Origin of the sequence: Hymenobacter piscis (genome assembly GCF_018760735.1) — a bacterium.
GTDB lineage: Bacteria > Bacteroidota > Bacteroidia > Cytophagales > Hymenobacteraceae > Hymenobacter > Hymenobacter piscis.
In genome coordinates, this window is record NZ_JAHHZN010000004.1 from 1 (window position 1) to 57671 (window position 57671).

The 57671-nt window shown below is 61.5% G+C and carries 45 protein-coding genes and 1 tRNA gene (1 of these 46 running past the window's edge); 15 read left to right on the plus strand and 31 right to left on the minus strand.

Going from position 1 to position 57671, the window contains the following annotated elements; all coding sequences use genetic code 11:
- Positions 1 to 178: 178 nt before the first annotated feature.
- Entirely contained in the window at positions 179 to 1915 is a 1737-nt protein-coding gene (locus KLP40_RS05605; protein ID WP_215592770.1) for a phospho-sugar mutase, read from the minus strand.
- Positions 1916 to 2159: 244 nt separating this feature from the next.
- Positions 2160 to 3293 (minus strand): 4-hydroxyphenylpyruvate dioxygenase, encoded by a 1134-nt coding sequence (gene hppD / locus KLP40_RS05610; protein WP_215592771.1) that lies wholly within the window; start codon positions 3291 to 3293, stop codon positions 2160 to 2162.
- A 201-nt stretch (positions 3294 to 3494) separates the two neighbouring features.
- On the opposite strand from hppD, the gene KLP40_RS05615 reads away from it, so the two are divergent.
- Positions 3495 to 3881 carry a hypothetical protein gene (locus tag KLP40_RS05615; protein ID WP_215592772.1) on the plus strand — a complete coding sequence of 129 codons (387 nt, stop codon included), beginning with the start codon at positions 3495 to 3497 and terminating at the stop codon, positions 3879 to 3881.
- Between the two features lie 210 nt (positions 3882 to 4091).
- Complete coding sequence (locus KLP40_RS05620; RefSeq protein WP_215592773.1) at positions 4092 to 4439, plus strand: DUF952 domain-containing protein; 348 nt, start codon at positions 4092 to 4094, stop codon at positions 4437 to 4439.
- A 138-nt stretch (positions 4440 to 4577) separates the two neighbouring features.
- Here the strand turns inward: KLP40_RS05620 and KLP40_RS05625 are convergent, their stop codons facing one another.
- The 13 genes from KLP40_RS05625 to KLP40_RS05685 form a co-directional block, all read right to left on the minus strand.
- Positions 4578 to 5099: a DUF2911 domain-containing protein gene (locus tag KLP40_RS05625; RefSeq protein WP_215592774.1), complete on the minus strand. Its 522-nt coding sequence runs from the start codon at positions 5097 to 5099 to the stop codon at positions 4578 to 4580.
- Between the two features lie 186 nt (positions 5100 to 5285).
- Positions 5286 to 7208, minus strand: coding sequence for an ABC-F family ATP-binding cassette domain-containing protein (locus KLP40_RS05630; RefSeq protein ID WP_215592775.1), 1923 nt, complete (start codon positions 7206 to 7208; stop codon positions 5286 to 5288).
- A 148-nt stretch (positions 7209 to 7356) separates the two neighbouring features.
- Positions 7357 to 7587 (minus strand): hypothetical protein, encoded by a 231-nt coding sequence (locus KLP40_RS05635; RefSeq protein ID WP_215592776.1) that lies wholly within the window; start codon positions 7585 to 7587, stop codon positions 7357 to 7359.
- 379 nt (positions 7588 to 7966) lie between these two features.
- Positions 7967 to 8647, minus strand: coding sequence for a type 1 glutamine amidotransferase domain-containing protein (locus KLP40_RS05640; protein ID WP_215592777.1), 681 nt, complete (start codon positions 8645 to 8647; stop codon positions 7967 to 7969).
- Between the two features lie 46 nt (positions 8648 to 8693).
- A complete protein-coding gene (locus tag KLP40_RS05645; RefSeq protein ID WP_215592778.1) occupies positions 8694 to 9011 on the minus strand; it encodes a putative quinol monooxygenase in 318 nt (105 codons plus the stop codon).
- Positions 9012 to 9033: 22 nt separating this feature from the next.
- Positions 9034 to 10191: an iron-containing alcohol dehydrogenase gene (locus tag KLP40_RS05650; protein WP_215592779.1), complete on the minus strand. Its 1158-nt coding sequence runs from the start codon at positions 10189 to 10191 to the stop codon at positions 9034 to 9036.
- Between the two features lie 105 nt (positions 10192 to 10296).
- A complete protein-coding gene (locus tag KLP40_RS05655; RefSeq protein ID WP_215592780.1) occupies positions 10297 to 11292 on the minus strand; it encodes an NADP-dependent oxidoreductase in 996 nt (331 codons plus the stop codon).
- A gap of 144 nt (positions 11293 to 11436) precedes the next feature.
- Positions 11437 to 11877 carry an organic hydroperoxide resistance protein gene (locus tag KLP40_RS05660; protein WP_215592781.1) on the minus strand — a complete coding sequence of 147 codons (441 nt, stop codon included), beginning with the start codon at positions 11875 to 11877 and terminating at the stop codon, positions 11437 to 11439.
- A 55-nt stretch (positions 11878 to 11932) separates the two neighbouring features.
- Complete coding sequence (locus KLP40_RS05665; RefSeq protein ID WP_215592782.1) at positions 11933 to 12388, minus strand: MarR family winged helix-turn-helix transcriptional regulator; 456 nt, start codon at positions 12386 to 12388, stop codon at positions 11933 to 11935.
- A gap of 163 nt (positions 12389 to 12551) precedes the next feature.
- Positions 12552 to 12851 carry a rhodanese-like domain-containing protein gene (locus KLP40_RS05670; protein ID WP_215592784.1) on the minus strand — a complete coding sequence of 100 codons (300 nt, stop codon included), beginning with the start codon at positions 12849 to 12851 and terminating at the stop codon, positions 12552 to 12554.
- 88 nt (positions 12852 to 12939) lie between these two features.
- Positions 12940 to 14805 carry a T9SS type A sorting domain-containing protein gene (locus KLP40_RS05675; RefSeq protein ID WP_215592785.1) on the minus strand — a complete coding sequence of 622 codons (1866 nt, stop codon included), beginning with the start codon at positions 14803 to 14805 and terminating at the stop codon, positions 12940 to 12942.
- Positions 14806 to 14963: 158 nt separating this feature from the next.
- Positions 14964 to 15749 (minus strand): PASTA domain-containing protein, encoded by a 786-nt coding sequence (locus KLP40_RS05680; RefSeq protein WP_215592786.1) that lies wholly within the window; start codon positions 15747 to 15749, stop codon positions 14964 to 14966.
- Positions 15750 to 15885: 136 nt separating this feature from the next.
- Positions 15886 to 18726, minus strand: coding sequence for a D-alanine--D-alanine ligase family protein (locus tag KLP40_RS05685; protein WP_215593041.1), 2841 nt, complete (start codon positions 18724 to 18726; stop codon positions 15886 to 15888).
- A 253-nt stretch (positions 18727 to 18979) separates the two neighbouring features.
- Between KLP40_RS05685 and KLP40_RS05690 the strand changes: the two genes are divergently transcribed.
- A complete protein-coding gene (locus KLP40_RS05690; protein WP_215592787.1) occupies positions 18980 to 20167 on the plus strand; it encodes a phosphoglycerate kinase in 1188 nt (395 codons plus the stop codon).
- 119 nt (positions 20168 to 20286) lie between these two features.
- Here the strand turns inward: KLP40_RS05690 and KLP40_RS05695 are convergent, their stop codons facing one another.
- The 3 genes from KLP40_RS05695 to KLP40_RS05705 all read right to left on the minus strand — a co-directional run bounded on the left by KLP40_RS05695 (position 20287) and on the right by KLP40_RS05705 (position 22948).
- A complete protein-coding gene (locus KLP40_RS05695) occupies positions 20287 to 20937 on the minus strand; it encodes a hypothetical protein (protein ID WP_215592788.1) in 651 nt (216 codons plus the stop codon).
- Between the two features lie 129 nt (positions 20938 to 21066).
- Positions 21067 to 22326, minus strand: a complete 1260-nt coding sequence (locus KLP40_RS05700; RefSeq protein WP_317196751.1) for a site-2 protease family protein — start codon at positions 22324 to 22326, stop codon at positions 21067 to 21069.
- On the minus strand, positions 22310 to 22948 hold the full coding sequence (locus KLP40_RS05705) for an HAD family hydrolase (RefSeq protein ID WP_215592789.1): 639 nt from the start codon (positions 22946 to 22948) through the stop codon (positions 22310 to 22312). The genes KLP40_RS05700 and KLP40_RS05705 overlap by 17 nt, the downstream gene beginning before the upstream one ends.
- Positions 22949 to 23073: 125 nt before the next feature.
- On the opposite strand from KLP40_RS05705, the gene KLP40_RS05710 reads away from it, so the two are divergent.
- Positions 23074 to 23147 (plus strand) — tRNA-Ile (locus tag KLP40_RS05710).
- Between the two features lie 251 nt (positions 23148 to 23398).
- Here KLP40_RS05710 and KLP40_RS05715 read toward each other — a convergent pair.
- The 5 genes from KLP40_RS05715 to KLP40_RS05735 all read right to left on the minus strand — a co-directional run bounded on the left by KLP40_RS05715 (position 23399) and on the right by KLP40_RS05735 (position 29996).
- Entirely contained in the window at positions 23399 to 26719 is a 3321-nt protein-coding gene (locus KLP40_RS05715) for a T9SS type A sorting domain-containing protein (protein ID WP_215592791.1), read from the minus strand.
- A 577-nt stretch (positions 26720 to 27296) separates the two neighbouring features.
- Positions 27297 to 27623 (minus strand): HesB/IscA family protein, encoded by a 327-nt coding sequence (locus KLP40_RS05720; RefSeq protein WP_215592792.1) that lies wholly within the window; start codon positions 27621 to 27623, stop codon positions 27297 to 27299.
- Positions 27624 to 27720: 97 nt separating this feature from the next.
- The gene (locus KLP40_RS05725; RefSeq protein ID WP_215592793.1) at positions 27721 to 28131 is read right to left on the minus strand and encodes a hypothetical protein; all 411 of its coding nucleotides are present in this window, start codon (positions 28129 to 28131) and stop codon (positions 27721 to 27723) included.
- A 124-nt stretch (positions 28132 to 28255) separates the two neighbouring features.
- Entirely contained in the window at positions 28256 to 28672 is a 417-nt protein-coding gene (gene iscU, locus KLP40_RS05730; RefSeq protein WP_119655535.1) for a Fe-S cluster assembly scaffold IscU, read from the minus strand.
- 109 nt (positions 28673 to 28781) lie between these two features.
- On the minus strand, positions 28782 to 29996 hold the full coding sequence (locus KLP40_RS05735) for an IscS subfamily cysteine desulfurase (RefSeq protein ID WP_215592794.1): 1215 nt from the start codon (positions 29994 to 29996) through the stop codon (positions 28782 to 28784).
- A 160-nt stretch (positions 29997 to 30156) separates the two neighbouring features.
- Here KLP40_RS05735 and mce point away from each other — a divergent pair, with 160 nt between their 5' ends.
- From mce to KLP40_RS05755, 4 genes are all read left to right on the plus strand, one after another.
- Positions 30157 to 30582 (plus strand): methylmalonyl-CoA epimerase, encoded by a 426-nt coding sequence (gene mce / locus KLP40_RS05740; RefSeq protein ID WP_215592795.1) that lies wholly within the window; start codon positions 30157 to 30159, stop codon positions 30580 to 30582.
- A gap of 76 nt (positions 30583 to 30658) precedes the next feature.
- Positions 30659 to 31240, plus strand: coding sequence for an L-threonylcarbamoyladenylate synthase (locus tag KLP40_RS05745; RefSeq protein WP_215592796.1), 582 nt, complete (start codon positions 30659 to 30661; stop codon positions 31238 to 31240).
- A gap of 126 nt (positions 31241 to 31366) precedes the next feature.
- Positions 31367 to 31636, plus strand: a complete 270-nt coding sequence (locus tag KLP40_RS05750) for a hypothetical protein (RefSeq protein WP_215592798.1) — start codon at positions 31367 to 31369, stop codon at positions 31634 to 31636.
- Positions 31637 to 31733: 97 nt separating this feature from the next.
- Complete coding sequence (locus tag KLP40_RS05755) at positions 31734 to 33152, plus strand: CCA tRNA nucleotidyltransferase (RefSeq protein WP_215592799.1); 1419 nt, start codon at positions 31734 to 31736, stop codon at positions 33150 to 33152.
- A gap of 456 nt (positions 33153 to 33608) precedes the next feature.
- On the opposite strand, the gene KLP40_RS05760 is transcribed toward KLP40_RS05755, so the two are convergent.
- Together KLP40_RS05760 and KLP40_RS05765 are read right to left on the minus strand one after the other, a co-directional pair.
- Complete coding sequence (locus tag KLP40_RS05760; RefSeq protein WP_215592800.1) at positions 33609 to 36257, minus strand: PspC domain-containing protein; 2649 nt, start codon at positions 36255 to 36257, stop codon at positions 33609 to 33611.
- A gap of 47 nt (positions 36258 to 36304) precedes the next feature.
- Entirely contained in the window at positions 36305 to 36673 is a 369-nt protein-coding gene (locus tag KLP40_RS05765; RefSeq protein WP_215592801.1) for a PadR family transcriptional regulator, read from the minus strand.
- A 424-nt stretch (positions 36674 to 37097) separates the two neighbouring features.
- Here KLP40_RS05765 and KLP40_RS05770 point away from each other — a divergent pair, with 424 nt between their 5' ends.
- Together KLP40_RS05770 and porU2 are read left to right on the plus strand one after the other, a co-directional pair.
- A complete protein-coding gene (locus KLP40_RS05770; RefSeq protein WP_215592802.1) occupies positions 37098 to 38195 on the plus strand; it encodes a putative type IX sorting system protein PorV2 in 1098 nt (365 codons plus the stop codon).
- 58 nt (positions 38196 to 38253) lie between these two features.
- Positions 38254 to 42795, plus strand: coding sequence for a putative type IX secretion system sortase PorU2 (gene porU2, locus KLP40_RS05775; protein ID WP_215592803.1), 4542 nt, complete (start codon positions 38254 to 38256; stop codon positions 42793 to 42795).
- Positions 42796 to 43004: 209 nt separating this feature from the next.
- Here porU2 and KLP40_RS05780 read toward each other — a convergent pair whose 3' ends face one another.
- From KLP40_RS05780 to KLP40_RS05790, 3 genes are all read right to left on the minus strand, one after another.
- Entirely contained in the window at positions 43005 to 43490 is a 486-nt protein-coding gene (locus tag KLP40_RS05780) for a dihydrofolate reductase (RefSeq protein WP_215592805.1), read from the minus strand.
- Between the two features lie 282 nt (positions 43491 to 43772).
- On the minus strand, positions 43773 to 44717 hold the full coding sequence (fmt, locus tag KLP40_RS05785; protein ID WP_215592806.1) for a methionyl-tRNA formyltransferase: 945 nt from the start codon (positions 44715 to 44717) through the stop codon (positions 43773 to 43775).
- A gap of 92 nt (positions 44718 to 44809) precedes the next feature.
- On the minus strand, positions 44810 to 46072 hold the full coding sequence (locus KLP40_RS05790; RefSeq protein WP_215592807.1) for an exo-beta-N-acetylmuramidase NamZ family protein: 1263 nt from the start codon (positions 46070 to 46072) through the stop codon (positions 44810 to 44812).
- A gap of 51 nt (positions 46073 to 46123) precedes the next feature.
- Here KLP40_RS05790 and KLP40_RS21520 point away from each other — a divergent pair, with 51 nt between their 5' ends.
- Positions 46124 to 47338 carry an ABC transporter permease gene (locus KLP40_RS21520; RefSeq protein WP_215592808.1) on the plus strand — a complete coding sequence of 405 codons (1215 nt, stop codon included), beginning with the start codon at positions 46124 to 46126 and terminating at the stop codon, positions 47336 to 47338.
- Positions 47339 to 47519: 181 nt separating this feature from the next.
- On the opposite strand, the gene KLP40_RS05800 is transcribed toward KLP40_RS21520, so the two are convergent.
- Positions 47520 to 48215 carry a peptidoglycan DD-metalloendopeptidase family protein gene (locus KLP40_RS05800; RefSeq protein ID WP_215592809.1) on the minus strand — a complete coding sequence of 232 codons (696 nt, stop codon included), beginning with the start codon at positions 48213 to 48215 and terminating at the stop codon, positions 47520 to 47522.
- A 221-nt stretch (positions 48216 to 48436) separates the two neighbouring features.
- Between KLP40_RS05800 and KLP40_RS05805 the strand changes: the two genes are divergently transcribed.
- The 3 genes from KLP40_RS05805 (at position 48437) to KLP40_RS05815 (ending at position 54263) form a co-directional block, all read left to right on the plus strand.
- On the plus strand, positions 48437 to 49546 hold the full coding sequence (locus KLP40_RS05805) for a ferredoxin--NADP reductase (protein ID WP_215592811.1): 1110 nt from the start codon (positions 48437 to 48439) through the stop codon (positions 49544 to 49546).
- A 244-nt stretch (positions 49547 to 49790) separates the two neighbouring features.
- Positions 49791 to 51530, plus strand: a complete 1740-nt coding sequence (locus KLP40_RS05810; protein ID WP_215592812.1) for a M3 family oligoendopeptidase — start codon at positions 49791 to 49793, stop codon at positions 51528 to 51530.
- A gap of 426 nt (positions 51531 to 51956) precedes the next feature.
- Complete coding sequence (locus KLP40_RS05815; protein ID WP_215592813.1) at positions 51957 to 54263, plus strand: GH92 family glycosyl hydrolase; 2307 nt, start codon at positions 51957 to 51959, stop codon at positions 54261 to 54263.
- 66 nt (positions 54264 to 54329) lie between these two features.
- Here KLP40_RS05815 and KLP40_RS05820 read toward each other — a convergent pair whose 3' ends face one another.
- Positions 54330 to 54872: a DUF6896 domain-containing protein gene (locus tag KLP40_RS05820; protein WP_215592814.1), complete on the minus strand. Its 543-nt coding sequence runs from the start codon at positions 54870 to 54872 to the stop codon at positions 54330 to 54332.
- 235 nt (positions 54873 to 55107) lie between these two features.
- Between KLP40_RS05820 and KLP40_RS21400 the strand changes: the two genes are divergently transcribed.
- Positions 55108 to 56379 carry a glycoside hydrolase family 2 TIM barrel-domain containing protein gene (locus tag KLP40_RS21400; protein ID WP_317196752.1) on the plus strand — a complete coding sequence of 424 codons (1272 nt, stop codon included), beginning with the start codon at positions 55108 to 55110 and terminating at the stop codon, positions 56377 to 56379.
- 221 nt (positions 56380 to 56600) lie between these two features.
- Here KLP40_RS21400 and nhaA read toward each other — a convergent pair whose 3' ends face one another.
- Positions 56601 to 57671, minus strand: partial view of a Na+/H+ antiporter NhaA gene (gene nhaA / locus KLP40_RS05830; RefSeq protein ID WP_215592816.1) — the 3' portion only. 243 nt of this gene lie beyond the right edge of the window; only the last 1071 of its 1314 coding nucleotides appear in the window; its start codon lies off the right edge, out of view; the stop codon is at positions 56601 to 56603.

Genomic DNA, 57671 nt, shown 5'->3' on the forward strand with positions numbered 1-57671 from the left:
CCCTGCGCCTGCTCGTCGAAGGCGTCCACTTGGCGGCGCACCTACGCGACGAATAGCCCCTAACCCCGCAACAAAAAAGCGTCGGCCTTCCGGCCGACGCGCTTCGCAAGTTTTGGGTAAGGACAAGCTCAACTTAGTTGAGCGGGGCTTCTGCTTTTGCTGTCAATGAGGGCTACACTTACTTGAGCCGCATGTCCTCAATGATGGTCTGGATTTTCTCCCCGGCTAGGCGGTCGGCCAAGTCGAAGTCCACGGCCGATTCCAGGGGCTGCTTCACGCTGAAGTAGAACTTGATTTTAGGCTCCGTGCCGCTGGGGCGGGCCGAAATCTTGCTGCCGTCTTCGAGAATGAACTGGAGCACGTTGCTGCTTTCAAGGCCGGTTTCAGTTTCGAGGCCGGTGCGCAGGTCCTTGATTTTACCGGTTTTGTAGTCGCGCAGCTCCACCACGGGCTGGCCGGCAATGGTAGCGGGCGGCGTGGCGCGCAAATCGCGCATCATCTCCTGGATTTCCTCGGCCCCGCGCTGGCCCTTCTTGGTGATGGAAATCAGGTGCTCCTTGTAGAAGCCGTACTGCAGGTACATGGCCACCATTTCCTGATACAGCGAGTGGCCCTGGTCCTTGGCCACGGCGGCCATTTCGGCCAGCAGGGCGCAGGCGGAAATGGCGTCCTTGTCGCGCACGAAGTCGCCGATCATGTAGCCGTAGCTTTCCTCGCCGCCGCCAATGTAGTTCTGCTGGCCCTCCAGCTCCCGGATGATGCCGGCAATGTACTTGAAGCCGGTCAGCGTCTGGTAGGCCTGCACGCCCTGGGCGCGGGCAATGTCGCCGAGCACGTCGCTGGTCACGATGGTGTAGACGATGAAGTCCTGGTCGGTCATCTTGCCGGCCTGCTTGCGGGCCGAGAGCAGGTAGTGGGTGAGCAGGGCGGCCGTCTGGTTGCCGTTGATGAGCACCCACTCGCCGGCGTTGTTTTTCAGGGCAATGCCCACGCGGTCGGAGTCGGGGTCGGTGGCCAGCACGAGGTCGGCGTCGAGGTGCTGGGCCTGGTCGAGGGCCATCTGCATGGCCACTTTCTCTTCGGGGTTGGGCGAGAGCACGGTGGGGAAGTTGCCGTCGGGCGTGGCCTGGGCTTCCACAATATGCACGTTATCGAACCCGAGCTGGGAGAGGGCCGCCGGCACCAGCGTGATGCCCGTGCCGTGCAGGGGCGTAAACACGATTTTCAGATCGTGCTGGCGCTGCACGGCGGCCGGGTTGATGCTCAGTTGCCTGACCTGGGCCAGGTAAGCGGCGTCGATTTCGGCACCCACCATATGAATGCGCGCCGGCTCGGGCCGGAACTTCACGTCCTGCACCGACTGAATGCTTTCCACCTCCCGGATGATGTTCTGGTCGTGGGGGGCTACTACCTGGGCGCCGTCGTTCCAGTACACCTTGAAGCCGTTGTACTCCTTGGGGTTGTGCGAGGCCGTGACCACGCAGCCGCTCTGGCAGCCCAGGTACCGGATGGCAAACGACAGCTCGGGCGTGGGCCGCAGGGCATCAAACAAGAACACCGTAATACCATTGGCCGAGAAGATGTCGGCGGCGATACGCGCGAATTCGGGGCTGTTGTTGCGCGAGTCGTGGGCAATGGCCACCTTGATTTCCTGGCCGGGAAACTGCTGAAGCAGGTAGTTGCTCAGGCCCTGGGTAGCCATACCCAGCGTGTAGCGGTTCATGCGGTTGGAGCCCGCGCCCATCACACCGCGCAGCCCGCCGGTGCCAAACTCCAGGTTGCGGTAAAACGCGTCGGAAAGCTGCTCGTCCTGGTTGCCGGCCAGCAGGTCCCGGATTTCAGCCTGCGTGGACGCGTCGTAGTCGTTGGTCAGCCAGGTGTTGATTTTGCTTTGCAGGTTGGGAGAAAGAGCCATTATGATAGAAGTGAGATGGAGAACAGGACGCAGGACGAAGATAGAAACGAGAGGGGAGTACGGAAAAACGAGAGCTGAGCGGTAAGAACGTCATTCAGAGCGAAGCGAAGAATCTCGCGTGCTAATCGTAGGGTGGTTCCCAACAACTGTACGCGAGATTCTTCGCTTCGCTCTGAATGACCTTCTATTTCATAAATACGCCGTCAGCGTCTCATCTCTCACTTCTCTGTACTCACTTCGGAAATTACAGGTTGCCGCGCAACTCCTGCTCGCGCTCAATGGCCTCGAACAGGGCCTTGAAGTTGCCCTTGCCGAAGCTCTTGGCGCCTTTGCGCTGGATGATTTCGTAGAACACGGTGGGCCGGTCTTCCACGGGCTTCGTGAAAATCTGGAGCAGGTAGCCTTCCTCGTCGCGGTCCACGAGCAGGTTCAGGTCGCGGATGCTGTCGAGGTCCTCGTCGATGTGGCCCACGCGCTCGAGCAGGTCGTCGTAGTAGGTGTTGGGCACGTTGAGGAACTCCACGCCGCGGCGGCGCAGCTCCGTCACGGTCGCGCGGATGTCGTGGGTGAGCAGGGCCATGTGCTGCACGCCGGGGCCGTGGTAGAAGTCGAGGTACTCCTCAATCTGGCTTTTCTTCTTGCCTTCGGCGGGCTCGTTGATGGGGAATTTCACGAAGCCGTTGCCGTTGCTGACCACCTTGCTCATCAGGGCCGAATACTCGGTCGAGATGTCGTCGTCGTCAAACGTAATGAGCAGCTTGAAGCCCAGCACGTCCTCGTAGAACTTCACCCACTGGTTCATCTCGCCCCAGCCCACGTTGCCCACGCAGTGGTCTACGTACTGCAGGCCCACGGGCGCGCCCTGCGGAATGCCGCTGCTGCGGGCCACGAACCCGGGCAGGAAGGGGCCGCTGTACTGGCTGCGCTCCACGAAAGTGTGCACCGTTTCGCCGTAGGTGTAAATGCCGGCCAGCGTCACGGAGCCGTGCTCGTCCTCGATGGTGTAGGGCTCGAAGGCCACTTTGGCGCCGCGCTTGGTGGTTTCCTCGAACGATTTGCGGGCGTCGTCCACCCACAGGGCCATTACCTTCACGCCGTCGCCGTGCTGGGCCACGTGGCGGGTAATGTCGGAGTCGGGCAGGAGGGAGGTGGTGAGCACCAGCCGGATTTTGTTTTGCTGGAGCACGTAGCTGGCCCGGTCGCGCACGCCGGTTTCGGGGCCGGCGTAGGCTACCAGCTCGAAGCCGAAGGCCGCCTGGTAAAAGTAGGCCGACTGCTTGGCGTTGCCGACGTAGAACTCGAGGTAGTCGGTGCCGTTGAGGGGCAGAAAATCGTGGGCGGGGTGGGCCTGCACGGCCGGTGAGGTCATGGTTTGCATAGTGGGTGGAAAGCGGGGGGCGGAGGAATAAAATGCGTCTGGTAAAAATACTGGTTTCAGCTAAATGATTCCGTTTCTGGTCAATTTGTTAGCGTTTGCGAGCCAAACCTGCCCGGTTTTCGTACGTGAGCTGCGGGGAAAAGACGTGCGAAACTGCCGAATCCTCCCCACCTTTGCATCTGAACCCCTTGCCTTAGCCTTATGAATTCGGAAGAGCTGAACCGCGCCCTCGTAACTATCATCGAAAAGAAAGCCGAGCTCCACAAGCTCACCTACGATGATGCCCGCTACGACGACGTAGAAGAAGAACTCCACGACCTCGAAGACGATTTCAACGACGAATACGGCGCTTTCCTGGAAGCGGCCCTGGAGAAAGTCCACGACGCGCTCAGCTCCGATACCGACGTGCTGCTGCCCACCGCCTACCTGCCCGCCAACACCAGCGGCAAGCCCGGCCCCAAGGAAGGCGTCTGGATCGACTCGGAGAAATACTCCGGCAAGGAAGCCCGCCTGACCCTGGTACCCGGCCCCGTGCGCCTGTTGCTCACGGTGGGCAAATCGGTGCAGGAGGAGGTCTGGAAAGCGTAGCTTTTCAGTTAAAAAGTAAAAGTGAAAAGTCAAAAATGGGAGCTGGCGGCTAGGTCGTCGGCTCCCGTTTTTCGTACCGCGCAGCCTTGGCTTCGCGTATCGTTTACCGACAAGCTTAGTCGGTTGCAGCGAGTCTTTGCTCCGCTACGCGAAGCAAAGGCTTCACGCTACTGCAACGTTCAGCCATTTTTAATTTTTAATTCCCCTCCCTTGATCTACCGCATCGCTCAGCCGGCCGACTGGCAGCAGGCCTGCCAAACCGGCTTTTTCGCCAGTGCCGACCTGCAAGCCGAGGGCTTTATTCATGCCTCCGAGCTGGCTCAGGTGCTGGAAACGGCCCGCCTCTACTACCGCGCCAGTCCCGGCGCCGTGCTGCTGGAGCTGGATGAGGCCGCGCTGGCCGCGGCCCATGTGCGGGTGGAGCGGGAGTGGGCCGCCGGGCGGCAGGCCTGGTTTCCCCACATCTTCGGCCCGATTCCGCTGGCGGCCGTGTCGCGCAGCTGGCCATTGCCGGTAGATGCGGAGGGAAATGCGCAGCTGCCGCCGGAACTGCGGTAGCGCAAAGTAGCTGTAGGGGCCAGCACTTCTCCCAGCCGCCTGGCCAAGTTGGCAGGTGAATGACCCGTTGGGTTGATACGCAAAAGAGGCCCTTCCCGGTGAAGGGAAGGGCCTCTTTTGCGATGAACGAAATTCGGGTTACTTGATGGCCACCGGGATTTCCAGGTTTTCCCAGCGCAGCACCAGGCCCTTGGGCGTCACGTCGTAGAGGAGCTTCTCGGTGGGGGCAGCGGCCTTTTTCGGCGTTACGCTCACGCGCAGCGCGTCCTGCTTGGCGTCGTACTTGTAGGCGCCCCACTGTTTGGCGGTTTTGTTGAAAATCACCGTCCACTCCTTTTCGGTGGGAATGGCAAACAGGCTGTAGGTGCCGGCGGGCAGCGTCTTGCCTTCCACTTGCAGGGGCTGGTCGGTGGTGAAGGTGGTGGCCTCGTTGGCGCCGGCGCGCCACACTTCGTTGTAAGGCACCAGCTGGCCCCACACCGGGCGACCCTTCACCGAAGGGCTGCTGTAAGCTACCGTTACGGTGGCCTTACCGATTTTACCGGTGGCCGTGGCGGCCGGGCTGGCCGGCGGAGCTTTCTGGTCCTGGGCGAAACCCGGCGCGGCACTCAAAACGGCCAGCACCAGCAGCAAGAGGCTAAAAAAGCGGAATTGTTTCATGGGAAGTAGGTAAGGAGTGTGGGAAAAAGAAGTGGCCGGCGCCGGAAAGTTGCAGCTAAGCCGCCAGCCCTGCGAATTGTTTCCGCTTCCGGTTAAGAAAGGCGGTGGCCCGGACTTCAGTCCGGTGCCCGACCAGGCATAACGTGCCATCAGCCGGGCGCCGGACGAAAAGCCGGGCCACATGCTTTATATGAGTTCGGCCAGCTCGAGCCAGCGCAGCTCTTTTTCTTCCAGCTCTTTGCTGAGGGCACCCAGGCGGGCTCCCCAGGTGGCAAAATCGTCGGCGCTGCCAATGCCGCCGTTGAGCTTGCCGTTGAGGTCCTGCTTTTCGGCTTCCAGGGCGGCCATCTGCTTTTCCAGCTGCTCGTACTCCTTTTTCTCGGCGAAGGAAGCCTTGCGCCTGGCGGGCTCGGGGGCGGCCGGGGCGGCTACCGGGGCCGGGGCGGCCACGGCTACTTTGGCGGCGGCGCGGGCCGCTTTGGCGGCTTTTTCCTCGGCCTCCAGGGCGGCCTCGGTTTCGCGCTCGGCCAGGTACTGGCGGTAGTCGGTGTAGTTGCCGGGGAAGTTGAGCACGGCCCCGCCGGGTTCGAGCACGAACAGGTGCTCGGCCAGTTGGTCGAGGAAGTACCGGTCGTGGCTGACGATGAGCAGGCAGCCGGTGAAGTGGAGCAGGAAGTCTTCCAGGATGTTGAGCGTGGCCAGGTCCAGGTCGTTGGTCGGCTCGTCGAGAATCAGGAAGTTGGGGTTCTTGATGAGTACCCGCAGCAGCTGGAGGCGGCGCTTTTCGCCCCCGCTGAGCTTGCTGACCAGCGTGTATTGCTGGGCCGGCGGGAACAGGAACAAGCTCAGGAACTGACTGGCCGTGAGCACGTCGCCGTTGGCCAGCTCCACCACTTCGGCCACCTCCTTCACAATGTCAATCACCCGCTGCGAGGGGTCGAATTCGAGCTCCGTCTGAGTGTAGTAGCCGAACACGGTGGTCTGGCCCACCTCGATGGTGCCGGAATCGGGCTGGAGCTTGCCCGTGAGCATGTTCAGCAGCGTGGACTTGCCCGCGCCGTTGGGCCCCACCAGGCCGATGCGGTCCTTCTTCTTGAACACGTAGCTGAAATCGTCCAGCACCACGTTGTCGCCGAACTGCTTGTTGAGGTGGCTGGCCTCGATGATTTTGCCGCCCTGGCGGGTAGTTTTCACGCTCAGCTCAATCTGCTGCTTGCTCAGGTTGGTGCTGGCCTTCTCCTTGGTGATGTAGAAGGCGTCGATGCGGGCCTTTTGCTTGGTGCCGCGGGCCTGGGGCATGCGGCGCATCCATTCCAGCTCCTTCTTGAACAGCTGGCGGGCTTTCTCCACTTCGGTGGCCTGGCGCATCTCGCGGTCGGCCTTTTTCTCCACGAAGTAGGCGTAGTTGCCCTGGTAGCGGTACATCTGGCCCTGGTCGAGCTCCACGATTTCGTTGGCCACGCTGTCGAGGAAGTACCGGTCGTGGGTGACCATGAGCAGCGTCAGGCTGGGGGAGGAGAGCCGGTTTTCGAGCCACTCGATGGTGGCCAGGTCCAGGTGGTTGGTGGGTTCGTCGAGTAGCAGCACGTCGGGCTCCTCAATCAGCACCCGGGCCAGGGCCACGCGCTTGCGCTGCCCGCCCGAGAGCTGGCTGACGTTGCGCGTAAGCAGCTCGCCCAGAATGCCGAGGCGGGAGAGAATCTGCTGGACCTGGGCCTCGTAGTCCCAGGCGTTGAGCGCGTCCATGCGTTCGAGCACCCGCTGCAAGTCGTCGGATTTGTGGTCGGGGGCGTTCACCACGTGCTCGTACTCCTTGATGGCCTTGAGCGTGTCGTTCTGGCTGGCGAAGATGGTTTCCTCCACCGTCATCGACTCATCGAAGACGGGTTGCTGGCCCAGGTAGGTCACGCGGATGCCCTTGCGCACGCTCACCGAGCCGGTATCGGGGGCTTCGAGGCCCGCCAGAATCTTCATCAGGGTGGTTTTGCCGGTGCCGTTGATGCCCACAAAGGCCACGCGCTGGCCCTGGAGCAAGCCAAAATTCAGGTCCCGGAACAGCCACCGGTCGGCGTAATTCTTCGAAAGGTTCTCAGCGGATAGCAAGTTCATGCCGCAAAGATACGCGTGGTGAAATGGTGAAGTGGTGAAATGGTGAGTTTGATGTGCGGAAGGCGCGAGTTGCCCTCATGGTGCCGGCCGCGCCAACAGGACTAATAGAACCTCAAACTCACCATTTCACCACCTCGCCACTTCACCTTTAAATCACCCGCACCAGGTCGCGGTGGGTATCGTCGCGCAGGATTTCGAGGCCTTTGTAGGCCAGGGGGCGGCCGGTGTTGTGGGTCAGGGCGTCGCCTTCGTAGAGGTGGGCCACGTCGAGCACCAGCTGGGTGTATTGGCGCTCCCCCAGCTCAATGGCAACGGGGCGGCCGAGGCTGGAGTCGAAGGTGGCCAGGGCCTGGTCAATTTCTTCCAGAATCTTGCTCATAGCTCAGAAGGACGGTATGCGGGGGAAATATAGAAAGATACGCGGATTTGTAGCCATGCACCGCCCTTGCTGCCCGGCCACGGATCTGTTTGCGGGCCGGTCGCCACACTGGCTCCACCTCCCCGCGTCCGGCTTGCCGGGGGCCGCCCCTGCTTCCCGGTAAGCCGGACGCGGGGCGCTGCGTACCCTATTTTTATTTTCTTCGTGCATAGGGTACACAGTTGTACCTTATGCACGAAGAAAATAAAAATAGGGTACACAATGCCCCACAAAGCGGCCCCGGCTGCTCCGTTGGCGGGAGCGGCCGGGGCCGTTTGATTACGTTCTGAAGCCCTGCCGCCGGGCGTACCGGGCACGCAGCAGCAGTAGCAGCAGGCGCTTACTTCTTGAGCATCTTCAGCAGGGCTTCGGCGGCCGGCTCCGAGGAGGCGGGGTTCTGGCCCGTGATGAGGTTATCGGCCTGGGTTACGTAAGGAGCCCAGTCGGCACCTTTCGAGTAGTGGCCGCCGTTGGCTTTCAGCATGTCTTCCACCAGGAAAGGCACCACGTTGGTCAGCTGCACGGCTTCTTCCTCGGTGTTCGTGAAACCGGCCACCGCTTTGCCTTTCACCAGGGGCTCGCCGTTGGCGGCCTTCACGTGGCGCAGCACGCCGGGGGCGTGGCACACGGCCGCTACGGGCTTGCCGGCGGCGTACATGGTTTCAATCAGCTCGATGGACTTCTTGTCCTCGGCCAGATCCCAGAGCGGACCGTGGCCGCCGGGGTAGAATACGGCGTCGTAGTCGGCGGCCGAAACCGAGTCCAGCTTCACGGTCGAAGCCAGGGCCTGCTGGGCCGCGTCGTCGGATTTGAAGCGCTTGGTGGCGTCGGTCTGGGCGCTGGGGTCGTCGCTCTTAGGGTCGAGGGGGGGCTGGCCGCCTTTGGGCGAAGCCAGGGTCAGGGTCGCGCCGGCATCTTTAAACACGTAGTAAGGAGCGGCAAATTCTTCCAGCCAGAAGCCGGTTTTGTGGCCGGTGTTCCCGAGTTCGTCGTGTGAGGTGAGCACCATCAGAATATTCATACAAAGGGGGTTTGGGGTTGGGAAAAAGGAACGGTAAGCGAACAAGCTACAGTACGGGCGCCAGCGCGTAGCGGGCCACCTTGCGCTCGGTGAGCACGGGCACAATCTGGCCCACTACCACCTGCTGGAAGTGGTCGGAGTCGAGATGGGCCTGGAGGGCCGCGGCATCGGTGTACTGCTCGTACATGAACAGGTGAGTGGCGTCGGCGGGGTCCACGTGCACGCTGTACACGAGGTTGCCGGGCTCCAGGCGGCGCACGGCGGCAGCCGCCTGCTGCATCAGGCGCAGCACCTCGGCCTCGTGGCCGGGCTGCACGCGCCACTCGGCGGCCACGCAGATGATATTCTCGGGGTTGGCAGACATATGCGGGGAGGGGAAACCGGCCCTAGAGGGCCAGGGTCAGGATTTTTTCAACGTCGGCAATCTGCAGGTCCTGCCGCTCGCCCAGGTTTTTCACGCCCCGCTCCGTAAAGCGCTGCACAATCTGCTGGATGGTGTCGGGGCCCACTTCATAGTCGGCGAGGCGGGTTTTGATGCCCAGCTGCTCAAAGAAGCCCACCGTGGCCTGCACGGTAGCCTCGGCGCGCTCCTCGGCGGTGCCGGCCGTGATGTTCCAGACGCGCTGGCCGTACTGCACCAGCTTGTCGAGCTTGCCGGCCTGGCGGTAGCGCAGCATGGCGGGCAGCACCACGGCCAGGGTGCGGGCGTGGTCGATGCCGTGGAGGGCGGTCAGCTCGTGGGCCACGTAATGAGTGCTCCAGTCGGTGACCACGCCGGCCGCCAGCGTGCCATTGAGGGCGTTGGTGGCGCTCCACATGAAGTTGGCCATGGCGTCGTAGTCAGTCGGATTTTCGAGCACCTTGGGGCCTTCCTCCACCAGGGTCAGCAGCACGGCCTCGGCCAGGCGGTCCTGGAGCGGAGTATTCACGGGGTAGGTCAGGTACTGCTCCAGCACGTGGGTGAAGGCGTCGGCAATGCCGTTGGCAATCTGGCGCGGGGGCAGGGTAAAGCAGGTTTCGGGGTCGAGGACCGAGAATTGGGGGAACGTGAGCGGGGAGCTGAAGGCCAGCTTCTCCTGGGTCGAGACGCGGGTAATCACGGCGCCCGAGTTCATCTCGGAACCCGTGGCGGGCAGGGTGAGCACGGCCCCAAAGGGCACGGCGCTGGCTACCTTGGCCTTGCCGGCCAGAATATCCCAGGGTTCGGCGCCTTCAAAAGGCATGGCGGCGGCAATGAACTTGGTGCCATCGAGCACCGAGCCCCCGCCCACGGCCAGCAGGAAGGTCGCCTGCTCGGTCCGGCCCAGCTCCACGGCCCGCATCAGCGTTTCGTAATGGGGGTTGGCCTCGATGCCGCCGAATTCCACGGTGTCGAAGCCGGCCAGCGCCGCCTTCACCTGGTCGTACACGCCGTTTTGCTTGATGCTGCCGCCGCCGTAGGTGATGAGCACTTTGGCGCCGGCCGGAATCCGGGCCGTGAGGGCCGCAATCTGGCCGGCGCCAAACAGGATGCGGACGGGATTATAAAACTGGAAATTCTTCATGAGTCAGGGGAAAAAAGAAGCGCCGTTACGCGGGCCGGCGGCGTATGCCCGGGGCAGCCCCGCGGAGCTGCGAAAAGTGAAAGTGCGGCGGAAACGAGGCGGCGGCTAGGCCACCTTCACCACGGCCTTGCCGGTATTGTCGCCCTTGAACAAACCCAGGAAGGCGGCCGGAATCTGGTCGAAGCCCTCCGTCACGGTCTCCTCGAACCGGAGCTTGCCCTGGCTGTACCACTCCGTGAGCTGCTTCACGCCCTCGGGCCACTGGGGCAGGTAGTCGCTCACGATGAAGCCCTGGAGCCTGGTGCTGGTTTTGAGCAGCTTGCCCTCGGGCCGCGGGCCGGTGGGCACTTCCGTGGCGTTATAGGTCGAAATCTGGCCGCAGAGGGCAATGCGGGCGTGCTTGTTGAGCAGGTCGTACACGGCGTCGGTGATGGGGCCGCCCACGTTGTCGAAGTAGCAGTCCACGCCGTTGGGGGCGGCGGCGGCCAGGGCCTGGGCCACGTCGGCGGTTTTGTAGTTGATGGCCTCGTCGAAGCCGAGCTCCTTGAGGTAGGCCACTTTCTCATCGGAGCCGGCCGTACCAATCACGCGGGCGCCTTTGATTTTAGCCAGCTGGCCCACCACCGTGCCCACGGCCCCGGCCGCGCCGGACACGACTACCGTCTCGCCCTGCTGGGGCTGGCAGATGTCGAGCAGACCGAAGTAGGCCGTCAGGCCGGGCATGCCCAACAGGCCCAGGTAGTAGCTGATGGGGGCCTGGTCGGCGGGTACGCGGTTGAGCTGGGCGGCCGGGGCCACGCTGTACTGCTGCCAGGGCAGGTTACCCACCACGATGCTGCCCACCGGCAGCTTCGCATCCTGGCTTTCCACCACCTCGGCCACCACGCCGCCCGCAATGGGCTGGCCCACCTCGAAGGGCGCCACGTACGATTTGGCGCTGCTCATCCGGCCCCGCATGTAGGGGTCCACGCTTACGTAGCGGGTTTTGAGCAGCACTTCGCCGCTTTTGAGAGCGGGCAGCTCGCGGGTTTCAAACTGAAACTGGGCTTCGGTGGGCTCGCCCTGGGGGCGGCTGGCTAGCAGGATGGTGTTGGTTTTCATGGTGTTGAGGTAGGAGTTGGGATTTGGCTGCCGGTTAAGGCAGACAGCAAGAACAGATTGGCCTGTCAGCGCGGCTGTAGCTCCGCTGACAGGCCGTTCAGATTCGCGGGCTACGGACGGAAGTCCGGGCCACAAGCGGGCAACCTACGCCGCGTGGGTGGTCGTGGTCAGGTTGACTTCAATGTTGTTGCGGGTGGCGCGGGAGTAGGGGCAGATGCCGTGGGCGGCTTCTACCAGCTGCTCGGCCTGGGCCTGCTCGAAGCCGGGCAGGTTCACGTGCAGATCAGCCGAAATGCCGTACCCGCCGTCCTCGGCCTGGCCGAAGCCGATGAGGGCTTCCACCGTCACGTCCTGGAGCTTCACGCCGGCCTGACGGGCGGCTACGCCGAGAGCACCTTCGAAGCAGGCAGCATAGCCGGCCGCAAACAGCTGCTCGGGGTTGGTAGCGCCGGCTTTGCCGGGGCCGCCCATTTCCTTGGGCGTGCTCAGCGTGAGGTTCAGCACGTCGTTGCTGGTGGTAATGGCGCCGTCGCGGCCGCCTTTGGCTTTGGCCTGGGCCGTGAATACTTTGTTGGTCAGCTTCATCTGGAAAAAAGAAAAGTGGAAGAGGAAAAAGTAAGAGGAGAAAAAAGTAACCGGCTTACTGGAGCCGGAGGAGTAACTGGTTGAGCTGGGTACGCAGGGCTTCAAATTCGGCTTCCGGCATTTCGAGGCGGTTAAAGAGCTGCTCCGGAATCCGGCAGGCCGGCTGGCGCAGGGCCGCCCCGGCCGGCAGCAACCCGATAATGACGGAACGCTCATCGCGCGGGTCGCGGCGCCGACTCACCCACTGCTTCTGCTCCATGCGCTTGAGCAGGGGCGTGAGCGTGCCCGAATCGAGGAGCAGGTTTTCGCCCAGGGTTTTCACCGTCAGCTCCTCGTGTTCCCAGAGCAGCAGCAGCACCAGGTACTGCGGGTAAGTGAGGCCCAGCTCCTGCAAAAACGGCTGGTAGGCCTTGGTAAGCAGGCGCGAAACGGCGTACAGCGGAAAGCACAGCTGGCTGCTGAGCTTAAGCAGAGGGTTCTGGTCGGGAGTAGAAAGGGGCTGGTTGCTCATGGTTGCTATAGTAACGGACTTGGGTTGTGGAATGTTTAATTGTGTGCAATTAAATTTTACTGAATATTGCCAGACCCTTCAGAATAAGCGGTAAAGGGCATAAAAAAAGGTCAGCCGGGACAAGCCCGACCAACCTTTCTCTGCATTCGGCGGCGAAATTACTCTAGCTGGCCTGGTAACCCTGGATGCCCCCGATGAGGTTGCGCACGTGGCTGAAGCCCTGCTGCTGCAGAAATGCCTTGGCAGAAGCCGAGCGGCTGCCGCCCTTGCAATGCACCACGACTTCCGCGTCGCGCAACTCGTCCAGGTCGTCGAGCTTGCCGGGCAGCTCGCCCAGCGGAATGTTGCGGCTGCCTTCGATGCGGCTTTCTTCGTTTTCCCAGGTTTCGCGCACGTCAATGATAATGGGGGCGGTACCCTGGCTTTGGCGGTCTTTGAGTTCGGCGGCGGTGATGTCTGTCATAGCGGAAAGGAGCGGACTTGATACAAAGAGAGAAACGGCGGGCCGCAGCCCGGACTGCAAGATTAGCAATAAACCGCGGAAAACGGGTTTACTGCCCGCTGATGGCCAGTCGTTGGGTCACAATCTGACCATCGGGCAAGGTCAGGCGCACGAAATACAGACCGGCCGGCAGAGGCAACAGCAACTCCGGCTCTCCGGCCTGACTGGCTGGCTGCTCCCACACTACGCGCCCCACTGCATCGAGCACGGCGGCGCGGGCGTAGGGGGCCGCCAGGCGCACCCGGCCGTCGGGGGTAGGGTTGGGGTAGAGACGGAGCCGGTCGGGGAGGGCGGCCGGCGTGGCGGCCGTTATGGTGCTGGTGGTTACGGGCCGCAGCAGCAGCGCCCCGGCCGGACTGTAGTTGGTGGCCGTGGTGGCCGGGCTCCAGGTGCCCTGGGTGTTAAGCAGAAAATAGCCGGCGGGCGGGGCGTTGTTCAGATCCAGCCCAAACTCCACGAACTGGGGCGTGGGAGCGTGGCCGTAGCCGGCGTAGAAGGTGCCATTCACCGGCACCGGCGCATCAAAAGCCACTTCCACGTAGTTCTGGCCCGCCGGCAGACTGGCCGGTACCGTAAAACCCTTGGTGGCCTTAGGCTGGGCGGCGGGCTGACCCTGGCCGTTATCGTCCCAGATGTTGATAGTGACAAAACGGCCCGCGGCCGTGCCCAGCACCGGGTAAAGACGAATGGCCCGCACCTGATCGGAGCGGTTGAGGTCGAAGCGCAGGGCGTAGTAGCTGGCCGGGCCGGTAGCCGCCGGGGCCAGCGAAATAGAGGCCTCGGCGGTGCCGTCGTCGTAGGCGTAGTAGTCAGTCAGGTCGGTAACGCGGCTGATAGTGTCATTGGCGAGGGTGAGCGGGGTGGTTTCGCCGGTGGAAAGCACCACCCGCTGCCGTAGCTGCTTGGCGGCCGGCGTGAGAGGCACCGTGGCCCGGCTGGGGTCACCGATGATGGGCTGCTGGCGCTCGTTGGCATCGAAGGAAATGCCGCCGTTGAGGTAGGACGAGGTGGCGCCGCCGGGCAGCACGTCGAGGTAGCCGTCCCAGGTGATGGGCGTGGGGGCGGGGCCGGCGTCGAGGTTGTTGGTGCTGGTGCTGGAGCGGGTGGCCAGTTCCTGGGCCGCGTTCTGGTTGAACTGCGCGACGGGCATGGCCGTGAACCGCTTCAGGGCGCTGCCCAGGGGCTTGCTGGTGGTAATGTCGCGGAAGGTGGAGTCGGTGGCGGTGCGGTTGCGGTCCAGGCGCACGTAATCCACGCTCCAGGCGTCGCGGGCGTTGTAGAGATAGCCGCTGACGCGGATACGGAACTGGAAATCGGCGTGGAAGTACGCGGCCTGATTCAGGGGCAGGGCCTTGAAGCGGAAGTTGGTGGTATCGGCCGGACTGGGCAGCTGCCACACTTCCTGCCAGAGGCCGCTTTGGGTTTTGAACTCCACGTACAGGGCAACGGGGCGGCTGCCGCTGGCTTCGGGCCGGCCGCGCAGGGTGCCGGCCTGCCAGAAAAAGCTCAGAAACACGTTGTCGGTCACCTGCAGGCCGCTCAGATCAATGGGCAAGGAAGTCAGCGAATCGGCATCGCCGATTCGCGACACCGCGCCCCGGGGCTGGCCGTTTTCATCGAGCCCGTCGAGGGTGACCACGTTGCGGGAAATCGGGCGGCGGGGGAAGCGGTTGTTCACCAGTCCACCCCCGCGCGGGGCCCAGCGCTGCTCATCAGGCTGGCCTTCCGGTTGGCGCGAAAAATCGTCGAAGAAGGGCAGGGTGAGGGCCGCCGGCCGGGCCGCCGTGGCGGCTGCGCGGCCGGCGGCGTGGGCTGGTTCGGAGCCCAGGGGTTGCACCACCACCTGCGCCGTGCCCAGATGCGGCAATACGCCCAGCCCCAATAACACCCCGAAAAAGCAAACAAATCGAATCATAAAGCAAGATAGCAGTTGCTGATTTGGAGCCATTGGCTGCATGAACGGGAGCTAAGAGCCAACAGCCAATGGCTAACAGCCACAATCCTCACGGCTAAAAGCACCAAAAGGTTCGTTGTTGTCCAACGAACCTTCAGGCGGTCTATTTCAGGCGCAGCTTACTCAATGCTTTTCAGGGGCTCGGAGCCGGCCACCCACAAATCCACGAGCTGGCCCATCCGGATGGTGGTGTTGGGGTCCGGCACCGGGCGCTGCTTCACCACCGTGCCCTCGGTTTCGCCGTTGCGGGCGGGCTGGTAGAAGATTTCGCCCACCTGCAGGCCCTGGCCCACCAGCAGGGTGGTAGCCTCATCGGCGGGCATATTTACGAGGTTGGGCACCGGGAACTCCTGGTTGCCCAAGCCGTCACCTACTTCCAGGTCGACGCGGGTGCCTTTGGTGATGGCCGCGCCGGCGGCTATTTCCTTGCCGTTGACCATCTGCCGCAGCACGGCGTCTTTTTGAATGTTAGGCACAAACTTGAGCTGGCCCACTACTAGGTCATAGCTTTTCAGAATCATCTGGGCATTTTTCACCGAGCCGTCGGTGAGCTTGGGCATCTTGATGACGGGCGGGTTTTTCATCGAAACCGACACGTAAATCTTGCGGCCCTCCTTCACTTTCTCACCGGCCTTGGGCTCCTGCATGAGCACGGTGCCGGGCTTGATGCTGGCGTTGTAGGTGCTGTCGTCGACGAAATAGGCCAGGTTCCGCTCGTCGAGGTAGTCCTCCAGGTCGGCCTGGTTCATGCCGGTCACCTTCGGCACCACAATGGTTTCGCCGTGGTTGGTGGTGATGGGCAGATAGACGTAGAAAAACCCGATAATCAGGGCCGCCGTGAGCACTACAATGATGAACAGGTGCTTGAGCAGGTCGGCCGGCGTATCGGAACGAAAGAAAGACATTCGTTGGGAGAAGTTAGGAGGTAGAAGCTACAGGTAGCCGACAAAGCTAGGAATAAGAAAGGGAGGGCGCAGGCCTGCTGAAATAGTTTTCATCAGCACGCGGGATTCCTCGGCAAGCTCAGCATGACCGGGCCTTTTACACCTGCGTCCTCACCTTTTCCGTGCGCTGCTTGCCGAACTCCAGAATCCGGTCGATGAAGTCGTAGGGCGTGTAGCCGGCCAGGGCCGTCTGGTGGAAGATGCAGGTGGCGGGCGTCATGCCGGGTAGGGAGTTTACCTCGATGATGATGACCTCCACGGCCCCGTTCTGGCGCACCCGCACAAACGCGTCGATGCGGGCGTAACCCTGAATGTTCAGGATTTCGGCCACCCGGCGCAGCTCCTGCTTCACTTCCTCCGACACGCGCTGGCGCTCCTGGGCCTCGGGGGCGTAGCGGGCCGGGGTGATGTTCTGGCCTTCGCCGGCCAGAAACTTCTCCTCCAGGCTCAGCACCTCGCCGGTAGCCAGGGCCTCGGAGGCCTCAAATACCTCAATCTGCAGCTGGCCGTTGGCGTCCCAGTGGGTGAGCAGGCCGCCGGTTACTTCCAGGAAGTGGGCAGCGCCGTCGCGGTCAATCAGGGTTTCCACCAGGAAGGCCTCCTTCTGCGGGAATTCTTCCTTGAAGCCCAGGCTGAGCGTGGTGGCATCGGCGGGCATGAGGTCTTCCTGGCTGCGGAAGATGAGGCGGGTGAAAGCCTCCAGCTCCGCCCGGTTCTTGATTTTCTTCACGGCCGAGGAGCAGCCGTCGTCGGCGGGCTTGGCAATGAAGGGGTAGGGGAACTGGGTTTCGAGGCTGCGGTAGAAGCTATCGGCGTCGGCGTTCCACTCCAGGCGGTTGGCCATGCGGTGCTCGGCCACGCGCAGGCCAGCTTCGCGCAGGCGCTTGTTGGTTTCGAACTTGTTGATGGTGATGCTGGAGCTTTCCACGCCCGAGCCGTTGTAGGGCAGGCCGAATTTCTCCAGCTCCCGCTGCAACGCGCCGTCCTCACCGGGGCGGCCGTGCAGGGCAATGAACACCTCGTCCACCATACCCGCCAGCTCCTCGAACGATACCCGGCGCGGCTGGGCCGTGGGCTGACCGGCGTAGGTGCTGGTGATGCCCTGGGCCTCGCGGCGGATGCGCTCCAGAATGGGGTGCAGCGCGTGGCCGGCTTCCATGTATTCCACTTTCTCGCGGATGTCGTCGGCATTGTCCTTCAGCATCACGTTGATGGGCAGCACGTAGAGGCGGAATTTCTGGCTGTTGCCGGTCAGGAACACGGGCACGGGCTCGTACTTCACCGAGGAGCTCAGCTTCTCGAAGATATTGCGCCCGCTCTCCACCGAAATGTGCCGCTCTGAGGAGTAGCCGCCCATAATCACGGCCACTTTGGTGCGGGTGCGCTCCTCCGAGGCCCGGGCCGCTACGGCCGCATCCAGCTGCGCCAGCAGGCCCGCCAGCTTCACCGGCCGCAGCCCCCCGCGCCGCCGCGCCGCCAAGGAGGTGCGGATCAGGAACGTGAGGAACTGGCTGGGGTTAAGCCCAATTTCGGCCGCCTGGTGGAAGAAGAACGAAGCCGGCAGCATGCCCGACGTCGTGTTGGGGTCGTTGAGGAATAGTTGAGTTGTTGGTTGTTGGTTGTTGGTTGTCAGGTTCGGATCACTGGCAACTGACAACTGAGCACTGGCAACTGACGAAATAAACCCATCCAAACGGGCGTATACCTGGAAGCCAAAGGTGCGGAACATTTCCTCGCAGGCCTCGCGGATGCGCTGAATATCGGCCTCAGGCAAATCAATGGGCGTGACTTTGCGGGAGAGGCCGGGCAGGTACTTCGAGCGGTAGTCGAACATTTCCTCGCCCTTCACAATCTCCGTGGGCGGCAAAGCCAGCGGCTGGCCGTCGGCGTCTTCTACCACGATGCAGGAAAACTCGCGGCCCTGCACGAAGCTCTCCACCAGCACCTGAGTTTCGCCTTCCACGCTGGTCAGGCGCACGGCTTCGGCCGTCTGCAGCCGCTCGTTCAGGGCGCGCAGTAGCTCTTCGGGCTGGTAAATGAGGGTTGTTGGTTGCTGGTTGTCAGTTGTCAGATCAACTGTGCCGAAACCAGCATCACTGTGGCCTGACAACTGAGAACCAACAACCAACAACTCCAACACCACCGGCAGGCCAATACCGTCGCGGATGTCCACCAGCTGCTGCAGCCACACGGTTTTCTGTTGCTCCGATAGGGCCTGCCACTCCTGTTGGGTTACGGTTTTGCGGAACAGGCTGCGCTCCACGGCGGCGGCGAATTGGGCTACGTCGGCTTCGCGCAGAATGCTGATGCCGATGCTGCTGCCCTGGCGCGGGGCCTTGAACACCAGCGGCAGGCCCAGCTCGCGCACCAGGTAGTCGAGGGTGGCTTGCGGGTCGGCCGCGTCCCACTCTTCGGCCGTGATGAGGCGGAAATCGGGCGTGGGGCGGTTCAGGGCTTTGAGGAGCTTCTTCTGGGCAATCTTATCGATGCCGAAGGCCGAGGGCAGGATGCCGGAACCCGAGTACGGAATGCCGTACCACTCCAACAGGCCCTGAATGGCACCGTCCTCGCCGGCCGGCCCGTGCAGGGCCAGGAAGGCGAAGTCGATGAGGCCGGTCAGCTCCCGGGGCTCCACCCGGCGGCCCACTTCCGCAATAATGCGGTCCTGCTCCTCCAGGCTCAGCTCGCCCAGGCTTTCAAAATACATCTGCACCGGCAGCTCCACGGGCGGCAGCGCCGACACGGGCGGGTAAAAGTCCCGGATGGTGCCTTTGTAGATGAATTCCCAGTTGAGCAGAATGAAGTTGCCGCGGCTGTCCACAAACACGGGCACGGCCTCAAACAGCGACTTATCCAGATTATCGTACACGGTGCGGCCGCCCGCAAAGCTGATTTCCCGCTCGCGCGACGGGCCACCGAAGAAGATGCCAATTTTCATATCGGGGGCAAAGATAGGTAATGAGGGCATGGAGTGATAAGATGAAGTATGGGGTGAAGTGGGTAAAAAAGTCTGTCATCCTGAGTGCAGCGAAGGACCTTGCCCCGCTGGAACGGTCTGTTCGTGCGTGATAGGGTCCTTCGTCGCCGCTTGATGCGCGGAATGCTCAGGATGACAGTTTCTCCTTTATCCCATTCATCACCTGTCACCCCATTACCTATCTTCGCCCCAGCCAAACCCATTTCTTCTTTCCATGAAAACCCTCGATCAGTACAACTTCGCCGGCAAGCGCGCCGTGGTGCGCGTAGATTTCAACGTGCCGCTCGATAAAAGCTTCGCCATTGCCGACGATACCCGCATCCGGGCTGCTACGCCCACTATCAAGAAGATTCTGCAGGATGGCGGCTCGGTGGTGCTGCTCTCGCACCTGGGCCGGCCCAAAGGTGGCCCCGAGGACAAGTTCTCGCTCAAGCACCTGGTAGCTCGCCTGAGCCGGGAGTACGGCCAGGAAGTACAGTTTGCCGACGACGCCCTGCAGGCCGAAGAAAAAGCTCAGGCTTTGCAGCCCGGCCAGATTCTGCTGGTAGAAAACGTGCGCTTCTATGCCGAGGAAGAAAAAGGCAACGCCGAATTTGCCGCCAAGCTGGCCAAATTGGGCACGGTGTACGTGAACGACGCCTTCGGGGCGGCCCACCGCAAACACGCCTCCACCGCCGTTATTGCCGACTCGTTTGCCGCCGAGGACCGGGTGGGCGGCTACCTGCTCCAGGGCGAGCTGGATAACGCCAAAAAGGTGCTGGAAGAGGCCGAGCGCCCCTTCACCGCCATCATGGGCGGGGCCAAGATTTCCGACAAGATCCTCATCATCGAGAAGCTGCTCGACCGGGTGGACAACCTGCTCATCGGGGGCGGCATGGCCTACACGTTTGCCAAGGCCCAGGGCGGCAGCATCGGCAGCTCGCTGCTGGAAGCCGATAAAATGGACTTGGCCCTGGAACTCATCGAAAAGGCCCGGGCCAAGGGCGTGAACCTGCTGCTGCCCACCGACAGCCTCATTGCCGATAAATTCGCCAACGACGCCGAAACCAACGTAGCCGCCAATGACCAGATTCCCGAAGGCTGGCTCGGCCTCGACCTCGGCCCCGACTCTATTAAGGCGTTCAGCGAGGTGGTGCGCAACTCCAAAACCATCCTCTGGAACGGTCCCATGGGCGTGTTCGAGCTGCCCACCTTCGCCAAAGGCACCACCGCCGTGGCCCAGGCCATTGCCGACGCTACCCGCGAGCAGGGCGCCTTCAGCCTCATCGGCGGCGGCGACTCGGCGGCGGCCGTGAACCAGCTCGGTTTCGCCGACCAGGTAAGCTACATCAGCACCGGCGGCGGCGCGCTGCTGGAATACATGGAAGGCAAAGAACTGCCCGGCGTAACGGCGCTGGGGTAGCGGTGAAATAGTGAGATAGTGAAATGGTGAGTTGACGTTCGGGCAACCTGATTTTGCGCCAGTAGCGCAGGCAGGATGCCCGAACGTCAACTCACCATTTCACTATCTCACCACCTCACTTAATTCACATACGGTGTTTCCAGATCCTGGCCCATGAGCTTGACGGGCTCGAGGGAGAGGCGGCCGGTAAGGCGGGTGCTAAGGGTGCGCAGCTCCTGCTCGCTGAGTACGTGCAGGGTATGCAGCCAGTGCAGGCGGTGGAGCTGTAGTTCGATGGGCCCCAGCGGGTTTACCTGGGCGTATTCTTCGCGCAAATAGGCATGGGCGCGCAGGCGCAGGGCGTCCGTAAAAGTGGCCAGGGCGTCGCGCTGGCCGGGCCGGTCGGGTAGGGTCAGGCGGATGCGGTTGGTGGCCAGCGTCACGGTGCGGCCGAAGTAGCGCCGGACCAGATACACCCCCAGCAGCCCCAGCAGGAAACCGCCAGCGGCCACCCACAGCTCGGTAGAGAGTCCCGCCTGCTTGTTCAGTAGCCGGCTCATGCCCTGAATCAGAACCCACACCGCCACCCACATACCCGCAGGTGGAAGGCGCAAAGGGCCGGGGCGCTGGTATTCCAGGTCCACGGGCAGCAGTTCTTCATAGGGTATCTCAGTTTCCAGCCAGGCTGTGCCATTGCGTCGGCGCTGGCTCACGTAGAGGCCGTGTTGCCGGAACAACAGCCGCGTGGAACCACGCAGCAGATGCGTTTGCGAAAATTGGGGAGCAGTCATTCAGAAAAGCCGAAGCCCGCCGGGAAGGCTACGCGGCCGGAATAGCGGAAAAAGGTAGAAAAAAGAGAGGATGTACATTGCTGTACGGCAGGCAGTCGAACCGGGCTTGTCAGGAGTTGTGGGCCCCGGCTAGTGAATGGTAACCGGCGCGGGCGTGAAGCAGAGCACAAAAATAACTAGCATCAGCCAGCCCAGCACTTTCCGACCGCTGGAAAGCGGCCGCTCGTCGGGTGCGGGCGGGTGAAAGATGCCCGTGGCCCGGGCCAGCAGCAGCCCGAACAGCAGCCAGCCCGGATTGCCCTCCAGCGCCGGAAAGCCCGATGATAAGGCAATCTGCCCGAGCCAGACGGCCCCCACCAGCAGCAGGGCGCGCCGGGCCGTGGGCACGGCCCGGCGCAGCACCGCCCACAGGTAGAGGCCGTAGGGGAGGGTCCCGTAAAGCCAGGTATCAGCGTCTGAAGTCAGCGAAAACAGCCCCAGACCCGCGTAGAAGATAAACGCCACGAACAGCACCACCGACACCCGCGCCGCCCGGCGCGTCCCCAGCAGCCCGTACACGATATGCCCGCCATCGAGCTGCCCGATGGGCAGCAGATTCAGCGCCGTGAAGAACAGGGAGAAGACTCCCGCCACCAGCACCGGATAGTGAATCAGCTCATGGGGGTGCGGTAGCCGGGCCGGGTCGGCCAGCAGGGCCGCCAGGGCCTTAAACAGCAGCGGCTGCCCCAGCGTGAGGCCGCTGCCGGGCGGCTGGTTTTGGTAGACGTACTGGGCGTAAGCGGCACCGTACTGCCGGTATTCGGGGTGTATTTGAAACAGATACTCCAGGGGCGGCAGGTGGGTAAGGCCGTAGCAAAGCACGCCCACTGCCACCACAAACCCAGCCAGCGGTCCGGCCAAACCGACATCGAAAAACTCCCGCCGCGAGTATATCCGGTCCTGGATGCGGATGACGGCCCCAAAGGTGCCAAAGCCCAGCGGCAGCGGAATGAAGTAAGGCAGCGTGGCCCGGATACGGTTGTAGCGGGCCGTAAAGTAGTGGCCAAACTCGTGCACCGTGAGCACCGCCAGAAACGGCCCCGCGTACCACAGACCCGGTCGGAGGGCCGCCCAGGCCGCCGTCAGTGGTTGCCGCAGCAACTCAAATGGGAGCAGGTAGTCACTCAAAAAGGTGTTTCGGACCAGCGTAACGCCCGCCAGCGTGGTCGTCAGCAGGGTGACCAGAAAGAGCAGCAGATGCAGGCCGTAGCGCACGGGGCGGGGCCAGGGAGGGCGCTCATAGCGTCGGAAAGCTAGCCGGGCGTCGGCATCAGCTTCGGCCGCCGTAAGGGCGGAAGACTCCCGCGGAAGCAGGGGGAGGGGGGGCAGGTTCTCAGGCGGTGAAGGCACGGATGGCAGCGGGCAGGGCGTCTTGCAGCGTAAGGGGCGGCGTCAGAAACAACGTATGCAGCCCCAGCCGACGGGCTGTTTCAATATGCTGGGGACTGTCTTCAATGAACAACGTTTCTTCGGCCTTCCAGTTCATCTGCTGCAGCGCGTGCCGGAATATTTCCTCTCCCGGTTTGCGCCATCCTACTTCCTGGGAGTAAAATACCCGGTCGAGGCAATCGGCAATACCGTGCTTCAAGCCGTACTGGACGTTGAGCCGCCGGTTGATTTCCGCAATATGAATCTGGTTGGTATTGGATAACAGGGCCGTCTGGTGGCCCCGGCTCCGCAACTCAGCCAGCAAGGCCAGGCGCTCCGCCGGTACGTCCAGCAGCAGGGCGTTCCAGGCGGCGTCCAGCTCCGCATCGGTGGCCGTAAGCCCGTAGTGCTGCCGCAGCCCGGCCCTAAACTGCCCCGGATTCAGCTGCCCGGTTTCCAGCTGGTCGAAAAGCGCCGCCTGCGCTGCCTGGGTAAACTCGATGGGACTACCCAGGCGGCGCATGGCCTCCACGGTCAGGCCGTAGTCAATGTTGATGAGTACTCCCCCGAAATCAAAAAGCAGGTTAGGCAGATGATGTGGCATGCAGCTGAGTATCTGAGGCAAGGGGCAGGAAAAGCGCTTTTCCTGCCGGGTGTAATTGCAAATTCGCCCACAAAAGTCGAAGTTTGCACGGCTGAAACCAACTGCCTGATAGTTGGTAAAGGCAAGGGCCTATAGCTCAATCGGTTAGAGCAGCTGACTCATAATCAGCAGGTCACTGGTTCGATTCCAGTTGGGCCCACGCAAAATACCTCCCTAACAGCCACTCGGGTTGTTGGGGAGGTATTTGTGTTTGTGTGTCTGTCTCGCGCAGAAGTGGGGAAGCAAGCGGCGTTTGCGTACTTGATTGACGCGTCGGGGCGTAGTAATTGAGCGAAAAGCTGGTGGAGTTCACTTTTTCTGTTTACCGCTGCCGCCTGGCATTCCTGCTTAAAACAAAAGAGCTTCCCGTTTTCGGGAAGCTCTTTTGTTTTAAGCCAATAACCTGATAGGCTATTTTTTCACGATGCGGCGGGTAACACTGGTATCACCGCGGCCAACCGTTACCAGGTAAGTGCCGGCTTTCAGATCGGCCATGTTCAGCTTCCCATCAGCGGTCAGAGCCTGGGTGCTGATAACACGTCCGGTCAGATCGGTGATGCGAACCTGTAACCCTTCCGTGGAACCGGCAACCTGAATGGTCAGCTGTTCTTCCACTGGGTTAGGGTACATCACCAGTTCGCCGTTGCTCAGGAAGTTAACCGTTTCGATGCCACTGTAAGCAAACGTGCCGTCCAGATCAACCTGCTTGAGGCGGTAGTACGATACGCCGCTGAGGGGGCGACGGTCCACTTCACTGTAAGACGACGCCGAATTGGTTGTTCCCTTACCAGGCGTGGTGAGAATGGTTTCGAAAGACTTGCCATCCTGGCTGCGCTGCACTTCAAAGTGCTTGTTGTTCAGCTCAGCCGCCGTATTCCAGTTCAGGGCAACCTGACTGCCCTTTACGCGGGCCGTAAAGGCAACCAACGTAACCGGCAGGGGCGAAGGAGCAATGATGCCGGGAATAATCTGCGGCTCGGGCGGGGTCAGGTAGTTCTCGGTTCCAGTTAACTGTAAACCAGAGGGGTCAATGTTATTGTATTCAAAAGTGTAGAAATAATACGTAGTACCCGAGACAAGGCCATCTACCTGTACTGTGTTGTTGGAGCCCGAGTACACGACAAAATAGCCAGGAGCGAACTGCTCAATACCGTAAGTCTGGTTGCCGGTCTGATAAGGCTGACCATCCTGAGGGCGAATATTAGCGGGTAGAGTAGAGTTCTCGCTGGCCAGAATCAGACGACCCTCACCAAAACCCTGAGCTGCAAAATTAGGCGGCAGGTTGAAGTTGACAATAGCTGTACTGTTGTTGCGGGTAACAGTGGCCTCGCTACGCCGGGTAGGCTCTACATCAATAGAACTGCCCGTAAGTAGCCCATTGACTGCAAAGTTTTGAGGATTTGGATTGGAGAAGTCGCTACTCTGGAAGCGTAGGGTTGAATTGGCCGAGCCCAGATAAGTAGGAACATAGCGCACAAAAATGGGCTGATTGACAGTGAATGTAGCGGGATTCGGAGTTAACGTGATTTCATCACTGAATGTCACATTGTCCAACGACAGCTCAAATTGCGGCGTCAGGCCTGGGTTCAATGGGTTGGGATCCACTCGCTTGCTGATAGTGATGGGCTGTAACACCCGCTCAGCATTCACCGTCAGTGCCTGGAAGGCAGACGGCGTGTTGAGCACTACTAGGCTAACTGGCTGGAAAGTATTAGCTAGCTGGATAGAAGGTTCGCTGGTACCGTTGGCCCGAACGCCCTGCTCGGGAGCCGGACTGCTGGTATTAACGATTACAGTAGTAGTGCTTAAAGCAGAAGGGGGCAGGAAACGTACGTAAATACGCGTAACAAGAACCTCACCGGAACCATTCTGATTCAGCACTAATGAATTGCCTGTAGTCGTGATGCCCGTGAAAGTGGAGTCAAGTGCTACTTGAAAATACTGGGGGGCAGTTACTGTAATTGGACGTAGTAGATTAGTACCACTAACCGTGTAAAACTGTGCAGCTGAAGGAACGCCGGGAACCGTAGAGAATTGGGCTAACGTCCGCTGAATATTAAGTGTTGAATTGCCACCCGTGCTATTAGCTGTGATAGTTACCACTTGATTGGTGGCACCTGTGCTGGAGGCGGTAATGGTACCAGTGAAACTACCGCTCGGTATTGGCCCCCGGAGTTCCACCTCAATCGTGCGGGTGGACACTGTACCGTTAACCGGATTGATGGTGATAGGACCAGTGACAGGGGTTCCCCCAGCGGATGTATCACGAAATCTAATGATGTCACTCGAACCCGTTAACACGAGCGGTGCAGTGAGGTTACCGGCGTTAACCGTGAACGAAAGCGTCTGGGCAGAACCGGTGCTGGTGACGGTACCAAAATCCAAGCTTGAAGGATTCACCGTGATAAACGGACCAGCCGGAGCCGGATTAGCCTGGCCCTGCAGAGCTACTGAAGTAGATGCGTTAGTTGCAGAAATTAGGAGCGGAACGCTATAGGAACCAGCCGTCGAAGGATTAAATCTAACCTGGAAGGTGAAACCCGCCGCTGCTTCTGCTGGCGTCAGGATAATGGACGAGCCATAAGCAGAAGTCGTCGTCTTGCGTACCTGGAATCCGGTAGGGGCCGTTACCGTAACATTACCCGCTACATCGGTGCCCGTAACCGTCACGTCAGTCGGAAGAGTAGACTGGCCAGTGAAAACAGTGCCGAAATTAATGGACGTGGGGTTAGCCGTCAGCGTACCTTCAGTGCCGTTACCCATCAGGTCAATCTCTACATCTGTAGTGCCAGGGCTCGATACAACCAGCGCGGCGTTATTGGGGCCGGCAGTTGCAGGCGCAAAGCGTACCTGAATTCGCGTGCTGGGCGTAACGCCATTATTGGAGGGCAGCGAAAGCGTCTGTACAAAGGCCCCACCGCTAGGGTTACGAACCAAGTAACCGGCCGGAGCAGTCACGGTGAGGTTGCCCGTCAGGCCTTGGCCGCTTACCCGAACAGTCTGTGTAGCGAAAGTGCCAACAGCTATATCACCGAAATCAAGCTCAGTAGGCAAGCCCGTAATGGTAGGGGTTACGGTGCTGGTCAGTTGCACGTCGTCGAGGCGGAAATCACCCGTAGCTGCTCCTATACGCTGAAAGCGCAGAGCCACCAGCGCATTGCCAGGTACGGCTGCCGGTAACGTCAGCGTGGCCGTACCCCAGCCTCCGGTGCTACCAGCGGAGTAGGTATAGCCAACATTGGTATAGGTCGAGTAGGTCACGGCACCATTCACTGGGCTTACTGTGCCAATGGCATAACCAATACGGAACCGGTTGTTACCGGCGGCAACAGTAGTGCCAGTAAACTGACCGGCCGGGGCGTTGAGCTGGAACGAAAGGCTACCTCCCGAGAAGCCAGCTGTATTGATGGAGCGAATGAAAAAGTTGGCTGCAGCTGCGCTGTTAGGAAACAGAATATTCGGACCGCCCGACGTGCTGCCAGTACCCACTAGTGACAGCACCGGGGTATCCGTTCCGCTAGCCAGATAGTCTAATCCTTTCTCGCTGTCATTATCGAATCCGAGCGAGGCCTCATAGGCCGCTACCTGCTGGCCTTCGGTGGCTGTAGTGCCCATGCGCTCAGTAAAGACCTGGGCCTTTCCCAAAGACGGCAGTCCCACCAAGAGAGACCAGATGGCCAGCAACTGTAGCCAACTCCGGTGCCGGGCCGGCGAATTGTAAGTTTTTTTCATAATATGAAGAAGTGAGTTGTTCAAAAATGAGCCAGACGTGCATCTTTAAGCCGGAACCTTATAGGTTCCGGAGCACATACGTATTCAAAGCGGAAGTAGGTACGGGGTTTTTAGAAATATTTTCTGCATATTCGCGAGTATTGCTATATATTGAGAAAGGTGTAAGGCATTGCCAGCACTGCTGCGACACATTTCATGCCAATGAGAGTATTATGTTATTATTTTGTTGACCTTTTCAGGTATTTCCTCTCCGTATTGAAAGCAGTGGTACCTGGTACGGGCTACTGGTTACGAGACTGTAGAAGCAGTCAGGATTGAGAGCCCGCCAAAAACACAATGTCTTGTAAAAAAATTCCAGTGATAGGGTAATAATTTACGAGTCAGCGGTATTGGGTGCAAAGGTAATGCCTGTGACGCACACCTACTGCAATCCAGGTACTTTTCACCGGTATTTTGGTATTTTCAAAAAGGGCTAGTGCGGGACTATTGCACGCATAAGGCCCCAGATAGTCAATCAGGATGATTGACTATCTGGGGCCGCGAAATGTCCGGTGGCTACTTGGTGAGCAACGTAAAACTATACGGAGAAACTCTCGCCGCAGCCGCACTCCCGCGAGGCATTGGGGTTGTTGAATTGGAAACCCTTGCCATTGAGGCCGTCCGAAAAGTCGAGCTCGGTACCAGCCAGGTAAAGGAAGCTTTTCATATCCACCACCACGCGCACGCCCTTATCTTCAAACTCCTGGTCCATGGGTTTTACTTCATTATCGAAGTCGAGCTTGTAGCTCAGACCAGAGCAGCCACCGCCGGCCACCGAGGCACGCAGGCGGTAGGTTTCGTCCAGCTCGGCATCGTGCATGAGCTTTTCAACTTTCTCCTTGGCTTTGTCAGAAACAGTAATCATGGGGCAAAAGACTTAACGGAGCGCGGACCGGCGACGGCCGACTGCAGGGTAGTTCGGAAGCAGAACACCAAAGATATGGTGCTTGTTCAGAAACATTCTAAGAACTGGGATTCAGCACCACACTGAATACAGTAATCGTATTCAGGTCGCGGCTGTAGTAGAGTTTGTCAAGGGCTTCGTAGACGTTGTGGGCCCGAAAATAGGACGTCTGCAATTCCCGGTCGCCGCGGGCGCGCCACTGAATGGTATAAGAGCTTTCCTCGTCGCGGTAGCGCTGCACGTAAGCCAGCATTTTGCGCAGGGCGTCCAGCTTGTCGTGTCCGCTTTCGTAACGAAACAGGAAGCTCTGGTGGTGGCGCGGGTTCACCGTAATCAGATCCAGCCGGGTGAGGCCGTCGAGTTGGCGGAACTCAAACACCAGATTACCCGCGCCCAGCCCCAGATAGTCCTCAATCTGCCGCTGAATCCGGGCACTTTCAACGTGTACGTCGGTGGGGGAGAGGTCCATGAGTTGAGGAACTAGGAGGAAGAAATTGGGAGAATAGTACAGCAAAAGAGCCAGGAGCCAGAATCATGGGCTCCATACCGGAACGCTTGATTCTAACTCCTGGCTCCTGGCTGCTAACTACCGCTTAGTGGTGCGACTTAGCCGTTTCCAGTTCGGGCAGGCCGTTTTTCACGCGGTAATCGTTGATGGCCGACTTGATAGCATCCTCGGCCAGTACCGAGCAGTGAATTTTCACGGGCGGCAAAGCCAGCTCTTCCACTATTTCCATGTTATCGATGGCCAAGGCCTCGTCCACGGTTTTCCCTTTCAGCCACTCGGTCGCCAAAGACGACGAGGCAATGGCCGAGCCGCAGCCGAAGGTTTTGAATTTGGCGTCGGTGATGGTGTTGGTGGCTTCATCCACCTCGATTTGCAGACGCATAACGTCGCCGCACTCGGGGGCGCCCACCAGACCGGTGCCTACGCTTTTCTTGCTCTTGTCCAGCGTGCCCACGTTGCGGGGGTTGCTGTAATGGTCGATTACTTTATCGGAGTAAGCCATGGCTTGTTTGAATGAAGATCTTAGATGTGAGAAGTTAGAACGTAGAGGACACGAGAGTCAAGATTGATTCGAACTGATTTCTAGGCTCCCGAATCTAAGTTCTACAGAATTAGTGTTCGGCCCACTCAATTTTGTCGAGGTCGATACCTTCCTTGAACATCTCCCACAGGGGCGACATTTCGCGGAGCTTCGTTACGGCCTCTTTCACGTGGCCGATGGCGTAGTCAATCTGCTCATCAGTGGTGAAGCGGCTCAGGCCGAAGCGCAGGGAGCTGTGGGCCAGGTCGTCGCTCAGGCCCAGGGCCTTCAATACGTAAGAAGGCTCCAGGGAAGCCGAGGTGCAGGCCGAGCCCGACGATACGGCCAGGTCTTTGACGCCCATCATCAGGCCTTCGCCTTCCACGTATTTAAAGGAGATGTTGGCCACGTGAGGCAGGCGGTGTTCCACCGAGCCGTTCACGTAACTTTCCTCCAGGCCCAGTAGCTCTTTTTCCAGCCGGTCGCGCAGGGTGCTCAGGCGCGCGGCGTCGGCGGCCATCTCCTGTTTGGCCAGCTCACAGGCCTTGCCCAGTCCCACAATGCCGGGCACGTTGAGCGTACCCGAGCGCATGCCCCGCTCGTGGCCGCCGCCGTCCATCTGGGCGGTTACTTTCACCCGGGGGTTCTTGCGGCGCACGTACAGGGCACCGATGCCTTTGGGGCCGTACATCTTGTGCGCCGTGAAAGCCATCAGGTCGATGCCGTCGGCCAGTACGTCTACCGGAATCTTACCCACGGCCTGGGTACCGTCGGTCATAAACAGAGCCCCGTGCTGGTGGGCAATGGCGGCAATTTCACGAATGGGCTGGATGGTGCCGGTTTCGTTATTGCCGTACATGATGGCCACCAGGATGGTTTCCGGGGTCATGGCCGCCTTCAGTTCCTCCAGGCTGATGAGGCCTTCGGAATTAACGGGCAGGTAGGTCACCTTGCCGCCCATCTTCTCGATGTGCTTGCAGGTGTCGAGCACGGCTTTGTGCTCAGTGGTAGTGGTGATGATGTGGTTGCCCTTCTGGGCGTACATCTCAAACACGCCTTTGATAGCCAGGTTATCCGACTCCGTGGCGCCCGAGGTGAAGATAATCTCCTTGGGGTCGCAGTTGATGAGACCGGCAATCTGCTCGCGGGCGTAATCCACGGCTTCCTCAGCGGCCCAGCCGAAGGGATGGTTGCGGGAAGCCGCGTTGCCGAATACCTCGGTCAGGTACGGCATCATAGCCTCCAGAACCCGCGGGTCGAGGGGCGTGGTGGCGTTGTTATCGAGGTAAATAGGTAGCTTGAGCATGGCTCGGAGTTCTGGTTTTGCAGCGGAGAATCATTCGCAGGTAGAACACGCAAACCGGCAAACAGGTTTACGATTCTTCCCACCTTTGTGGTGCAAAAGTAGAACAAATCCAAAGAAGCTGCGCTATGCCCTGGCTGGCGCCTTTCCCCTTGCTACCCCCATGTTTACCAACCTCGAACACCTCGGCCTGGCCGTGCACGACCTGGAAGCCGCCACCGCCCTCTACACCACCCTGCTGGGAAATACGCCCTACAAGCGCGAGCACGTGGCTTCGGAGGCCGTGGACACGGTTTTCTTCCAGGTCGGCGGCTCCAAGATTGAACTGCTGGCCGGTACCTCGCCCGACAGCGCCATCACGAAATACCTGGCCAAAAAACCGGAAGGCATTCATCACGTGGCCTTTGAAGTAGCCGACATCCGGGCCGAAATGGCCCGGCTGCGGGCTGCGGGCTTCGTGCTGCTGAACGAGGAACCCAAGCAGGGCGCCGACAACAAGCTCGTGTGCTTTGTGCACCCCAAATCGGCCACCGGCGTGCTGGTGGAGCTGTGCCAGTCAGTGCCGGCGGCGGCAAATTCAGCAGGGTAGAAGCCGGTTTCGATTCTTACTGCTCTTCCATCGCCCTTCCCTTCCATCGCCCCGAACATATTCTATATTGCTGCTGATGAATTCTAAATTTCTGCGTTCCGAGGCCGATGCGGCGGTGGATGCGCTGCTGCTCCAGCAAGTCATTCTCTACCCCACCGATACGGTCTGGGGCCTGGGCTGCGACGCGGAATCGCCGCGGGCGGTAGAAGAGCTCTACCGCCTGAAGAATCGTCCCGCCGAGAAATCCTGCCTTGTGCTCGTCGCCGATACGGCCATGTTTGCCCGCTACGCCGCCGTGGTGCCGCCCCATCTGGCTGCGCTGCTGGCAGCCCAGGAGCAGCCCACCACTTACGTAGTGCCCGGCAGCCGCCATCTGGCCCCCAACCTGCTGGCTCCCGATGGCACCATCGGCCTGCGGATTGTGCTGCACGACGAGTTCTGCCGGCTGGTGCTGCGCCGCCTGGGCCACGGGCTGGTATCCACTTCGGCCAACCTGAGCGGGGAGCCCACCCCGGCCTTGTACGCCGACGTGGCCCCGGCCATCATCCGCCAGGTAGATTACGTGGTAAACTGGCGGCAGGACGACGCTACCCGGGCCGCGCCTTCGCGGGTGGTGCGGGTGCTGGCCGACGGGACGCTGGAGGTGCTGCGGAGCTGATTTTCGGGGTGAAGCGGGCCGGCATAAGACCGGCAGTCAAGCTCGGCAATAAGCTATTAATGAGCCGTTTTGCCGGCAGTTGCGTATAAGACCGGCATACATCCACCAATGCGTTTAGCTTACCTTATGAAATCTTCCCTGAAATCCTTCCTCGTGCTGGCCGCTTTCGCTCCGTTTGCCCTGGCTTCCTGCTCCGAGAAAACCCAGGAAAATGCCGAAGCCACGGCCGAAAGCGCCGCCAATGATGCGGCCAACGCTACCGATGCGGCCGGCAATGCCATCGAGAATACGGCCGACAACGCCGCCGCCGAAATGGCCCCCGAGCCCGGCGATACGGCCGTGGTGCAGAACCGCCCGACCGATGGCGTGGTGGAAGAAATGCCCGCCCAGCAGTAGACTGCTTCCTGGCCGAACGGCTTACCAGGCTCCCCCGGACGCGCTCCGGGGGAGCTTTTTTGCGGGGCTGTATTCCGGCCCGTGCTACCTTTGCGGCATGGAAAACCCGCGCCTGCCCGATCTGCCCCTGTTCCGAACCATCGCCGACGCCGCCGGCGCGCTGGGTTACCCGGCCTACATAATTGGAGGCTTCGTGCGCGACCTGGTGCTGGAACGTGGCAGCAAGGACGTGGACGTGGTGTGCGTGGGCGATGGCATTGCGCTGGCCCAGGAAGTAGGGCGCCGCCTGCCCGGCCGGCCCCGCGTGACGGTGTTCAAGAACTTCGGGACGGCCATGCTGCCGACGCCCGAGATAGAGGTGGAATTCGTGGGGGCCCGCCGGGAAAGCTACCGGGCCGAGAGCCGCAAGCCCGAGGTGGAAGCCGGCACCCTGGAAGAAGACCTGGCCCGCCGCGACTTCACCATCAATGCCTTGGGCCTGAGTCTGAACCCGGAAAACTTCGGGGAGCTGGTGGACCGCTACGACGGCATGGGAGACCTGCAGCGCCAGCTTATCCGCACCCCCCTCGACCCCGATATTACCTTCTCCGACGACCCGCTGCGCATGCTGCGCGCCATCCGGTTCGCCACCCAGCTCAACTTTGACATTGACCCCGACACGTTCGATGCGCTGGCCCGCAACAAGGAGCGCATCAAAATTGTGTCGCAGGAGCGCATTACCACCGAGCTGAACAAGATCATCATGGCCCCCAAGCCAAGCTATGGCTTCAAGCTACTCTTCAGCTGCGGACTGCTGCAGCTTATCTTCCCGAAGATGGCCCAGCTCCAGGGGGTGGAAAAAGTGGGCCAGCACGCGCACAAGGACAACTTCTACCACACCCTGCAGGTGCTCGATAACGTGGTGGCGGTCGGCGGCGACCTGTGGCTGCGCTGGGCGGCCATTCTGCACGACATTGCCAAGCCCGCCACCAAGCGCTACGACAAGCGCGTGGGCTGGACTTTTCACGGCCACGAGGACAAGGGCGCGCGCTGGGTGCCCGGCATTTTCACCGACCTCAAGCTGTCCCTGGGCGAGGAGATGCGCCAGGTCCAGAAGCTCGTGCGCCTGCACCTGCGGCCCATTGCCCTGGTCAAGGAAATCGTGACCGACTCGGCCGTGCGCCGCCTGCTGTTCGAGGCCGGCGACGACGTGGACCGCCTCATGCTGCTCTGCCGGGCCGATATCACCAGCAAGGACCACCAGCGCGTGGCCCGCTACCTGCGCAATTTCGATGTGGTGGAGCAGAAGCTCAAGGAGGTGGAGGAGAAGGACCACCTGCGCAACTTCAAACCCGTGATAACCGGCGAAATCATCATGGAAACCTTTAATCTGCGCCCCAGCCGCGAGGTGGGTGAGCTCAAGGAGGCGCTGCTGGAAGCTATTCTGGAAGGCAAAATCCGCAACGAGTACGAGGAGGCCTTCGCGCTGCTGCTGGAGCTGGGCCGGCAGAAGGGACTTCAGGCGGTGGCCCGATAGAACTCCCGCCCGTTTCTTTAACTCGACCTACCGCCAACAAGCCCCCGGCCGCCCCAGCTAATGGGCGCGACCGGGGGCTTGTGGTGTAGCTTACAAACGCATGAAGGAAGCGCTGACCATCCTGTTGCAGCAGGGATACTGGTCAGGGCTTCCTTCGGGTCTCACCTTTTTCACTCACAAATGGACCCTTTTACGCGTGCTTTGCCTGTGGCGTAACAGATGCGAAGAACCCGCTATCAGTTGCCTGACGAAAAACGAGCCGGCAATAGGTTGCTTCTGGCAAGTACAACGAACGAACCGCCCAAGGGTTGCGCCTGATTACCGCTAACCGCCGGATTGTCAGGCGTACAGCCTGCGTTCAGGGCTGAGAAACGGCCTGTGGCCGCTCCCTGGCCCCGACGCTTTTTTTTGAGCGAGCGGTCCGCAAATAGCCGGCGGCGGCTCCGGCTGGCTACCTTATTCCGATACCGACCGGATGCTGGACGCCCCTACCGAGCTGCGGCTCACGTTGCTCACCGGGCCGCTGTATTCGATAACGCTGGCGCCTACTGCATCGGCATCCAGCTCCTCCGTTACGCGCAGGCGCACTTTGCTGGCTCCCACCACGCTCACAGAGGCCCGGGTGGCCGTGAAATTGGGGGCGGCTACTTCGCAGGCACCGGCCCCGTTCAGGTTCAGCTCATCGGCCGAGCCCTGCAGGGCGGTGCGGCAGCCCCCGGCCAAATCCAGGTTCAGCTCGCTGAAGCGGCCATCCAGGCTCAGGCGGCTGCCACCGGCCTGCTCCACTCGTAGGTCGCCGGTACCGAAACCGCTTACCTGGGCCTGAGTGCCGCCCACCAGCTCCAGGTGGTTGAGCTCAGGCAGCTCGATGGTGATGAGCACGTGGCTGTTGCTGTTGCGGCCGAGGCTGAATACGTTGCGGTTGCGGGGGCGCAGGGTCAGCTTCTGGCCGTCACGCGCTACTTTCAACTCGCGCAGGTCGCTGTCGGAGCCGGCGGCGCTTATCCGGTAGCGGCTGCCCGGGCGCAGTACCACCCGGTAGGGGCCGGCCACCGTCACGTGGTCGAAATCTGACTCCTCATAGGTGCGACGGGCCGAGCCGTAGCTGCTCTCGTTGGTATCGAAGGCGCGGACCTGGCCGTAGTCGAGGCGAACATTAACGTCGGAGCGGCCGGCTTCGTAGTCGTCGCGGTTCTCGTCGTCCTGGTCCTGGTTCTGGTCCTCGTCGTTGCTGCCGCGCAGGTCGGCATCGGCACAGTTCAGGCATTCGAGCTTGTTGCCCCGCATGCGGTACACGTAGTTTTCGGGGTGGTAAGGCTCCCGACGGTTAAGAAAGTCATCAGAGTTAAGCCAGTTGGCAAACTCCTCCGTCATGCGGAACGTCCGGTCGCGGGGCATGAGCAGGCGCAGCTGCATCTGCTGGTCGCGCAGGCGGGCGCTAGGCTGGTACGTGAAGTGGTCGTCCACGCTCAGGGTAGAGTCGTTGAGCAGGCGCGCCTGGTGCCGGGTAGAGGTAGCGGCGTTGCGGCGGGCCAGCGAATCGGTAGCGCCTTTGGCCGAGATGATGCGCTCCAGCCGCGGGGCCTGGGCACTGTCGATGCCGATCATATCCAGGTCCACCCACTGGTCGTTGTTGAGCTGGCGGCGCTCCAGCACCAGGCGGGAGCTGGTCAGCCCCCCGAGGGCGGCGGTCTGGGTTACCTCCGACTCGCGCTGAAACTCCCGGCTCACCCGCACGCCGGCCACCGAGCTGCCCACGATGCCCAGCAGCCAGAGGCCCAGCAGCGTCAGGTTAGCGGCCCGCGAGAGCACCGAGCGGCGCAGAATCAGCCCCAGGCCGGTCAGTAGCAGCGAGAGGGCCGGAATGGCCACGAGCAGGAAGAAGGACAACACGGCCCAGAACGACACGTCGTTGAAGAGCAGGAAGGGCTCCAGGGGGCCGAAATCCATGCGGTCGGGCGAAGAAATCAGACCTACGCCCACGCCCAGCCCGATCAGAATGGCCAGCAGCAGGCTGAAGCCCGTCAGGATCAGAATGCCGCCTACCACGGCCCGGATAAGGCTGCCCAGGCCGTTGAGCAGGGGCCGGATGTTGCTGAAGGATTCCTCCAGAAACATGCCCACGGGCCGGTTATTGGGCGTGCCGTGCTCGGAGCCGGCCGCGTACGGATTGTTGCGCAGGTTGCTGTCGAGGGCCGAGAGCGTGACGGCACTGCCCCGCATGCGGAGCTTGTCGGAGGCGGTTTTCGCCTCCGGCAAGAGAATCCAGAGCACAATGTAGAGCGGGAAGGCAAAGCCCCCGGCAAACAGTCCTACCAGGAACAGGATGCGCACGACAACCACGTCAATCTTGAAATACGCGGCCAGACCGGCTGAAACGCCGCCCACTTTACCATTATCAGTGTCGCGGTAGAGCTTCTTGAAGGTGGGGTCCTCGTCGGCCGGCGTGGCGTCGTAGCGCTTGGGCAGCACGGCCCAGAGCACGACGTACACCAGCACCGCGAAGCCGCCCAGGCCGAAGCCCCGGATCTGCAGGTCAGGGTCGCCATCGAAGTCGAAGATGCCCCGGATAATGGGTTTGAACAGCGCCAGGGCCACGAAACCGAGCCGGATCCAGAGCGGATTGACGGTAAAGTAGTGGGCAATGCCGGCCGCAACGCCCGCAATCTTGCGGTTGGCCATGTCCCGGTAGAGGCGCTTGGTTTCGGTGGCGGCTTCGGGAGCGGGCGGTGGCACGGCGCCGGCGCTGCGGTAGCTGCTGGAGTAGCCCGTGTAGGCGCCTTCGGCGCTGCCGTTGGCCACGGCGGCGGCCAGCAGGTCCTCGTCCTCGTCGGCTTCGTCGGCCGTCTGAAAGTCGCTGACCCGGCCCATTTTGGCCGTCATGGCTTCCACGTCGTCGAGGGTGATGACCTGTTTGAGGGGGGAGAGGCGGGCGGCGAAGAGCTCGGCAATGCGACTCTCAATGTCGGCCACGATTTCCTCGTGGCCGCGGTAACCGCTGAAGTGGGCTTTCACCTCCGTGAGGTAGCGGCTCAGGACTTCGTAGCCATCCTCCTCAATGTGGAAGATCATGCCCTGAAGGTTGATGCTGATGTTCTTTTTCATCTCAGTTGCTGCAACAATTCAACAATAACGGGAAGCGGAAGCGGGGCCTAAAGCGGCGGTTCCGGGAAAGGGACGCTGCCCGCGGCGTGGGGCTTCTGGCGGATGATGCGGATGGACTCCTGAACTTCCTCCCACGTGAGGCGCAGCTGGTGCAAAAACTCCTGGCCGGCTTCGGTGAGGGTGTAGTACTTGCGGGGCGGGCCGCTGGTGGATTCCTTCCAGGTGTAATCCAGCAGGCCCGCGTTCTTGAGGCGCGTCAGCAGCGGGTAGAGCGTGCCCTCGACCACAATCATGCGGGCCGCGGTGAGCTCCTCGAGCATATCCGACGCATACACCTCCCCGCGGGCTATGATTTCCAGGATGCAGAACTCCAGGATGCCCTTCCGCATCTGCACTTGGGTGTTCTCGACTTTCATGGGCTGAGGCAGATTTCGGTGAAGAATAAGTCAAAGGTAGCAAAAGGTACTATGCAACGCAAGGTACTGTTGAAAATAATTTATCAACCCGCTTTTTGGGCTGTTTTTGGCCTATTCTCAGCAGAAGTAGCAGCATTCCCGGCCACTCAGCGCCCCACGGCTCCGGCATTGCAGCGGCCGGCGCGCCTTCCGGCGGCGACCCGGATACTACCCCACCGGGCCGGGCCCAACCAGAACGGCGGCCTGCTCATCGGGGCAGTGAAAAGGCGGCCGGGGGTAGCAGGATGGGGGAAAGGCACGTATCTTTGGGGGTTGTAATCAACTGATAATCGATAACCTGAATCCGGCGCGCACTATTCTCCAGTATCTTGCGTTGCAGCGGCGTCAGCCCCTTCTTTTTAGTTTGCATTTGGCTTCACTTTCTATGCCCCACTTTTTCCGTAGTGCCGCCCTTCTGCTGGGGCTGGGCCTGAGCGCATCGGCCCTGAACCCGGTTCTGGCCCAGACCAAGACGCCCAAGTACAGCAACGAATTCCTCAACGTGGGCGTGGGCGGCCGCGCCCTGGGCATGGGCAAAGTGCAGGTCAGCCTGGCCGACGACGCCACGGCCGGCTACTGGAACCCCGCCGGTCTGGTGAACCAGAAAACCAAGTACGATGCTGCGCTGATGCACTCGGAGCTATTCTCGGGCATCGTGAAAAACGACTACGCGGCCTTCAGCATGAAGCTCGACGACAAGAGCGCCCTCGGGGCCAGCGTCATCCGGCTGGGCGTGGATGACATTGCCGACACCCGCAACCTGGTGAACGAGTACGGCTACATCGACTACGACAAGATCCGCTACTTCTCAGTGGCCGACTACGCCGTGCTGCTTTCCTACGCCCGCCAGATCGGGAGCGTGGAGGGCCTGCAGGTGGGCGCCAACGCCAAGGTGGTGTACCGCAACATCGGCTCCTTTGCCGACGCCTGGGGCTTCGGCCTCGATGCCGGCCTGCAGTACCAGCGCAACAACTGGCGCCTGGCCCTGATGGCCCGCGACATTACCACCACCTACAACGTCTGGACCATTCACCGCGACCAGTTCGAGGGTTCGGCCAACGCCCTGGATAATATTCCGGAGAACAGCACCGAAATCACGCTGCCGCTCTTCGTATTCGGGGCCAGCCGCCTGGTCCAGCTGCCCGGCGAGTTTACGGCCCTGGCAGCCCTTGACCTGGAGCTGAGCACCGATGGGCAGCGCAACACCCTGGTGTCGAGCAAAGCCGTAAATCTGGACCCGCGCGCGGGCCTGGAACTGGGCTATAAGAACCTGGTCTTTCTGCGCGGCGGCATAGGCAACGTGCAGCAGGTACAAACCTTCACGGGCTCCGAGGCCTGGAAGGCCCAGCCCAGCCTGGGCGTGGGCGTGGCCCTGAGCAGTCTGCGTCTGGATCTGGCCCTGGCCCGCATGGCCGTCGAAAAGCTGGGCCAGAGTTCCCAGCCCACCTCCATCATCGTTTCGCTGGGCTACGGCCTTAAGTAAGGAGTGCCGGCGGCCGTGGCTGCCGCCGCCCATCTCAGACACCGAGTAAGCAGAAGTTATGAAGCAGATATACCAAGTTCTGGGCTGGCTGGTCGCCGCGCTGTGCGTGTTGAGCGCTCCGGTGGCGCAGGCCCAGTCGGGCCCCTACGGCAACGAGTGGATTGTACCGGGCCAGCAGTACTACAAGATCAAAGTAGCCCGCGACGGCCTCTACCGCCTCGATTACCAGTACCTGCAGCAGGCCGGTATCCGTAGCGCCGACCCAACCCGGCTGCAACTCTGGCGCCGCGGCAAGGAAGTAGCCATCCACGTGGGGGGCAACACCGCCGCCCTGGATGCTACCACATTCGTGGAATTCTTCGGTCAGCGTAACGATGGGGTATTGGATCGGAACATGTATCAGGATCCCGGTGAGCAGACACACATGCTCTACAGCCTCTACACCGATACGGCGGCCTACTTCCTGACCGTGTCGCCTACCACGGCGGGCAAGCGTATGGCCCGGCCCCAGGCTACGGCCGGCGCCCCACACGCCGTCTGGCAGCAGCAGGTTACCCGCATTCAGAATGACTCGCATTCGGATGTAAATGAAACCGATCTGGTATACCGGCCCTGGCTGGAAGCTGGGGAAGGATTCTTGTCGTCGGGTATCGGCTTCGTCAACGGAGCGCCCCTTGGGGGTGCTACCCCGCGGGGAACGTTTGTCATCGATTCCCTGGAGTCGGTAGCGGCTACGGGAGCGGCTCCGCTGCTGGAAATAGTAGTGGTGGGAGGAGTCTCTAATCGATCAAACACGGGGGCTATTTCGGTGATTTCGGGCAGTGGGGAACGGCAGCTGGCCACATTCTCGGTCACGGGCTACAGCAAAGTAGTGGGCCGGTATCCGATCCAGCGTTCCGATATTGGTGCCAACGGCAAGCTTACAGTAAAGGTCGCTCTGACGCTGCCTGCCACCCAGGGGGTTGATTTTGTGCGGGTGGGCTACATTCGGGTAATACACCCTCAGACCCGCCGCTGGATTGCGTCCCGCACCGGCATCGCCTTCCGCACCGACTCAACGTTAACTGGCCCTGCTACCTACACCTTCGACACCATTCCGGCTTCCGTAGTGGGTTACGACGTAACCGACGCCGGTAATGTGCGCCGCATCGAAAGCCAGGTTAGCGGCAGTAGCCGGCAGTTTGTCTTTCCCGACACCGACGGCCGCACCCACTATCTGCGTCTGCACGATGCCAACCGGCTCCGCCAGCCCCTGCCGGCCCAACTCGTGCGGCTTCGGCCGCTGAGCCCTGCTGCCAATTTCCTCATCATCAGTGCCCGGGGGCTCATGCAGCCTACCTCCGATGGCAGCATGGCCAACCCGGTAAACAGCTACGCGGCCTACCGCGCCTCAGTACAGGGCGGCCGCTACGATACGCTGAGTGTAGCCACGGAACAGCTCTACGACCAGTTTCACTACGGTGAAAAGTCGCCGATGGCTATCCGGCAGTTCGCGCAGTGGGTGATGGCAACCGGGGGCACCAAACCCCGTTACCTGCTGCTGCTGGGCAAGGGGTATATTGCCGGAGAGCGAATCAACGGACGCTTCCATCGTACTACGCCGCCATCGGTGTACAGGGCCAGCCCCGATTACGTGCCCAGCAGCACCCGGGCCGGTTCAGATATATTTTTTACGGCCGACTGGCCCAACAAACAGTACCTGGCAAAGATGTTTACGGGCCGCGTAGCTGCCCAAACCCCCGACCATATCCGTAATTACCTGCTCAAGCTACAGGAGCACGAAGCTTTGGGCCTGGAGCCCTGGCGGCGGAATGTGCTGCTCATGGCCGGTGGCCAGAAAGAAAGCGAGAACATTCAATTCAACGCCTATGCAGCCACGTACGGACGGATCATGAAGCGTCCGTTCTTTAATGCCAACATCGTGCAAACGATTCAGCGGTCCGACTATCCGGGGCAGCTTACTACGCCGGTGCAGGTCAACATTACGCCGGAGGTCAACGCGGGCCTGTCCATCATCAGCTATTTCGGACACGGCAGCACCCGGCAGCTGGATGTGCGGCCCCTGGACCTTCGGCTGCCGGCCAGCGGCTACGCTAACAAGGGCAAATATCCTGTACTGTTTGTCAGCGGCTGTGCGGCAGGTAGCTCCTTCACCGGGGACGGCTCCATTGCCGAAGACTGGATTCTGGCGGCCGACAAGGGCGGCATAGGCTTTACAAGCTCCTCCACATTCGATGTTGGACCGAATATGTACGCCCTGGACGAACTGACCTTTACGTTGCTGCTCAACGACCCGCAGTGGTACGGGAAACCCATTGTCGAGGTGCAGAGCGAAGCCCTCCGGCGGCTGGAGCCTCGGTTTAATTCATCTGGCAATCTGTACGGTATTGCCACGCTCATGAGCACGACCTGGCAGGGCGACCCGGCCCTGGCGCTGTTCTCGCCGCCGCAGCCTGATTTTCAAACTGCCGATAACCGCCTGCAGATTTCACCGGCGGCGGTGGCCCCTCAACCCGGCACGGCTTTCAGCCTGAAGCTGGGCGTGAGCAACCCCGGTAAAATCACAACCGGCCCGCTGGCTATCCGCGTGACGCGCACGGTGGGCAGCTCGACTACCACGGTTAACTTCAGCGTGCCCCAGGCCCGGCAGGATACTACCTACACGCTCGCCCTGACCAACCCGGCTACCGGCAGCGTAGCGGGCCAGAATACGTTTCAGGTCGACCTCGACCCCGATAACCTGATTGCCGAACTCGACGAAACAAACAACCGCGCCACGCTCATCTACAGCTTCCTGACCGGCGGCGTCACCACGCTCAGCCCCCCGGAGTTTGCCATTGTGGGCAGCCCCAACGTGCGCCTGGTGGCCCAGAGCAATGTGCCCACCAGCACCAGCCGCGAGTACGACCTGGAACTGGACACGACCCAGACCTTTGCCACTCCACTGCTCCGCACGCGCCTCAGCGCCGTCATGGTGCCGGAGTGGACGCCGACGCTGCCCGCCACTTCCGGCCAGGACAGCGTGGTATGGTACTGGCGGGTGCGCCTGCACGACGTGCAGGGCGATGAAAGCCCGGAGTGGGCCGTAAGCTCCTTCCGCGTTATCAACGGCCGTACGCAGGGCGGCTGGTCGCAGAGCCACCCTGGCCAGTTCCGCCGCGATGAGCGCAACGGCGTTGAAGTAGCCGTGCCCGGTGGGCAATGGGCCTTCGACGCCGCCAGGAAGCAGGCCACGGTAACTTCTACGCGCATCGGCCCGGCCCGGCAGTGGGAAACACTTTACCATACCATCCGGACCAGTAGCACGGGCGGCTACACGCTGCGCTTGCTGGGCATTGACACGCTGGGCAACACCGTGGAGCTGAATCCGAACGTGACCAATACAGCGTTGCCTCTGAGCGCAGTTTCGGCGAAAACCTATCCCTACCTGCAACTGGAGGCCACCCTTACGGATGCTACTGCGGGCACCACGCCCCAGTTGGAACAGTGGCTGGTCACCTACCAGGGCGTGCCTGAAGGGGTGGTGCGACCCTCGGCCACTCCGCTGGCCGCCGCCGACCTTACCCAGCAGGCCCAGAAAACCGGCAAGGTCACCATTGAAGTACCCTTTCAGAACGTGGCCGACTTCGACTTTGAGGCCCCGCTGGTGGGCTACATCGTGCTACGATCCAATACCGGCGGAGCCCCGCGCGAACGGTTTTACCCGCTGGCCAACCCGGCCCTCACGGCCCACACCCAGCAAACGTTCCCCGTTACGCTGGACGTGCGCGGCCTCTCCGGTATGCTCTCGGGCGAGGTCGTGCTCAATCCGCGCCGCCAGCCGGAACTCAATTACTTCAACAACCAGCTCAGCATTCCGGCCTTTGAGGTCATCAACAACGATACGCCCCCGGTGCTGGACGTGGCCTTCGATGGCCGCCACCTGCTCAACGGTGAAATCGTGTCGCCCCAGCCCATCATCAGCGTGCAGTTGCGTGATATCGACAAGCTGCGCCCCATTACTGACCGCAACAACTTCCTGCTGGTGCTCACCCGCCCCGGCGGCGCAGGCACGGCCGTGAACCTGAACGATGCCGGTATCGTGTTCGTAGCCGACTCGGCCCAGGGCACGGCGCGGCTGGAGTACCAGCCAGGCAAGGCGCAGCCCTTAGAGGCGGGCGTGTACACGCTGGAAGTGCAGGGCCGGGACGGTGCGGGCAACCTGGCCGGCTCGGAGCCCTACCGCATCACGTTCGAGGTCATCACCAATTCGTCCATCACCCACGTGTTCCCCTACCCGAACCCGGTGACGAGCAAAACCAAGTTCGTGTTCACGCTCACCGGATCCACGCCGCCGCGCAACATGAAAATCCAGATTGTGAGCCTCACGGGCCGGGTAGTGAAGGAAATCATGATGGCCGACATGGGCCCACTGCGCATCGGTAACAACATGACCGAGTACGCCTGGGACGGCACCGACGACTTCGGCGACCGGCTGGCCAACGGCACCTACCTCTACCGCGTCGTGCTCGACGACCCCGACGGGGAATTCAAGCAGCGCAAAACCGGCGCCGACAGAGCCTTCCAGAAGGACTGGGGCAAGCTGGTGCTGCTGAAGTGAAGTAGTGGATGAGGGAAGTGGTGAATGAGTGAACCGAAGCCACGGGGCTTTCCTTCTCTTCCTAACTTCGACCTGCAAAAAAGCCCCTGACGCGCGTACGTCAGGGGCTTTGTGTTTATCAGGACTTGGTGGTGCTGGGTGAAGGATGGATTGCTTGGGCCTACGGCCTCGCAATAATAAAACAGGCACGCATGCACCACCTCACGCATTCACCGCTTCCGGAGCGTGACGAAGCTGAAGGCGTAGGCGTGCTTTTCGTCGGGCTCGTGCCGCTCGCGGGCTTCTTCGCGCCACTCGCCGGGGGGCAGGTCGGGAAAGGTGACGTCGCCCTCGAAGGCGTGATGCACCTCGGTCAGGTACACGACTTCGGCGGCGGCCAAGGCTTGCTGGTAGATTTCGCCGCCCCCGATGACGAAAATGTCCTCATCGGTAGTGCGGGCCAGCTCCAGGGCCTGGGGCACCGAGGCGGCCGTTTCGCAGCCCTCCGCCCGCCAATCGGCCTGGCGGGTAACCACGATGTTGCGCCGGTTGGGCAAAGCCCGCCCGATGCTCTCGTAGGTTTTGCGGCCCATTACGATGGGGTGGCCCTGGGTGAGCTGCTTGAAGTGCTTCAGGTCCAGGGGCAGGTGCCAGAGCAGGCGGTTTTCGCCCCCGATAACGCCGTTATCGGCCACGGCTACAACGAGTGCGGTCATGCAGTGAAGTGGTGAAGTGGTGAAGTGGTGAATGAGGGAGAAGACGGGAAAGAGAACGTCATTCCGAGCGAAGGCGGAGCCGGAGCCGAGGAATCTCGCGTGCTGACGTTGCCAAAGTAATCCTGTTGCCAGGTTGCCATAGTAGCATCAGCGCGCGGAATCTACTAGGATGTTACCAGTACAACGTCAGCCCGCGAGATTCCTCGCTTCGCTCGGAATGACGTTCCTTTTATTGACAACTGGCAACTGACAACTGACAACTGACAACTGACAACTGACAACTTAACCCAGCAGCTTGGCATCAAATCCGCGGAGAAAATCCTGGACGGGCATACGCTTCTTGCCTTCGAGCTGGACGTCGAGCAGGTCGAGCAGACCGTCGGCGGTTTGGACGCGCAGGTAGGTGCGGCCGTCGGTGAACCAGCGGCCGGCGCCGCCGGTGTCGGGGCCGCTGGCTTCTTCGTCGCTGAAGGGCTGGGCCCGGAACACTTTGAGCGTGCGGCCGTCGGGGAGTTGGGTGAAGGCCGTGGGGATGGGGGAGAGGCCCCGCACCCGGTTGGCCAGCGCCGGGGCCGACTGGGTGAAATCGAGGCGGCCGGTTTCCTTGGTCAGCTTGGGGGCCGGCCGCAGCTCCGGCAACTCGGGCTGCGGGATGCTGGGGGCCTGGCCGGCGGCAATGGCCTGTACCGAGCGCAGAGCCAGCCGGGCGCCGGCCGCTTTCAGCTTCTCGTAGAGGCTGCCGAAGTCGTCCTCCGGGGCAATGTCCACGGCATCCTGGTAAATGAGGTTGCCGGTGTCAATTTCGTGGCGCAGGAAGAAGCTGGTCACGCCCGTCTGGGTGTCGCCGTGGATGAGGGCCCAGTTGATGGGAGCCGCCCCCCGGTACTGGGGCAGCAGCGAAGCGTGCACGTTGATGGAGCCCAATGGCGGCATGTTCCACACGGCTTCGGGCAGCATCCGGAAGGCCACGACCACCTGCAAATCGGCGGCGTAGCTCCTAAGCTCTGCCTGAAACTCCGGGGCCTTGAGGTTGGTGGGCTGGAGCACGGGCAGACCATGAGCCTCGGCGGCGGTTTTCACGGCCGAGCCCTGGAGCTGGCGGCCGCGGCCGGCCGGCTTATCGGGGGCCGTTACCACGGCCACCACCCGGCACCCGTCCCAGTTAACCAGGGCTTCCAGCGTCGGCACCGCAAACTCTGGGGTGCCCATGAAGATGATGTTCAGCATGACAAGGAGTGAAGTAAGGGATTGGGTGAATGCGTGAAACCGGCTGGCGAGGAAGGGGCGTCATTCACGCATTCACCGACTCACGCATTCACTCAGTTGAAATCCGGGTACAGCAGGTATTTCTTGCGCAGAACCTTATACTGGCCCAGCGCCGGCTGCCACCCGGTCCGGATTTCGGCTTCCGACTTGCCGGCTATGATTTGCTCCCGGACCGTGGCGTTGCCCATCAGCCGGTCGAAGCCCCGGTCGGAGAGGAAGAAAGTGGCCTTGCTGGTGCTCTGGCGGTAGTAATCGAGCAGGTAGGCAAGCGTAAAGGCAGTTTCGCCCACGCCCGCCAAATCCTGGCCGTAGCAGCGCTTGCCGTTCTGGGGTGGGGCCGTGGAGCCGGGGTTGGGCCGGGGCACGAAGCTGAACGGGCGGCTGGCGGGCTGGGTGGGCGCCCCGATAACCTCAAACGGCCGGTCGGTGCCGCGGCCCACGCTCACGTCGGTGCCCTCGAACAGGCAGAGGCTGGGGTAGAGGTTGACGCTGTGGGCCGTGGGCAGGTTGGGGGAGGGGCGCACCGGCAACTGGTAGCGCGTGTTGTGGGTGTAGCCGGCCACCGGAATCACCGTCAGGCGGCACTGCCGGCCCCCGGCCAGCCACTTTTCGCCGTTGATCATTTGGGCCAGCTCGCCCACCGTGAGGCCGTGCACCACCGGAATCGGGTGCATGCCCACGAAGGTTTTGAACTGGGGCTCCAGCACGGGGCCGTCCACGTACCAGCCGTTGGGGTTGGGCCGGTCGAGGATGATAACTTCCTTGTTCTGCTCGGCCGCCGCCTCCATCACGTAGTGCATCGTGCTGATGAAGGTGTAAAAGCGCGCGCCCACGTCCTGAATGTCGAAGACCAGCACGTCGATATCGCGCAGCATCTCGGGCGTCGGTTTTTTGGTGGCGCCGTATAAGCTCAGCGCGGGCAGGCCGCTTCGGGCATCCTTGCCGTCTTTGATGGTGGCTCCGTCGGCCGCCTCACCCCGAAACCCGTGTTCCGGCCCGAAAATCACCTTTACCGCCACGCCCTTGGTCAGCAACGTATCCACCAGAAATGCCGGGCCTACCCGGGCCGTCTGGTTTACCACCAGGCCCACCCGCTTGCCCTTAAGCAGGGGCAGGTATTTATCGAACTGGGCGGCGCCTACTTGCAGCCGCTCGGCCGCGGGCAACAGCACCTGCGGGGGCGCCGCCACGGTCTGGCGCAGTGTGGTATCGGGCGCGGCCTGGGCGGCGGCGTTGGGCACCGACGGGGCCGGGCGGGTGCAATCGGCTAGAAAAACGGACAGGCTGAGAAGGCCTGCGGAAAGGAAAGACGACATGGGGCGGAGCGAGAACTGGAAAACTAACGGGATTCATCTAGCTTTACGCCAGTGAACGTCTCGCAGTACATATCTAACAAGATTGACGGAGCCGACGCAGGTTCGTTTACCTCGTCGGTGACAAAGATAGCCATCATCAGCATTGCCATGGGCTTGGCGGTGATGGTGGTGTCCTTTGCCATCCTGGAAGGGTTTCGCAACGAAATCCAGAACAAGATCTTCTCCTTCGGCTCCCACCTGCAAATCAGCAAGTACGACACCAACAACTCCCTGGAAGTGGAGCCCATTGCCGGGCCGCGCCTGGTGGAGGAGCTGCGCCGCAACCCGCAGGTGGCCTCCATGCAGCCCTTCGCCCGCAAAACGGCCATCATCAAAACCAAGGATGAGGTGCTGGGCGTGGTGATTAAGGGCGTGGATGAAAAAACCAGCCCGTCCTCGATGCGTCAGAATCTGGTGGCCGGCAAGTTCATTTCCTTCTCCGACTCGGCGGCCAGCAACGACATCCTGCTCTCGCGCAAGGTGGCCGACAAGCTCCGCCTCCAGCCCGGCGACAAGGCCCTGTTCTACTTCATTCAGAACCCGCCCCGCGTGCGCCAGTTTACCGTGAGCGGCATTTACCAGACCGGCCTCGACGAGTTCGACGAAGCCTACGTCATCGGCGACATCCAGCAGATCCGGGACCTGAACGCCTGGCCCGATTCCCTGGTGGGGGGCATGGAAATCACGCTCCAGGATTTCAACCGCCTCGATCCGGTAGCCGATAACCTCTACGAGAACCTGCGCTACGACCTCAAGCTGGATAAAATCACGGACCAGTACGCCCAGCTCTTCGACTGGCTGCAGCTGCTCAACCGCAACGTGGTGATCTTCCTGATCCTGATCATTTTCGTGGCCACGTTCAACATGGTGGCCACCATTTTCATCATGATTCTGGAGCGCACCAACATGATCGGGGTGCTCAAGGCCATCGGAGCCACCGATAACCAGATCCGCAGCATGTTCTTCTTCCGGGGCATGAGCCTGACGGTGCGTGGCATCTTTTACGGCAACCTGATCGGGCTGGGCTTCTGCGCCATCCAGTACTTTTTCCACCCTATCCCCCTCGACCCCGAGAACTACTACATGGACCGCGTGCCGATTCACTGGGACCCGTTCATCATTGTGGTGCTCAATGTGGCCACCTTCGTGACTTCCCTGCTGGCCGTGCTGATCCCGACCTACCTGATTTCGCGCATCAAACCTGTTACTGCCATCAAATTCGACTGATCACGGATTAGCGCGGATTTGAGTGGGTTTCACGGATTTTGCAGACCATCAAAAAGCAGTAGCCCCGACTCCTGACAGGAGTCGGGGCTACTGCTTTTTTACAACCGACTACTCACAGATGAGTGCTGTCTGCGGCGCTGCGCCGACTACAAAATCCGTGAAATCTGTTAGAGCCGGCTGGCTAATCCGTGATCAGCCAGCGGCTTTGCAGGATCAGGTTCGGGTCGGGGCAGATTGCGGCCCACTGGTCCCGCTCCGAAACCAGCCCTACGCCGGGGAAGTCGCCCACGCGGCCCTGGAGGTCGGCCATGATCTGGAAGTGCAGGTGGGGCGGCCAGTCGCCGTTTTCCGGGGCCGGGCCGACTTCAGTAAACGTCTGGCCTTTTTCGATAATGAGGCCGGGGCGGAGCAGGTTGGTTTCGCGGCGGCTGAGGTGGCCGTAGAGGGTGTAGAACGGGATGCCTTCGAGCGCGTGCTCAAGAATGACGGTGGGGCCGTAGTCGCCGAAGCCCGCGTTATCCTGCACGCTGTGTACGACGGCCGCCAGCGGGGCCAGTACGGGCGTGCCGGCGCGCAGCCACACATCCACGCCCAGGTGCAGGGCGCGGGCGGGCACGGCCGGGTCGCCGAACAGGCCGGGGCTGCGCCTGTAAATCACGCGGTTTTCGAGGTAGCCCCCTACGCCGATGCGGGCGTTCTGGGCGGCCAGCAGGCGCGCTACCAGGGCCTCGAAGGCGGCGGTGTCGCGCAGGTCGGCGTTCTGGAGCAGGGGGTTGGCGGCCGTGAAATCGAGGCGGGCCACGTCGTGCGCGCTCAGGTCCACGGGCAGGACGGGGCTGAAGTCGGGTTGGTGGCGTTGGAGCAGGTCGGCGAGCATGGGGTGGTTAACGGAGGTTTGGGCAGAACGTCATGCAGAGCGCAGCGAAGAATCTCGCGTACAGTCGCTGCAATATTACACCAAGGACTTCAGGCAGGATTCATTACCAGGTGCTGAAGGACGTGCGGCCAAAAACTAAAAACCATTAGCCAGTAACCAAAAACAAATAATGAATAACGAACTTTGTCTTTGAAATCCACCCGAAAGCCCTGATTACCGCTATGAGTAGCCCTTACCTGACGCTGAATGTTGTTGAGCTCACCCAGGAAACGCCGGACGCCGTCACCATCCACTTCGAGCGCGCCGACCGCCAGCCGGTCGCCTGTCAGCCGGGCCAGTTCCTGACCCTGATTCTGCCCTGTGGCCCCGGCGGCAAGAAGGAGCGCCGGGCCTATTCCCTGAGCAGCACCCCCGGCGAGGCCCCGCGCCTGGCCGTGACGGTGAAGCGCGTCTCGGGCGGTTTGGTGAGCAACTACCTGCTCGATACCGTGCAGGTGGGCCAGCAGCTGGAGGTAATGGCCCCGCTGGGCAACTTCACGCTCGCGCCCCAGCCCAACGCGGCCCGCTCCATCGTGCTGGTGGGCGCCGGCTCGGGCATCACCCCGCTCATGAGCATGCTCAAGGCCGTGCTGCGCGAGGAACCCAAGAGTCACGTGCTGCTCGTGTACGGCAACCGCAACGAGGATTCGGTGATTTTTGCCGACCAGCTGGCCCGCCTCGAGCAGCAGTACGCCGGCCGCTTCCAGGTAGAGCACGTGTTCAGCCAGCCCCTGCGGCCGTCGGCGGCGCACAAGCACACCGGCCGCCTCAACCGTACCACGTTGCTGCGTATTCTGGAGCAGCGCCACCAGTTTCCGGCGGCCCAGGCCGAGTATTTCCTCTGCGGCCCCGATGGCATGATGGTGGAGGCCCAATCGGCCCTGGAGCTGCTGGGCGTGCCGGCCAGCCGCATCCGCCGGGAGAGTTTCGTGGCCGCCGCCGACTCGGCCGAATCGGCCGCCGGCCAGCCCAACGGCCACGGCGACGTATCGGCCGCCGAGGATGAGAGCCAGGACGGCACCCGCACCGTGACCATTCACTACGAGGGCTCGGAGTACCAGTTCGCCGTGACGCCCAGCCAGACCATCCTGGAAGCCGCCCTCGACCAGGACATTGACCTGCCCTACAGCTGCCAGGCCGGCCTCTGCACCGCCTGCCGCGGCAAGTGCCTCACGGGCAAAGTGCACCTGGATGAGCGCGAGGGCCTCTCGGACTCCGAAATGAACCAGGGCTACGTGCTCACCTGCGTGGGCCACCCGCTCACGTCCGACGTGGTCATTGAAATCGGGTAAGGGCGGGCCGTTTGAGCTGCGTTACAAAAAAAGGCTTCCGGACCGGGCAGGTACGGGGGCCTTTTTGCTTTTTGTGCGTAGTATGCTGTCAGAATTGCGGAGCGGCCGGCGCTGGCACGGTTCTGGCGCGCCGGGTGGCCCGGCTGCCAGGCAGAAGTTCTGCCGGAAGTGCATCTGCCGGCTTTTTGTACGATAGACTTTTTCCGGCCGGCGCGCCGCTGCGCCGGTCCTTTTGCTTTTGCTGATGACTCCTTTCGTTCCCGCCCCGGACCTGGCCACCGACACCCAGCGCCCGCCCCGCCACTACCTGCCCGAAGCCTTCACCGTCATCGATTGGGCCGCCATCGAGCCGTATTTCGGCGAGCTGCGCGACCGGCACATCGGCTCGGCGGCGGAGCTGGAGCGCTGGCTGCTCGACCGCTCGGAGCTGGAAGCGGCCCTGAGCGAGGACTTGGCCTGGCGCTACATCCGCATGACCTGCGACACCCAGGACCAGGCCCGCACGGAGGCGTTCCAGTATTTCGTGAACGAAATCGAGCCCAACGTGGCCCCCTACGACCATGCCCTGAACGAGAAGATGATGGCCTCGGATTTCCTGCCCGGCCTCGATGAAGCCCGTTACCGCGTGTTCGTGCGCTCGGTGCGCCAGGCCCTGGAAATCTACCGGCCCGAGAACATTCCGCTTAAAACCGAAATCAGCACCCAGCAGCAGCAGTTTGCCGCTTTGGCCGGGGCCATGACGGTAACCCTCGACGGCGAGGAAATGACCCTGCCCCGGGCCGCCGACCGCCTCAAGAGCCCCGACCGCGCCGTGCGGGAAGAAGCCTGGCGGGCCATTCAGGAGCGCCGCCTCCAGGACTCGAAGCCCCTCGATGAGCTGTTCACCCGCCTCATCGACCTGCGCCACCAGGTGGCCCTGAACGCCGGGTTTGCCAACTTCCGCGACTACATGTTCGCCGCCCTCGGCCGCTTCGACTACACGCCCCAGGATACGCTGGACTTCCACCGGGCCATCCGCGAAACCGTGGTGCCGCTCATCGACAACCTCGACCTGGAGCGCCGCCAGGATCTGGCCCTGCCCGAGCTGCGCCCCTGGGACCTCGACGTGGACGTATCGGGCAAGGCCCCGCTGCGGCCCTTCGAGACGGGCCAGGAGCTGCTGGATAAGACCGTCACCGTCTTCGACCGCCTCGACCCCTTCCTGGGCCAGTGCCTGCGCACCATGGGCCAGATGGGCAACCTCGACCTGGAAAGCCGCAAGGGCAAGGCCCCCGGCGGCTACAACTACCCGCTCGATGAAACGGGCGTGCCCTTCATCTTCATGAACGCCACCAGCTCCCTGCGCGACGTGGTAACCATGCTCCACGAGGGCGGCCACGCCGTGCACAGCTTCCTGACCCGCCGCCTGCCCCTGGGCGCCGACAAGCACCCGCCCTCCGAGGTGGCCGAGCTGGCCTCCATGAGCATGGAGCTTATCAGCCTCGACCACTGGGACGTGTTCTTCACCGATGCCGACGAGCTGCGCCGGGCCAAGCAAACCCACCTCGAAAGTGTGCTCGAAACCTTCCCCTGGGTGGCTACCATCGACAAGTTTCAGCACTGGGTGTACGAAAACCCGACCCATACGGAGGCGGAGCGCCACCAGCGCTGGGGGCAGCTGTTCGACGAGTTCAACCAGCGCACCGTGAGCTGGCAGGGGCTGGAGCACATCAAGCCCTTCCTCTGGCAGAAGCAGCTCCACCTCTACGAAGTGCCCTTCTACTACATCGAGTACGCCATGGCCCAGCTCGGGGCCATTGCCATGTGGCGCAACTACCGCCAGAACCCGCAGGCGGCCCTGGCAGGCTACCAGCGTGCCCTGGCTCTGGGCTACACCGCACCCATCGGTGACATTTACGCCGCCGCCGGCATCCGCTTCGATTTCAGCACCGAGTACTTGCGTACCCTCGCCGACTTCGTGCGCGACGAAATGGCCCGGCTCTGAGCCACCAGGCAGTAGCCGGCAAGGTGATACAAAAGCTGCCGCCGGCCTGTAGCGCGAAGCCTTTGCTTCGCGTATCGTTGAAAATGACTGCCCGAAACTCAGTAACGATACGCGAAGCAAAGGCTTCGCGCTACAGCCACTTTGCGTAAGTCTTAAGGGAAAAGCGGCGTCCGAACCCTTCGGGCGCCGCTTTTTCGTTTGGTCAGTCTTGGGCTTCGGTTCTTGTTCGCCGAAGGTGCAATTACGTGTGCTGTCTACGCGGGCGAAAAGCACTACGACGACCAGACGCATTTCGAATTTATCCGCACGGCCGAGGGCTACCGTCTTTTCAGCGTATCGCTTTAGCGGCGGCCCGGGGCGGTTTAGGCGGTTTTGATGGCGCGAGCCTTTACCTGGGGTGGGAGGGAGCTTGCTTATATTGGCGGTATGAAGCACCTCCCGTTCCTCGCCGCCCTGTTGTTGCTGCCCGCCACCATTTTCGCTCAGGCTGTCGGGCCCACGGGGAACCTGGTGCAGTACGCGCACCCGTTGGTGGGCACCCAGCGCATGGGGCACACGTTTCCAGGGGCCACGGTGCCGTTTGGCATGGTGCAGCTCTCGCCCGATACCGATACCATCAGCTACGAGCAGAACGGCAAGTACAACCCCAAGGTGTACGAGTACTGCGCCGGCTACCAGTACGAGGACAAAACCATCGTCGGCTTCTCGCACACCCACTTCAGCGGCACCGGCCACTCCGATTTGGGCGACTTTCTGGTGATGCCCACCACCGGCCCGCTCCAGCTCAACCCCGGCACCGCCGACCACCCCGAAAAGGGCTTCCGCTCCCGTTACAGCCACCAGACCGAAGTAGCCGAGCCGGCCTACTACAAAGTGCAGCTTCAGGACCATGACATCCGGGCCGAGCTCACGGCCACCACCCGCGTGGGCATGCACCGCTACACGTTTCCGCAAGCCGAGCAGGCCCACATCATCCTCGACCTCACGGCCGGCATCTACAACTACCCCGATAAAAACGTCTGGACCTTTGTGCGCATCGAGAACGACTCGCTCGTGACCGGCTACCGCCAGACCAACGGCTGGGCCCGCACCCGCACCGAGTACTTTGCGCTGCAATTCTCGAAGCCCTTCAAGAGCTACGGGGCCCGCAACTATGCCAAGAAACAGGCCTACCGGGGCTTCTGGGGCCGGTTTGACCAGGCCCACAACTTTCCCGAGCAGGCCGGCGAGCAGCTGCGCCTGTACTTCGACTTCTCGACCACGGCCGGCGAGCAGGTGCAGCTGAAAATGGCCCTGTCGGGGGTGAGTACGGAAGGGGCGCTGGCCAACCTGCGGGCCGAACTGCCGGGCTGGGATTTTGACGCCGTGAAGCGGGCGGGGCAGGCCCAGTGGCAGCAGGAGCTGAGCCGCATTGTGGTGGAGTCGCCGCGCAAGGTGGACAAGGAAAACTTCTACACGGCCCTCTACCACGCCTTTCTCAGCCCCACCGTGTACCAGGACGTGGACGGGCAGTACCGGGGCCTCGACCAGAACATCCACCGTGCCGAGGGCTTCACCAACTACACCACCTTCTCACTCTGGGACACCTACCGGGCCCTGCATCCGCTCCTGAACCTGGTGCAGCCCACCCGCAACGCCGACATGGTGCGCTCCATGCTGGCCCATTTCACGCAGAGCGCCGAGCACATGCTGCCCGTCTGGAGCCACTACGCCAACGAAAACTGGTGCATGATTGGCTACCACGCCGTGCCCGTCATTGCCGATGCCATTGTGAGCGGCAACGCCCCCTTCGACGCCAACCAGGCCCTCGACGCCTGCGTGACCACCGCCCGCCAGCAGTGGTACGATGGCCTGGGCGAGTACCTGCAGCTGGGCTACGTGCCCGAGGACAAAAGCGGCTCCTCGGTATCCAAAACCCTGGAATACGCCTTCGACGACTGGTGCATTGTCCAGGCCGCCCGCAAGCTGGGCCGCCGGGATATTGAGCAGGAGTTCACGAAGCGCGCCCGCAACTGGCAGAACGTGTACGACCAGCGCATCGGCTTCATGCGCCCGCGCCTGGCCGATGGTAGTTTCCGCAATGAGTTTGACCCGCTGAGCACCAACAACCAGGGCTTTATCGAGGGCAACGCCTGGAACTACAGCCTCTACGTGCCCCAGGACCCCGCCGCCCTCATTGCCCGCATGGGCGGCAACCGCCGCTTCGTGCCGCACCTCGACTCGCTCTTCACCATGCACCTGCCCGATAAGTTCTTCGCCGAAACCGAGGACATCACCCGCGACGGTATCATCGGCAACTACGTGCACGGCAACGAGCCCGCCCACCACGCCGCCTACCTCTACAACTGGACCGACCAGCCCTGGAAAACCCAGCAGCGGGTGCGCATGATTCTGCCCAAGATGTACCGCCCCACCCCCGACGGCCTCGGCGGCAACGACGACTGCGGCCAGATGAGCGCCTGGTACGTCTTCTCGGCCCTGGGCTTCTACCCCGTCGCACCCGCTTCGGGCCAGTACGCCCTGGGCAGCCCCGCCCTCCACGCGGCCACGCTCCGCTTGGAAAATGGCAAAACGTTCCGCATCCAGGTCAAAAACCAGAGCGACAAAAACGTCTACGTGCAGTCGGCCACCCTCAACGGGCAGCGGCTGACGCAGCCGTTTCTGGCGCAGCAGGCCATTGTGGACGGGGGAGAATTGGTATTTGTGATGGGGGCGCGGCCGGCGCGGAAGTAAGCTCTTTTACTTACGTTAAGCATACGGCACCAAGCGCGGCTATGTATTTATTACACTTGGTTTTATTCAGTCTTCAAAAACTATATCATCAGGCCAATAAGGTTTCCAGCGTATAGGACTGGTATTCTGAATGTCAGACGTTAAATAGTAGGTTCTTTCGGACATGGGAAATACATTTTTAACTACCATTCCTTCTGCCTCTAACTCTTGCAACAAGTTCTTGACGTGTGTCTCACTCAACAGCAATGAGTATTTATCTTTTATGTGCTTATTGGATTGTAAAAAAACAAATACAAACCAAGGGTCGATACCATCGCACCTTCTTTTATCTCCAAAGTTGAAATCGACTTCAAATTCTTTAGTTGTAACCAGACACCCTATACCGTGAAACACATAGCGGTTTTCATTTGAATCATCTAAATATCCACGCCCTGACTCAGGATTTTCAGGTCTTGCATATTGAAATCCCTTCTCTCTTTCAGATTTAGCGTTCAAAAGATTGACAGCCTTTTCAACGGCTTTCTTATAGTCTTCAATTAGCCCTAATAACTGTTTCTTTTCCGACTCCATTTTGCTAGGTGAGTAAGGGTGTAATTTCTGGTTAAACATACACCCATAAAATCCGCTTGTTCCCCAACCGGAAGCGGGCGGATTCCTTTCCAATTCTGCCGAAACGTAGGCCGTGGCCGGTTTCTGCTTGCTGCTACTGCCACCGGAGTGGAGTAGTAGGAGGGTAGGCGAGTTGACGGGATAATTCTGGTTACATACAGATAAGGGCTAATTTGAACTGAAACCGGCGCTTCGGCGTAAGTTTAGCTCTTCATTTACTACTCATCCGCTACTTGTGAAGCCACTCCTGACGCTTGCCCTACTCACCCTCACCACCGCCACCTACGCCCAAACCGGGCCCGTTAAAGTCGAAGTAAAGCAAACGGCCGGGCGCTACGAGCTGCTGCGTGGCGGTCAGCCTTACTTTATCAAGGGTGCCGGCGGGGGGCAGTACCCGGAGCGGGTGAAAGCCTACGGGGGTAACTCCCTGCGCACCTGGGATACTGGCGGGGCCGCCAAGGTGCTGGCCGACGCCAACCAGAACGGCCTGACCGTGATGATGGGCCTCGACGTGGCCCGGGAGCGGCACGGCTTCGATTACAACAACCCCCAGGCCGTGGCCGCCCAGCTCCAGAAGGTGAAGGCCGAAGTGCTCAAGTACAAGGACGATCCGGCCCTGCTGTTCTGGGGCATCGGCAACGAGCTGAACCTGGAATACAAAAACCCCAAGGTCTGGGACGCGGTGGAGCAGATTGCCCGCATGATTCACGAAGTGGACCCCAACCACCCCACCAGCACCGTGCTGGCCGGCCTCAACCAGCAGGAGGTGGATTACATAAAATCCCGGTGCCCGTCGGTGGATATTCTGAGCATCAACACCTACGCCGGGCTGGCCGCCATTCCGGAGCAGGTGCGCACCATGGGCTGGACCGGCCCCTACGTGGTGGCCGAATGGGGCCCCACCGGCCACTGGGAAAGCCCCGTCACGCCCTGGAAAGCCTCCGTGGAGGAAACCAGCGCCCAGAAAGCCGCCGTGTACCAGAGCCGCTACGAGGCCTCGGTGGCCAAGGACACCACCCAGTGCCTGGGCACCTACGTGTTCCTGTGGGGCCAGAAGCAGGAGCGCACGCCCACCTGGTACGGCATCTTCACCGAAGACGGCAAGGAATCGGAGGTGGTGGACGTGATGCAGTACCTGTGGAGCGGGCAGTGGCCTGCCAACCGCGCCCCCCACCTGGCCGATTTCCGCCTCAACAACCAGCCGGCCACCGCCGGCATCTACCTGCAACCCGGCAAAACCTACCCCGCCGTAGTCACGGTTACCGACCCCGACCAGGACCCGCTGACCTACCGCTGGGAGCTGCTGCCCGAAAGTACCGACCTGAAATCCGGCGGCGACCGGGAAAGCCGCCCGGTGGCCGTGCCCGGCCGCATCCCGGCCCGGGCCGGTGCCCAGACCACCCTCAAAGCCCCCGCCAAAGAGGGCGCCTACCGCCTGTTCATTTACACCTACGACGGCCACGACAACGTTGCGGTGGCCAACATTCCGTTTTTCGTGCGGAAGTAATGCAGGGCATAGGTCTTAGAGCATAGAGCTTAGGGATTAGGAAAAAAAACGTCATTCCGAGCTTGCCGAGGAATCTCGCGTGCTGATGTTGTAATGGTAACCTGATAACAGGATTATTTTAGCAACGTCAGCACGCGAGATTCCTCGGCAAGCTCGGAATGACGTTTTTTCCCTAATCCCTAATCCCTAATCCCTAATCCCTAATCCCTAATCCTTAATCCTTAGACGCTCCGTGCCGGGGTGGTGCGCAGCAGCACGAAGCCTAGGATGCCGGAAATAAAGGAGGCCGTGAGAATGGCCAGCTTGGCCACGGGTTCGCCCACGGAATGCTCGCCCAGGGCCAGCAGGGTGATGAACAGCGACATGGTGAAGCCAATGCCGCCCAGCAGACCTGCCCCCCACAGGTGCCGCCAGGTAACGCCCACCGGCAGCGAGGCCCAGCCCAGGCGAATGCTCAGCCAGCTCAGTCCGCCAATGCCCAGGGGTTTGCCCACCGTCAGGCCCAGGATAATGCCCAGGCCCAGGGGCGTGAGCAGCTCCCGGAATACGGCCGCATCTATTTCGAGGCTGGTGTTGGCAAAGGCAAAAAGCGGAATGATGACGAAGGCCACCACCGAGTGCAGACGCTGCTCGAGCTTCTGGGCCGGGGAGCTGATGGCTTCGGACAGGTATTCCAGTTCCTCACTGATGATGCGCGGGTTGGCGTCGGCACCGTGTACCTCGTCCTGCAGCATGCTCAGGCGGCTGTTGAGCATGAGCAGCAAATCGGGTTTGGCCATGCCGATGCGGGAAGGAATGGTCAGGGCCAGCATCACGCCGGCCAGCGTGGCATGAATGCCGGATTCGTGCACGAAAAACCACAGGACCACGCCCAGGGGCAGATAGAGGGCCAGATTGCGGACCCCCAGCAGATTCAGGTTCATCAGCAGGGCCCAGGTACCCAGAGCCAGGTACAGGTAGGTAAGGTTGAGCTCGGTGGTGTAAAAACCGGCAATAACCAGCACTGCCCCCAGATCATCGACAATGGCCAGGGCCGTCAGGAACACCTTCAGGCCCAGGGGCACGCGCGGGCCCAGCAGCTGCAGCACGGCCAGGGCAAAGGCAATGTCGGTGGCCATCGGGATACCCCAGCCGTTGGCCGTGGGGTGGCCCTGGTTGATTAAAAAGTAAATCAGGGCTGGCACCACCATGCCGCCCAGGGCCCCGGCAATGGGCAGCGTAGCCTGCCGCCGGTCCGAGAGCTCGCCCTCCAGCACCTCCCGCTTGATTTCCAGGCCCACAATCAGGAAGAA

What these genes read in the sequence shown, in the direction of transcription:
- KLP40_RS05750 (WP_215592798.1), top strand. Translation starts at nt 31,367, where the DNA reads ATGAAATCTTCCCTGAAATCCTTCCTCGTGCTGGCCGCTTTCGCTCCG.
- KLP40_RS05810 (WP_215592812.1), top strand. Translation starts at nt 49,791, where the DNA reads ATGACTCCTTTCGTTCCCGCCCCGGACCTGGCCACCGACACCCAGCGC.
- KLP40_RS05815 (WP_215592813.1), top strand. Translation starts at nt 51,957, where the DNA reads ATGAAGCACCTCCCGTTCCTCGCCGCCCTGTTGTTGCTGCCCGCCACC.
- KLP40_RS05725 (WP_215592793.1), bottom strand. Translation starts at nt 28,131, where the DNA reads ATGGACCTCTCCCCCACCGACGTACACGTTGAAAGTGCCCGGATTCAG.
- KLP40_RS05630 (WP_215592775.1), bottom strand. Translation starts at nt 7,208, where the DNA reads ATGAACTTGCTATCCGCTGAGAACCTTTCGAAGAATTACGCCGACCGG.
- KLP40_RS05605 (WP_215592770.1), bottom strand. Translation starts at nt 1,915, where the DNA reads ATGGCTCTTTCTCCCAACCTGCAAAGCAAAATCAACACCTGGCTGACC.
- KLP40_RS05780 (WP_215592805.1), bottom strand. Translation starts at nt 43,490, where the DNA reads ATGACCGCACTCGTTGTAGCCGTGGCCGATAACGGCGTTATCGGGGGC.
- KLP40_RS05665 (WP_215592782.1), bottom strand. Translation starts at nt 12,388, where the DNA reads ATGAGCAACCAGCCCCTTTCTACTCCCGACCAGAACCCTCTGCTTAAG.
- hppD (WP_215592771.1), bottom strand. Translation starts at nt 3,293, where the DNA reads ATGCAAACCATGACCTCACCGGCCGTGCAGGCCCACCCCGCCCACGAT.
- KLP40_RS05705 (WP_215592789.1), bottom strand. Translation starts at nt 22,948, where the DNA reads ATGCCACATCATCTGCCTAACCTGCTTTTTGATTTCGGGGGAGTACTC.
- KLP40_RS05720 (WP_215592792.1), bottom strand. Translation starts at nt 27,623, where the DNA reads ATGATTACTGTTTCTGACAAAGCCAAGGAGAAAGTTGAAAAGCTCATG.
- KLP40_RS05790 (WP_215592807.1), bottom strand. Translation starts at nt 46,072, where the DNA reads ATGTCGTCTTTCCTTTCCGCAGGCCTTCTCAGCCTGTCCGTTTTTCTA.
- KLP40_RS05655 (WP_215592780.1), bottom strand. Translation starts at nt 11,292, where the DNA reads ATGAAAACCAACACCATCCTGCTAGCCAGCCGCCCCCAGGGCGAGCCC.
- KLP40_RS05640 (WP_215592777.1), bottom strand. Translation starts at nt 8,647, where the DNA reads ATGAATATTCTGATGGTGCTCACCTCACACGACGAACTCGGGAACACC.
- KLP40_RS05650 (WP_215592779.1), bottom strand. Translation starts at nt 10,191, where the DNA reads ATGAAGAATTTCCAGTTTTATAATCCCGTCCGCATCCTGTTTGGCGCC.
- KLP40_RS05715 (WP_215592791.1), bottom strand. Translation starts at nt 26,719, where the DNA reads ATGAAAAAAACTTACAATTCGCCGGCCCGGCACCGGAGTTGGCTACAG.
- KLP40_RS05755 (WP_215592799.1), top strand. Translation starts at nt 31,734, where the DNA reads ATGGAAAACCCGCGCCTGCCCGATCTGCCCCTGTTCCGAACCATCGCC.
- KLP40_RS05735 (WP_215592794.1), bottom strand. Translation starts at nt 29,996, where the DNA reads ATGCTCAAGCTACCTATTTACCTCGATAACAACGCCACCACGCCCCTC.
- KLP40_RS05800 (WP_215592809.1), bottom strand. Translation starts at nt 48,215, where the DNA reads ATGCTCGCCGACCTGCTCCAACGCCACCAACCCGACTTCAGCCCCGTC.
- KLP40_RS05805 (WP_215592811.1), top strand. Translation starts at nt 48,437, where the DNA reads ATGAGTAGCCCTTACCTGACGCTGAATGTTGTTGAGCTCACCCAGGAA.
- KLP40_RS05670 (WP_215592784.1), bottom strand. Translation starts at nt 12,851, where the DNA reads ATGACAGACATCACCGCCGCCGAACTCAAAGACCGCCAAAGCCAGGGT.
- KLP40_RS05760 (WP_215592800.1), bottom strand. Translation starts at nt 36,257, where the DNA reads ATGAAAAAGAACATCAGCATCAACCTTCAGGGCATGATCTTCCACATT.
- KLP40_RS05695 (WP_215592788.1), bottom strand. Translation starts at nt 20,937, where the DNA reads ATGACTGCTCCCCAATTTTCGCAAACGCATCTGCTGCGTGGTTCCACG.
- KLP40_RS05625 (WP_215592774.1), bottom strand. Translation starts at nt 5,099, where the DNA reads ATGAAACAATTCCGCTTTTTTAGCCTCTTGCTGCTGGTGCTGGCCGTT.
- KLP40_RS05770 (WP_215592802.1), top strand. Translation starts at nt 37,098, where the DNA reads ATGCCCCACTTTTTCCGTAGTGCCGCCCTTCTGCTGGGGCTGGGCCTG.
- KLP40_RS05660 (WP_215592781.1), bottom strand. Translation starts at nt 11,877, where the DNA reads ATGAAGCTGACCAACAAAGTATTCACGGCCCAGGCCAAAGCCAAAGGC.
- KLP40_RS05820 (WP_215592814.1), bottom strand. Translation starts at nt 54,872, where the DNA reads ATGTTTAACCAGAAATTACACCCTTACTCACCTAGCAAAATGGAGTCG.
- fmt (WP_215592806.1), bottom strand. Translation starts at nt 44,717, where the DNA reads ATGCTGAACATCATCTTCATGGGCACCCCAGAGTTTGCGGTGCCGACG.
- KLP40_RS05645 (WP_215592778.1), bottom strand. Translation starts at nt 9,011, where the DNA reads ATGTCTGCCAACCCCGAGAATATCATCTGCGTGGCCGCCGAGTGGCGC.
- KLP40_RS05635 (WP_215592776.1), bottom strand. Translation starts at nt 7,587, where the DNA reads ATGAGCAAGATTCTGGAAGAAATTGACCAGGCCCTGGCCACCTTCGAC.
- KLP40_RS05675 (WP_215592785.1), bottom strand. Translation starts at nt 14,805, where the DNA reads ATGATTCGATTTGTTTGCTTTTTCGGGGTGTTATTGGGGCTGGGCGTA.
- iscU (WP_119655535.1), bottom strand. Translation starts at nt 28,672, where the DNA reads ATGGCTTACTCCGATAAAGTAATCGACCATTACAGCAACCCCCGCAAC.
- KLP40_RS05690 (WP_215592787.1), top strand. Translation starts at nt 18,980, where the DNA reads ATGAAAACCCTCGATCAGTACAACTTCGCCGGCAAGCGCGCCGTGGTG.
- mce (WP_215592795.1), top strand. Translation starts at nt 30,157, where the DNA reads ATGTTTACCAACCTCGAACACCTCGGCCTGGCCGTGCACGACCTGGAA.
- KLP40_RS05685 (WP_215593041.1), bottom strand. Translation starts at nt 18,726, where the DNA reads ATGAAAATTGGCATCTTCTTCGGTGGCCCGTCGCGCGAGCGGGAAATC.
- KLP40_RS05745 (WP_215592796.1), top strand. Translation starts at nt 30,659, where the DNA reads ATGAATTCTAAATTTCTGCGTTCCGAGGCCGATGCGGCGGTGGATGCG.
- KLP40_RS05615 (WP_215592772.1), top strand. Translation starts at nt 3,495, where the DNA reads ATGAATTCGGAAGAGCTGAACCGCGCCCTCGTAACTATCATCGAAAAG.
- KLP40_RS05680 (WP_215592786.1), bottom strand. Translation starts at nt 15,749, where the DNA reads ATGTCTTTCTTTCGTTCCGATACGCCGGCCGACCTGCTCAAGCACCTG.
- porU2 (WP_215592803.1), top strand. Translation starts at nt 38,254, where the DNA reads ATGAAGCAGATATACCAAGTTCTGGGCTGGCTGGTCGCCGCGCTGTGC.
- KLP40_RS05765 (WP_215592801.1), bottom strand. Translation starts at nt 36,673, where the DNA reads ATGAAAGTCGAGAACACCCAAGTGCAGATGCGGAAGGGCATCCTGGAG.